The sequence below is a fragment of the Clostridium sp. OM05-9 genome, assembly GCF_003481465.1.
Taxonomy (GTDB): Bacteria; Bacillota; Clostridia; order Lachnospirales; family Lachnospiraceae; genus Coprococcus; species Coprococcus ammoniilyticus.
Window position 1 is genome coordinate 57672 of the sequence record NZ_QULF01000007.1, and the last position, 57671, is coordinate 115342.

General features: G+C 42.5%; 41 protein-coding genes and 1 riboswitch (2 of these 42 cut by a window edge). Of the genes, 34 read left to right on the top strand and 7 right to left on the bottom strand.

Annotated elements, in window-relative coordinates; translation table 11 throughout:
• The 24 genes from DXB77_RS12120 to DXB77_RS12235 form a co-directional block, all read left to right on the top strand.
• Positions 1-2082 carry the 3' portion of an ATP-dependent RecD-like DNA helicase gene (locus tag DXB77_RS12120; protein WP_117784690.1) on the top strand. Its footprint begins 168 nt before the window's first position, so 2082 of the gene's 2250 nt are visible here — the last part of the coding sequence; its start codon lies off the left edge, out of view; the stop codon is at positions 2080-2082.
• Positions 2083-2163: 81 nt separating this feature from the next.
• Positions 2164-2886 carry a ComF family protein gene (locus DXB77_RS12125; RefSeq protein WP_117808563.1) on the top strand — a complete coding sequence of 241 codons (723 nt, stop codon included), beginning with the start codon at positions 2164-2166 and terminating at the stop codon, positions 2884-2886.
• 202 nt (positions 2887-3088) lie between these two features.
• A complete protein-coding gene (gene hisA / locus DXB77_RS12130) occupies positions 3089-3865 on the top strand; it encodes a phosphoribosylformimino-5-aminoimidazole carboxamide ribotide isomerase (RefSeq protein ID WP_117808564.1) in 777 nt (258 codons plus the stop codon).
• 123 nt (positions 3866-3988) lie between these two features.
• Entirely contained in the window at positions 3989-6298 is a 2310-nt protein-coding gene (locus tag DXB77_RS12135) for a glycoside hydrolase family 9 protein (RefSeq protein WP_118663456.1), read from the top strand.
• A 77-nt stretch (positions 6299-6375) separates the two neighbouring features.
• Positions 6376-9567, top strand: a complete 3192-nt coding sequence (locus DXB77_RS12140) for a GtrA family protein (protein ID WP_118663458.1) — start codon at positions 6376-6378, stop codon at positions 9565-9567.
• Positions 9568-9868: 301 nt separating this feature from the next.
• On the top strand, positions 9869-11620 hold the full coding sequence (locus tag DXB77_RS12145; RefSeq protein ID WP_117808567.1) for an ATP-binding protein: 1752 nt from the start codon (positions 9869-9871) through the stop codon (positions 11618-11620).
• Between the two features lie 20 nt (positions 11621-11640).
• A complete protein-coding gene (locus tag DXB77_RS12150) occupies positions 11641-12417 on the top strand; it encodes a hypothetical protein (protein WP_117808568.1) in 777 nt (258 codons plus the stop codon).
• A 259-nt stretch (positions 12418-12676) separates the two neighbouring features.
• Complete coding sequence (locus DXB77_RS12155) at positions 12677-13189, top strand: A24 family peptidase (RefSeq protein WP_117808569.1); 513 nt, start codon at positions 12677-12679, stop codon at positions 13187-13189.
• Between the two features lie 34 nt (positions 13190-13223).
• Positions 13224-14183, top strand: coding sequence for a hypothetical protein (locus DXB77_RS12160; RefSeq protein WP_117808570.1), 960 nt, complete (start codon positions 13224-13226; stop codon positions 14181-14183).
• A gap of 50 nt (positions 14184-14233) precedes the next feature.
• The gene (locus DXB77_RS12165; RefSeq protein WP_117808571.1) at positions 14234-15394 is read left to right on the top strand and encodes a CpaF family protein; all 1161 of its coding nucleotides are present in this window, start codon (positions 14234-14236) and stop codon (positions 15392-15394) included.
• Positions 15395-15412: 18 nt separating this feature from the next.
• Positions 15413-16156: a type II secretion system F family protein gene (locus DXB77_RS12170; protein WP_117808572.1), complete on the top strand. Its 744-nt coding sequence runs from the start codon at positions 15413-15415 to the stop codon at positions 16154-16156.
• A gap of 3 nt (positions 16157-16159) precedes the next feature.
• Positions 16160-17476, top strand: coding sequence for a type II secretion system F family protein (locus DXB77_RS12175; protein ID WP_021943395.1), 1317 nt, complete (start codon positions 16160-16162; stop codon positions 17474-17476).
• 57 nt (positions 17477-17533) lie between these two features.
• Complete coding sequence (locus DXB77_RS12180) at positions 17534-17704, top strand: Flp1 family type IVb pilin (RefSeq protein ID WP_117784748.1); 171 nt, start codon at positions 17534-17536, stop codon at positions 17702-17704.
• A gap of 18 nt (positions 17705-17722) precedes the next feature.
• A complete protein-coding gene (locus tag DXB77_RS12185; protein WP_118663460.1) occupies positions 17723-19111 on the top strand; it encodes a DUF5702 domain-containing protein in 1389 nt (462 codons plus the stop codon).
• Positions 19112-19365: 254 nt separating this feature from the next.
• Complete coding sequence (locus tag DXB77_RS12190; RefSeq protein ID WP_207665163.1) at positions 19366-20118, top strand: TadE family protein; 753 nt, start codon at positions 19366-19368, stop codon at positions 20116-20118.
• Between the two features lie 39 nt (positions 20119-20157).
• Positions 20158-20631 (top strand): hypothetical protein, encoded by a 474-nt coding sequence (locus DXB77_RS12195; RefSeq protein WP_117808574.1) that lies wholly within the window; start codon positions 20158-20160, stop codon positions 20629-20631.
• Positions 20615-21988, top strand: a complete 1374-nt coding sequence (locus DXB77_RS12200; RefSeq protein ID WP_118663464.1) for a DUF6382 domain-containing protein — start codon at positions 20615-20617, stop codon at positions 21986-21988. The genes DXB77_RS12195 and DXB77_RS12200 overlap by 17 nt, the downstream gene beginning before the upstream one ends.
• Positions 21989-22029: 41 nt before the next feature.
• Entirely contained in the window at positions 22030-26628 is a 4599-nt protein-coding gene (locus DXB77_RS13075; protein WP_182439491.1) for a prealbumin-like fold domain-containing protein, read from the top strand.
• A gap of 244 nt (positions 26629-26872) precedes the next feature.
• A complete protein-coding gene (dnaX, locus tag DXB77_RS12210; protein WP_118663466.1) occupies positions 26873-28612 on the top strand; it encodes a DNA polymerase III subunit gamma/tau in 1740 nt (579 codons plus the stop codon).
• Between the two features lie 40 nt (positions 28613-28652).
• The gene (locus DXB77_RS12215; RefSeq protein WP_008400312.1) at positions 28653-29003 is read left to right on the top strand and encodes a YbaB/EbfC family nucleoid-associated protein; all 351 of its coding nucleotides are present in this window, start codon (positions 28653-28655) and stop codon (positions 29001-29003) included.
• Positions 29003-29599 carry a recombination mediator RecR gene (gene recR / locus DXB77_RS12220; protein ID WP_118663468.1) on the top strand — a complete coding sequence of 199 codons (597 nt, stop codon included), beginning with the start codon at positions 29003-29005 and terminating at the stop codon, positions 29597-29599. Before DXB77_RS12215 ends, recR begins: the two co-directional genes overlap by 1 nt.
• 50 nt (positions 29600-29649) lie before the next feature.
• Positions 29650-30723 carry a 6-phosphofructokinase gene (locus DXB77_RS12225; RefSeq protein WP_021944221.1) on the top strand — a complete coding sequence of 358 codons (1074 nt, stop codon included), beginning with the start codon at positions 29650-29652 and terminating at the stop codon, positions 30721-30723.
• 89 nt (positions 30724-30812) lie between these two features.
• Complete coding sequence (locus tag DXB77_RS12230; RefSeq protein WP_021944220.1) at positions 30813-31313, top strand: hypothetical protein; 501 nt, start codon at positions 30813-30815, stop codon at positions 31311-31313.
• Positions 31310-33982 (top strand): hypothetical protein, encoded by a 2673-nt coding sequence (locus DXB77_RS12235; protein WP_118663470.1) that lies wholly within the window; start codon positions 31310-31312, stop codon positions 33980-33982. Before DXB77_RS12230 ends, DXB77_RS12235 begins: the two co-directional genes overlap by 4 nt.
• A 125-nt stretch (positions 33983-34107) precedes the next feature.
• Here the strand turns inward: DXB77_RS12235 and DXB77_RS12240 are convergent, their stop codons facing one another.
• Positions 34108-34278 carry a 4Fe-4S binding protein gene (locus DXB77_RS12240; RefSeq protein WP_004852414.1) on the bottom strand — a complete coding sequence of 57 codons (171 nt, stop codon included), beginning with the start codon at positions 34276-34278 and terminating at the stop codon, positions 34108-34110.
• Positions 34279-34528: 250 nt separating this feature from the next.
• Here DXB77_RS12240 and DXB77_RS12245 point away from each other — a divergent pair, with 250 nt between their 5' ends.
• Positions 34529-34750 (top strand): DUF1858 domain-containing protein, encoded by a 222-nt coding sequence (locus DXB77_RS12245; protein ID WP_021944218.1) that lies wholly within the window; start codon positions 34529-34531, stop codon positions 34748-34750.
• A gap of 100 nt (positions 34751-34850) precedes the next feature.
• On the opposite strand, the gene DXB77_RS12250 is transcribed toward DXB77_RS12245, so the two are convergent.
• Together DXB77_RS12250 and DXB77_RS12260 are read right to left on the bottom strand one after the other, a co-directional pair.
• Positions 34851-35708: an adaptor protein MecA gene (locus DXB77_RS12250; RefSeq protein WP_117784703.1), complete on the bottom strand. Its 858-nt coding sequence runs from the start codon at positions 35706-35708 to the stop codon at positions 34851-34853.
• Between the two features lie 582 nt (positions 35709-36290).
• Entirely contained in the window at positions 36291-37097 is an 807-nt protein-coding gene (locus tag DXB77_RS12260) for an N-acetylmuramoyl-L-alanine amidase (protein ID WP_021944216.1), read from the bottom strand.
• A 110-nt stretch (positions 37098-37207) separates the two neighbouring features.
• A riboswitch (cobalamin riboswitch) is annotated at positions 37208-37355 on the top strand.
• 76 nt (positions 37356-37431) lie between these two features.
• Here DXB77_RS12260 and DXB77_RS12265 point away from each other — a divergent pair.
• Positions 37432-44238 (top strand): DUF4430 domain-containing protein, encoded by a 6807-nt coding sequence (locus DXB77_RS12265; protein ID WP_182439492.1) that lies wholly within the window; start codon positions 37432-37434, stop codon positions 44236-44238.
• Positions 44239-44401: 163 nt separating this feature from the next.
• Positions 44402-44755 carry a hypothetical protein gene (locus DXB77_RS12270; protein WP_117808581.1) on the top strand — a complete coding sequence of 118 codons (354 nt, stop codon included), beginning with the start codon at positions 44402-44404 and terminating at the stop codon, positions 44753-44755.
• Between the two features lie 337 nt (positions 44756-45092).
• On the opposite strand, the gene DXB77_RS12275 is transcribed toward DXB77_RS12270, so the two are convergent.
• Genes DXB77_RS12275 through DXB77_RS12285 form a run of 3 tightly spaced genes read right to left on the bottom strand, consistent with a single transcriptional unit; the run spans position 45093 to position 48234 of the window.
• Entirely contained in the window at positions 45093-46154 is a 1062-nt protein-coding gene (locus DXB77_RS12275) for a hypothetical protein (protein WP_118663472.1), read from the bottom strand.
• Positions 46147-47568, bottom strand: coding sequence for a HAMP domain-containing sensor histidine kinase (locus tag DXB77_RS12280; RefSeq protein ID WP_117808582.1), 1422 nt, complete (start codon positions 47566-47568; stop codon positions 46147-46149). Before DXB77_RS12280 ends, DXB77_RS12275 begins: the two co-directional genes overlap by 8 nt.
• 12 nt (positions 47569-47580) lie before the next feature.
• Positions 47581-48234 carry a response regulator transcription factor gene (locus DXB77_RS12285; RefSeq protein ID WP_117784708.1) on the bottom strand — a complete coding sequence of 218 codons (654 nt, stop codon included), beginning with the start codon at positions 48232-48234 and terminating at the stop codon, positions 47581-47583.
• 539 nt (positions 48235-48773) lie between these two features.
• Between DXB77_RS12285 and bioB the strand changes: the two genes are divergently transcribed.
• The 4 genes from bioB (at position 48774) to DXB77_RS12305 (ending at position 51778) form a co-directional block, all read left to right on the top strand.
• Positions 48774-49769 (top strand): biotin synthase BioB, encoded by a 996-nt coding sequence (bioB, locus tag DXB77_RS12290; RefSeq protein ID WP_118484719.1) that lies wholly within the window; start codon positions 48774-48776, stop codon positions 49767-49769.
• A gap of 157 nt (positions 49770-49926) precedes the next feature.
• Entirely contained in the window at positions 49927-50502 is a 576-nt protein-coding gene (locus DXB77_RS12295) for a hypothetical protein (RefSeq protein WP_021943113.1), read from the top strand.
• A gap of 19 nt (positions 50503-50521) precedes the next feature.
• A complete protein-coding gene (locus tag DXB77_RS12300; RefSeq protein ID WP_021943114.1) occupies positions 50522-51040 on the top strand; it encodes a hypothetical protein in 519 nt (172 codons plus the stop codon).
• A gap of 21 nt (positions 51041-51061) precedes the next feature.
• A complete protein-coding gene (locus tag DXB77_RS12305; protein ID WP_021943115.1) occupies positions 51062-51778 on the top strand; it encodes a response regulator transcription factor in 717 nt (238 codons plus the stop codon).
• Between the two features lie 69 nt (positions 51779-51847).
• Here the strand turns inward: DXB77_RS12305 and DXB77_RS12310 are convergent, their stop codons facing one another.
• Entirely contained in the window at positions 51848-54445 is a 2598-nt protein-coding gene (locus DXB77_RS12310) for a GH25 family lysozyme (RefSeq protein WP_118663474.1), read from the bottom strand.
• A gap of 224 nt (positions 54446-54669) precedes the next feature.
• Between DXB77_RS12310 and DXB77_RS12315 the strand changes: the two genes are divergently transcribed.
• The 3 genes from DXB77_RS12315 to DXB77_RS12325 all read left to right on the top strand — a co-directional run.
• Positions 54670-55578 carry a hypothetical protein gene (locus DXB77_RS12315; protein WP_021943117.1) on the top strand — a complete coding sequence of 303 codons (909 nt, stop codon included), beginning with the start codon at positions 54670-54672 and terminating at the stop codon, positions 55576-55578.
• Between the two features lie 41 nt (positions 55579-55619).
• Positions 55620-57356, top strand: coding sequence for a pyruvate kinase (pyk, locus tag DXB77_RS12320; protein ID WP_021943118.1), 1737 nt, complete (start codon positions 55620-55622; stop codon positions 57354-57356).
• 174 nt (positions 57357-57530) lie between these two features.
• On the top strand, positions 57531-57671 hold the beginning of the coding sequence (locus tag DXB77_RS12325; protein ID WP_173783995.1) for an NlpC/P60 family protein. 1230 nt of this gene lie beyond the right edge of the window; 141 of the gene's 1371 nt are visible here — the first part of the coding sequence; its start codon is at positions 57531-57533; its stop codon lies beyond the right edge, outside the window.

Consider the following 57671-nt stretch of genomic DNA (forward strand, 5'->3'; position numbering starts at 1 on the left):
CAGTATGATCTCCAATTCAAATTTACATCCTATGAAATCAAGATGCCGGACGATATGGTAAGTGTAGAACGATATCTGGGTTCTGGTATCATTAAAGGTGTCGGTGAGGCACTTGCAAAACGTATCGTAAAGAAATTCAAGATGGATTCTCTGCGTATCATTGAAGAAGAGCCGGAACGACTGGCAGAGGTCAAGGGTATCTCGGAGCGGAAAGCAAGAGAGATCGCAGTCTCTTATAATGAAAAGAAAGAGATGCAGGATGCGATCATTTTTCTGACCGGATATGGAATATCGATCAATCTGGCAGTGAAGATCTTCAATGAATACGGTCAGGAGATGTATAAAATCATCCGGTCAAATCCATATAAGATCGCTGAGGATATCAGTGGTGTCGGTTTTAAGACGGCGGATGAGATCGCTGAACGAATGGGAATCAGCAGTGATTCGGATTTTCGTATCAGGGCAGCATTGTTATATACATTGTTAAATGCGAGCCAGCTTGGGCATATGTATCTTCCGAAGCAGATGCTGGTGGCAAAGACGTATTCACTTCTGGTGGATGACAATGTGCCATATAATGAAGAACTGGAAAATGAGATCGGAAGCCAGATTATAGAGCTTCAGATGGCAGGCAAGGCGATCGTAAAGGAGCTTGACGGAGCTGTAATTGCGGTCTATGCTGCGGCAAATTATTATATTGAGCTGAATTCAGCAAGAATATTGTCAGATATCGATCTGGATTTTACATCAGAGGATCGTCCACTGGATAAGATGCTTGCACAGATCGAGGAAGTAGAGAAGATTACACTGGAAGAAAAACAGAAACTTGCGATCAAGAATGCAGTCAATAACGGCGTGGCAGTGATCACAGGTGGACCGGGTACGGGTAAAACAACAACGATCAATGCCATGATCAAGATGTTTGAGAAATTGAATCTGGAACTGTTGCTTGCAGCACCGACCGGACGCGCTGCAAAGAGGATCACCGAGGCAACCGGATATACGGCACAGACGATCCACCGGCTTCTGGAACTGTCCGGTGGCGGGATTGATGAAGAAGGAAACAGTTCCACCTATACATTTGCAAGAAATTCAAACAATCCGTTAGAAGCGGATGTAATTATCATAGATGAGATGTCGATGGTAGACAGCAGCCTGTTTTACAGTTTACTGCAGGCGATCATGCCGGGAACCAGACTGGTGCTGGTAGGGGATTCCAACCAGCTTCCATCTGTTGGACCGGGAAATGTATTAAAGGACATCATTCGTTCGGAAGTATTTTCCGTAACAGTGTTGGATAAGATATTCCGACAGGGCGAGAACAGTGACATTATCACGAACGCCCATCTGATCAATGCGGGAAAACAGCTTGCGATCAATAATAAAAGCCGGGATTTCTTCTACATACCAAGACAGGGATCACAGGATATTATCGCAGAATTGAAACATCTGATCTTAGACAGTCTGCCTGGGTTCTTCCAGGTCGATCCGATGAACATTCAGGTGCTTACTCCGATGCGGAAGTATGAGCTGGGTGTTGAGAATCTGAATAAACGGCTGCAGGAGATCCTGAACCCACCGAACAGAAGCATACCGGAGAAAGAGAAAAATGACGTTGTATTCCGTAAGGGTGACAAGGTCATGCAGATCAAGAACAATTACAAGCTGGAATGGAAGATCATGGATGCAAAAGGACGCTTCGTGAAGGAAGAGGGGGTAGGTGTATTCAATGGGGATGTCGGTTTTGTAAAAGAGATTGATGAGTTTGATCAGAAGATTGTTGTCGAATATGATGATGGAAGACTGGTAGATTACCTTTACTCCCAGCTTGATGAACTGGAACATGCATATGCTATCACAATACACAAATCACAGGGAAGTGAGTATCCGGTCGTGGTGATTCCGCTTCTTACAGGTCCGGCAAAGCTGCTGAACAGGAATCTGCTCTATACGGCAGTTACAAGGGCAAGAAAGGGTGTTGTGATCGTAGGCAATATAGGTCTGGTTAAGACGATGATTGATAATATCGACGAACAGAAGCGGTATACGACATTTGCAGAACGACTGGTAGAACTGGCATAAATCAGGAGAGGGATAATTTCCGAATGCATTGAATGTGCGAAGCACATGATATAACAGGAAAAGCAATAAAGGGGGCTATATATGCAGATACAGAACAAATGGAACCGGGCAATGATAGATCTGGTATTTCCAAGACGATGCCCAATCTGTGATGAGGTTATGCCGTATGGTGCAAAAGGAATCTGCGGAAAACATGAGTTGCTGCCATATGTGACAGAACCCACATGTATGAAATGTGGAAAAAGTCTGGATGACGAGGAGTTGGAATACTGTGCAGACTGCAGGACGCATACCCGGAGCTTTGAACGGGCATATCCGGTCTTCCGGTATGTGGAACCGGTCGCATCCAGTGTGCTCGCGATCAAATATCACAATAAACGGGAATATGTGGAATATTATGGAAGTCTTGTTGCAGAACGGATCCGGAAAGCGGGACTTGCAGAACGGCTGCAGATCATTTTGCCCGTACCGGTTCACAGAAGTAAATTACGGAAACGGGGATATAATCAGGCGGAGCTGTTGGCAGATGTGGTAGGACGGAGACTGGATATTCCGGTAGATAACGGACATCTGCTCCGTGTGTCGGATACGACACCACAGAAGGAATTATCACCGCTTGAACGTGCAAATAATATAAAACAGGCATTAGAGGTCCGGGCACTTCCGGCGGAATGGAAGACGGTCTTATTAATAGATGATATTTATACGACAGGTGCGACAGTGCAGGCATGTACGGAAGCATTACAGGAGGCTGGCGTGGAACAGGTCTATGTCGGAGTGATATGTATAGGAGAAGGTCGATGAGCTTGCATCGGCCTTTTCTATTTGTGTAAGTTATGAGTCATGATCTGAGCTCGCATGAAATGGACAACTGCCGCAGGTTTTTATATGACACTTGGATTATAGAAGGTTCTGTGTTAGAATAAACAATGTCTGTGGACACTTTGTATTTGCAGACATTGTAACGATATAAAAATGAAAAAAGGCATATTGCCTGGGAGAAAATATGAAATTTCGTCCATGCATCGATATACATAATGGAAAAGTGAAACAGATCGTTGGCAGCAGCCTTCAGGATGAAGGAAATGCTGCAAAAGAGAATTTTGTATCTGAGTACGATGGCGCAGCATTTGCCCGGATGTATAAGGATGCGGGTATACAGGGTGGACATATTATCCTGTTGAATCCGGCGGGAAGCGAGTATTATGAGGAGGATTGCTATCAGGCAGAGCTGGCACTTACGGAATATCCGGGAGGCTTGCAGATCGGTGGCGGTATCAATGCGGAAAATGCCGGACGGTTTCTTGACATGGGGGCATCCCATGTGATTGTTACATCGTATGTATTTAAAAATGGAGAGATCAACTATGACAATCTGGAAGCCATCCGACGGGCAGTTGGCAAGAATCATCTGGTACTGGATCTGAGCTGCAGACGATGCGAGGATGGTTATTATATCGTGACAGATCGCTGGCAGAAGTTCACAAAGGTAAAAATGACGGAAGGAACACTGGATATGCTTGCCGGTTACTGCGATGAATATTTGATCCATGCGGTGGATGTGGAAGGTAAGGCGTCCGGAATCGAGACACATATTGCCGAGCTGCTTGGAAACTGGGGCAGGATCCCTGTGACCTATGCAGGCGGGATCGCGTCCTTTGAGGATCTGGATAAACTGAAGCTGCTTGGCAGAAACCGGGTTGATTTTACAATCGGAAGCGCACTTGATATCTTTGGCGGACATATGCGGTATCAGGATGTCGTGCGGTATCCGGAGCAGTAAGAGCTGGCTAATTGTTATGGTATAAAAGTGAAAGACATATGGAGCCGGGAGGCGACGTGTTATAAATATATGTACAGTTGAGAAGGTATCGTACATAAAGAAAATATGGAGGGATAATAAAACATGAGAAAAATGAAAAAAGTTGCTGTTCTTTGTCTGACTGCGGCGATGACCATGTCACTGCTTGCAGGCTGCAGTGGTACAAAGAAAGATGCAGATGGAACGACCGCTGAGACGACAGAGGTTACGACGGAAGCCGAGTCCACTGAGGAAGAAGAAACGACAACGGAGAAGGCAACCGAAGAGGAAACAGAGGAGCCAACAACAGAGGCACTGGGTGTTTCAGATGGTGATAAAGTCATCAATATCAATTTTGATGATAAGGATACGGATGGTTTCCACACCTATACGAATGGTGGAAATGAAGAAATGACCAATGAGGATGGAGAGCTTCACATCAACATTAAAAAGACAGGAAGTGCGGATTATGCAAACCAGATCTATTACGATGGCTTTCGTCTGTATCAGGGATGCGTTTATGAATATTCCTTTGATGTAAGATGCGATATTGAGCGTACGATCGAATGGAGATTACAGATCAATGGCGGAGATTATCATGCATATACCAGTGATGTGATCACAATCGGGCCGGAAACACAGCATATTACAGCACAGTTTACAATGGAAGAGGAATCCGATCCTGCACCTCGTCTTTGCTTTAATATGGGAAAGCAGGAAGGTATGACCGGAGACGAAGCAGAGCATAATATTTATTTTGATAATATCTTATTAGAGGCAGTTGATGCTTCCGGTGCACAGCAGGTAGAAGCAACACCGGATCCTATGGCTATCAATGTGAACCAGGTTGGTTATCTGACCGGCGATTCCAAGGTTGCTACTGTGATCGGAAAAAATGCAAAGTCATTTGAAGTAATAGATGTAACATCAAACAAGTCCGTATATTCAGCAGATCTGCCGGAAGAAGCTACCTACGATCCACCATCAGAGATGTTCTGCAAGCAGGCAGATTTCTCATCCGTAAAGGATGCAGGAACCTATAAGATCAAGACAGATGATGGAGAAGAATCCGCAGAGTTCAAGATCGGTGATGATATCTATGGTGACCTGTATAAGGATGTTGTACTGATGCTGTATAACCAGCGTTGTGGAGCAGAACTTGACAGCAGCATTGCAGGCGAATTTGCACATCCTGCCTGCCATACAGGAGAAGCGGTTGTATACGGGACTGATAAGAAGATCGATGTGACAGGCGGCTGGCATGATGCCGGAGATTATGGCCGTTATGTTGTATCCGGTGCCAAGACGGTACAGGATCTGTTTATGACATACGAGGATAATGGATACAAGGCAGATGATATTGGTATTCCGGAAAGCGGAAACGGTGTTCCGGATATCTTAGATGAAGCAAGATATGAACTGGACTGGATGCTTAAAATGCAGGATGACAATGGTGGTGTATATCACAAGGTAACCTGTGATGTATTTCCTGAGACGGTTATGCCGGAGAAAGAAACAGCACAGTTGATCGCATGTCCGATCTCAAATACAGCCACCGGAGATTTTACAGCTGTTATGGCAAAGGCGTCTGTTCTATATAAAGAATACGATGCAGATTTTGCAGCAAAATGTCTGGAAGCATCAAAGAAAGCATACGAATATCTGAGTGGCAACATGGATGCGCACGGATTCTCCAATCCAGATGATATTGTAACCGGTGAATATCCGGATACCATTTTCCGTGATGAAGCAATCTGGGCAGCAGTAGAATTGTATGCAGCAACCGGAGATGATTCCTATAAGAAAGCAGCCGATGCGATCATTGAGGGCGACGATATTGTAAACTACGGACTTGGATGGGCAGATGTCGGATATTATGCCCTGTACGATTATATTAAGTATGACGGCGGTTCAGCTAAGGCAAACGAACTGTTCTTCAATGAAGTAGATAAGACGGTAGAACAGATCAAAGACAATGGTTTTGGCGTATGGGTATCACCAACTAAGACATTTGCATGGGGAAGTAATATGAACATTGCAAATAAGGGAATGTTACTTCTGATGGCAAACAAGCTGAAGCCAGATGCAGACTATGTAAAATATGCTTCCTATCAGAGAGATTACCTGCTTGGAAGAAATGCAGTCGGCTATTGTTATGTAACAGGCTTTGGTACAAGAACTCCGCTTCATCCACACCACAGACCATCTCAGGTATTAGATGTAGCAATGCCGGGTATGTTAGTTGGCGGAGCAGACAGTAATCTGGAAGATCCATATGCGAAGGCTGTTCTTCTGGGCAAAGCACCGGAGAGCCGCTATGCAGACAATGCACAGTCATTTTCCTGTAATGAGATAACAATCTACTGGAATTCTCCATTGATCTATCTGCTGTCAGGTCTGGGTAATACAAAATAAAAAAAGAATACACACACATGAACATGCAGCCGGCAGGGGTATCTGTTCGGCTGCACTGATATAAGAGAGTTATAGTTATGGACACAATAAAGAAGTTATTAAAAAAAGAGATTGTAAGATATGTAATAGCGGGTGGAGCCACGACAGTTGTAAATATTGTTTCATTTTATCTTCTGCGGATGTTCACCGGCTTATCCAGAAGCGGAGCGAATGTCATAGCGATATCGCTGGCGATCCTGTTTGCATTTTTTGCAAATAAGTTTTTTGTATTTACGGAGAGTAGTAAGAAGGATGCCGTGACTTTAAGCCGGGAATTTATATCCTTTGTCGGAACCAGGCTTCTTGCCATGCTGGTCGAAGTAGTTGGAACGAATCTGTTATGTGATTCCTTCCGCTGTAATGAATTCTTATCCAAGATCATTATTCAGTTCTTTGTAGTTGTGATCAATTATGTATTTGGCAAATGTTTCGTCTTTAAGAAAAAAAAGCCGTCTATACGGTTGTTTATGAAGAAAAACTATATTATTCTTCTTGCCGGACTGCTTCCGGCTTGTTTCCTGCTGGGAGTATGGATAGCAGAAAAGATCGGACCATTTGGCGGGAATAGTCTGACCATGGTGGACAGCCTGCATCAGTACCTTCCGTTTTTTTCTGATTATTATGATAAGCTTCAAAATGAAGGAAGTCTGTTTTATACCTGGGATATCGGTCTTGGAAGCAATATGCTGTCGATCATTGCCTATTATATTGCCTGCCCGATCAATTTCCTTGTGGTATTGTTCAAGCAGGAGCATATCTATATTGCGATGAGCTTGTTTATCGGAATCAAGATCATTTTATCCGGTATGTCATTTGCTTATTATATGCGGGAAAAATGTGAGGAACAGGGGAAATATCAGGCAGTGATTCTGATCTTTTCAACGGCATATGCATTAAGCAATTATATTATCGGTTATTCCTGGAACTTAATGTGGATGGATTGCATCCTGATCCTTCCGCTTATTATGGCGGGCTTTGAACGGATGACAGAAACCGGGAATTATAAGTTATATGTGCTGTCCCTGTTCTATGGATTGATGTGTAATTATTATATTTGTTTCATGATCTGTATTTTCCTCGTTATGGAATTCCTGCTGACCAATCATAAGAGCATAAAGAAATTCTTTACGGATGGTTTCCGTTTAGCGGGCTGTTCCTTATTGGCGGCCGGAATGGCAGCATTTCTTCTGATTCCGGCGTACCTTGGACTGAATACAACCGCTTCGGCAAACCGTGTATTTCCGAAAGCAGAATGGTATGGAAGCATCTGGGATCAGATCAAACAGCTTTTTTATCTGACAAAGCCGATCAAGAACCAGCAATTTGACGGCGGGCTGAATATATACTGTGGAACGATCTGTTTTGTTCTGCTGTTTGTATATCTGCTGAACCGTAGGATCAAGCTGTGGGATAAGGTTAAAAATGTGATCATACTTGTAGTTATATTTGCAAGTTTTAACAACCAGCTTTTGAATTATATCTGGCATGGCTTCCATGATCAGTATGGAATCCCGAATCGTTTTTCATTTCTGTTCATTTTCCTGCTACTTGCCATGTGTTGTGAAGTGCTGATGAAGCTTCAGAAGAAGGATATCCTGTCAGTTATGCTTGGAATTGCCTGTGGATATGCATTCCTGATCCTGGCGACAAAGAAGTGTACACTGGAAAAGGAAACTTTGTTATGGACAGAGATCTTTATAACAGCATACGCAGTATGCATGGTCGGCTTCACATTGACGAAGGGTATGTGGAAACGGATCATATCCTATGTGCTTCTGATTGTCTGTCTGGTTGAGACAACGATCAATGGAATTAAGGGATATGACAGCAATGGTTATGTAGATATCAGTCAGTATTTTGGTCTGGAATCGGAGATCCGGAATGCAATTGATTATCTGGACTGCAAGGATAAGCCATACCGGGTAGAGATGATGAATACAAAGATCGTAGACGAACCGACCTTTTATAATCTGAAAAGCGTCTGTCTGTTTGGATCGACAGTATCTGCAGATCTGGTTGATATGATGCATGATCTGGGATATTACACAGGAGCAAATGAGTTTCTGTTTGATGGTGGAAATACAGTATCCAATTCCCTGCTTGGTATAAAATATCTGCTTCAGAGGGATGGCGAGTATAATTATTTTGATGTGAATTATGTAAATGAGGTGGATGGTATACGGTTATACGAGAATCCGTATGCATTGAGCCTTGGTTATATGGTCAATAATGATCTGTTGGATTATGATGGCGATATCGGAAATATGTTTGAGACGCTGAACCAGTTTGTGAAGCTGTCTACCGGTGTGCCGGGAGTATTCTCTGAATTATATCCGGAGGTATCCACATACAGTGATAACTGTGAGGTAACGCGTCAGGGAGATCTGAGTGAGTATTATTCATACAAGCGTACCGATAGCAGCACCTGTAACTTCCAGTTGAGCTTTGATATTACGGATGAGACGAATGATATTTATATCATGGCGAATTGCTCCGGTATCAACAAGGTTCGTATCTATATTGACAATGAAGAGAAGAATTATGAAAGACTTCAGAATCAGACCTATCATGTCGGACATCTGGTAAAGGGACAGAAGGTAACGGTTGAGTATTGTTTCCGCGATACCCAGGCAAATACAGGAACTGCCCGGCTGATCGTTGCAGATATGAACTGGGAATCCTTCCTTCAGGCATATGATATCCTGCAGAGCCAGCAGCTTCTTATCGGAAAGATGGAAGATGGATATGTGAAGGGTTATATTACGATCTCATATCCGGGACTGCTGTTCACATCGATCCCATATGATGCCGGATGGACAGCATATGTCGATGGCGAAAAATATGAGATTGACAAGGTTGGAAATGCATTTATTGCATTGAAGCTTGCTGCGGGTGATCATGTGATCGAATTCAAATATTTTCCACCTGGTCTGAAACTTGGACTGATCCTTACCTTTGCATGCTGGCTGCTGTTTGGCTTCCTGTGTGGAAGAAGACAGCTTCAGAACCGGAACGCGGAGAAAACATCAGGCAGGAGAAAACGCAGAACACAGAGTGCCGGCATAAATGAAACGGAGTCGGATGCAACAAGTGATCTGCCAGAACCGGACGACCGGAGCCTGTCAGTAGATGAAGCGGTGGAGCAGACAGAACCGGAGACTTTAGATGATGATTATTATAAGCATGTAGATGAGATCCTGAAGGATGTATTTGATAACGATCCAAAATAAAAAACAGGCATTATAACCATAATGCGTACGCTTTTGTGAGCCGGGAATTGACAGATGTATAACATATATAAAAAACAGGGCATATGGAACCTTGAAATTTGTTTATATCTGCCAGATTCCTGGAGATAGTGTAATCAGTGCATTAGTGATATCTAGTAAAAAATATCAAAAAAGGCCTATAGATTTTATGAAAAATCTATAGGTTTTTTTATCATCTCGTTGACCTTAACATTCATTTATAATATAATAACATGTGGAGTCAAAGTATTAGATTCAAAAAAGTAGAAATAGAGGTGCATCAATGGAGAAAATTAAGGAGTTGGGTTGGAAACCGGTCGCAGCAGCCGGTGCGGTACTTGGTCTTCTGGCAGGTATCTTAGGTGTTGCAGGTGTAGGAGTGGGTGCTCTGATCGTTGGAATACTTGCTGCAGTTGTAACATTTGGAGGAGTATTCATCATCTGTGGTGACGGTACGAGTGGAAGTGGCGGAAAGGGAGATAAATATAAAAAGTTATTTATGAACCTGCCAATCGGTTTTGCACAGGCAAAGATCATAGATGATCCTGTAAATGGTGTCAGTTATCAGATCGTAGATGCAAACGAGATCTTTGGTGAGTATTTCAAGCTGGATGTCAGTGATTACACCGGCAAGAACCTGAAAGAAAGCAAGATCGAGGTCCTTCAGGATATCAATGCCTGGTTTACGGCATATAATAACTCCGGAACAAAAGAAGGAGATCTGATGGATGTTGAGATCACAATGGAATCTCTTCAGAAGGTATTTAACACCGTAATGTATAAGTCAGAAGCAGATTACATTAACATGGTGGTTATTGATATCACAGATCAGAAAGATACAGAGAACAAATTGTCCAAGGCAATTGTTGATGCGAATGCAGCCTATAAGACACAGGCTGAGTTCCTTGCAAATATGAGCCATGAGATCCGTACACCTATCAATGGTATTCTGGGTATGCTCCAGCTTACACTGATGGCTGATGATCTTCAGGCAGATTACAGAGATAACCTTGTAACAGCAAAGAACTGTGCGGATACACTGCTCCGACTGATCAATGATATCCTTGATATCAGTAAGCTGGAAGCAGGAAAGTACAAGATCAAAGAAGAAACATTTGATATCAAACAGGCGATCGAGGAGACGGTTGCTGCTCAGGTACCACTTGCAAATAATAAGGGGTTACAGCTCGACTGTTCATTTGGAAACAATATTCCAAAGCTGGTAAAGGGCGATGGACAGAGAATTCAGCAGGTATTAAACTGCCTGTTATCAAACGCGATCAAGTTTACGTCAGAGGGAAGTGTACGTGTTAAGATCGCATCCATGGATATGGAAGGGGAAAATAAGGTTAAGATCCGTATGGCAGTTGCAGATACCGGTATTGGTATTTCAGAGGCTAACATGAGCAAGCTGTTTATCCGTTTCAGCCAGGTTGATTCTTCTGATACAAGAAGATATGGTGGATCCGGCCTTGGCCTTGTAATCACAAAGCAGATCGTTGAACTGATGGGTGGCAATATTCAGGTTCAGAGTAAGGAAGACATTGGTTCTACGTTCATCGTAGAAGTACCTATGAAGGTTGTAAAGGCATCGGATGATGCATCAGTAGAGATTGAGCAGGAAGAAGAACCGGCTGTATTTTCAATCAATGCACACAGCAAGGCAAGAATCCTTGTAGCTGAGGATGAACCGGTTAATCAGCAGGTAATCGGTAAGTTACTTGGTATGGCAGGCTTCTCTTACGATATTGCAGAGAATGGTCAGAAAGCAGTTGAACTCTTCAAGCAGAAGATTTACGATGCAGCGTTATTTGATGTACAGATGCCTGTTATGGATGGTATCGCAGCTACACAGGAGATCCGTGAGATCGAGCAGAAAGAGAAGAGAAAGAGACTTCCAATTATCGCAGTAACAGCAAGAGCCATGTTTGGTGATAAGGAACGTATTCTTGAGAATAAACTGGATGATTACATAGCAAAACCATATAATCTGAACGATGTTGTTGAGACATTGAACAAATATATTGATGATTAACATAAGGAGGTCATTTGACAATGGCAGGTAATTTTTTTCAGAATGCATTTGAAAAGACAAAGTCATTAGCTAATCAGGCAGTTGACAGCACAAAGTGTGCTGCACAGAAGACAAAGATAAAAGGCAAGATCTCATCTGAGAATTCCAATCTTGACAGAATCTATACAGAGATCGGAAGATATTATTACAACCTGAACAAGGAAGAAGCACCGGAGGAGATCAAGCATCTGTTTGACAGTGCTGCAAAGGGATTAGAGAATATTGCAGCTCTGGAGAAGGAATACAGAGAAGTAGAAGAACAGGAACACCGTATCATGAACAGTGGCAATCAGTATCAGCAGACACCACCACAGGGTATGTATAATCCGCAGATGAACGGAATGCCACCACAGGGTATGTACAATCCACAGATGAATGGAATGCCACCACAAGGCTACAATCCACAGATGAACGGAATGCCGCCACAGGGCATGGCACCGCAGATGAACGGAATGCCACCACAGGGTATGGCACCACAGATGAATGGAATGCCACAGCAGGGCATGTATAATCCACAGATGAACGGAATGCCGCCACAGGGTATGGCACCACAGATGAACGGAATGCCACCACAGGGTATGGCACCACAGATGAACGGAATGCCACCACAGGGTATGGCACCACAGATGAATGAGATGCCACCACAGCAGAATCCTGCACCTGCTCCACAGGCAGGACCTGTACAGGAATCCGTACCTGCAGTTGCACCGACATCCCAGCCGGAAGCGGTTCCGCAGAATGAAGAAGTATCCCGGTAGTGAGTGCATAAGGTCAGAGAAATGCAAAAATCCAGATAAATATCTGCAAAATGCGTATATGACAAAAAGAAGCACAAACTTCAGAAATTACATAAGAATCAGAAAAAGATCTGTTACGCCAGGTCTTTTTTTGTTGCCTGAAAAGGGATAGATAAATGTGTGCAAAACTGACAGATATTAAATGATTGTGTCAAGTTAAGAATGGTAAAAATTAGTTTATTTTCTGCGTATTTACAATGTTTTTTCGGGATGGTAACGTATGGATACGCTGATGGCAGGACATCAGAAAAATGAAAAAAAGGAGAGTGATACAGCGTTTGTTTTTGAGAAGACATTAATGATCCTGTTGGTAAGTGCAGCAGTAGTTCTGGATTTCAAGACATGGAGGATTCCGAACTGGCTGGTATTGATCGGGATGGAAACCGGGATATTTGTGACGATCCAGAGAGAGGGCTGGAGAATGGGAGGCATACAGGTGGTACTTGGTATTGTCCTTCCGGTTGCATTGCTGTTCCTTCTGTATCAATTTGGATTCCTGGGAGCCGGAGATATCAAGCTGTTTGCAGCCCTTGGTGCATTTATCGGAATGGAGGTCTGGCGGATCGTTCTGTATTCGTTTCTGTTTGGTGGGGTTTTGTCTTTGCTGTATATGGTAAAGAATGTATGGATCCCATGGCTGAAGCATCGAAGACGAAGACGGCACCGAAGGAATAAGATCCATTTTTCCATGGCAATATTACTGGGATGTCTGTTGTATTGCCAATGGGGTTGATATTTGAAGAAAGAAGCTGGGAAAGGAGGAAAAAGTGCGGCAGTTAAAACTTGGCATAGTTGGAATGGAATCAAACTATGTGATCGGGTTGATGAATTACATTAATGCAGATAAAAGAAATCCATTCTTCGCAATGGCATTTTCGACAGAAGAACGATTGGAAAATTATCTGAAGGAGCACACATTAGATGCGCTGTTGTATGAAGAAAGCATGATGCCTGTGATCGTAGGACTTCCGGAAGGAAAAAATATTTGTACGATCAAGCTGGCGGAGCAGGCACCGGATAAGACGGAGAAAGAAGCAATTTACCGGTATCTGAGTGTGGAAGAAATACTGAAGCGGGTGTTGCGGATCATAAAAGCGGAGGAGGCAGAAGGAAAATGGGAGTTATTTGCGACTTATGCAGTTATCTCCCCAATCGGCAGGTCGGGTAAGACCAGACTGGCAAAAAGCATCTGCCTGATGGACGAGGTACGTGGTGGGCTGTATATCGGGATGGAAGCATATGGAGAAAGGAAGCAGGAAACTTCGGAGACAGTAACGGATAAGACTTGTGGTATGTCTGAGCTTGCATATTTGATCCGAATACAATCAGGGCAGATTTTTGAATATCTGGATAAAAGTGTGGTTGTGGAAGGAGGGATTAGCATGATCGCGTCACCGGAAGTATATCTGGATATCAGAGAACTGAACCGGTCGGATGTGAGCTGGTTCATAAAGAAGCTGATTGCATATGGACGATACACAACGATCGTATTTGATATTGATGGCAGCGTGCTTGGAGATATTACGATACTTGGTGAGTTCGATCATGTATTTGTTCCGGTTCTGGATGGCGGGTATGCAGAAGAAAAGGTTGCGGCATTTCAAAGATTGTTGGAGAAACAGGAATTACAGAAGGTAGTCATGCGGATGCAGCAGGTCGTTGTACCGGATCATGCATATGACAGTGCGGAGATGATGCAATTGGCGGGAAGGCTGGTGGGGATATAAGCCCAGAGGACAGAAAGAAATTAAAAGAGCACGTTCTGGAAGAACTGGATATGTCTCAGGAGATCATAGATGAGAAGGTTCTGGAACTGATCGACCGATCGCTTCTGGAACATCCGGATATCGGATATGTCAGTCTGGAAGGACGGATTCGGTTGAGAAAGGAATTGTTCAATGCGGTCAGACGGATGGATGTGTTATCAGATTTGTTAGAGGATGACAGCATAACGGAGATCATGATCAATGGGTACGATCAGATCTTTGTAGAGAAAGATGGACGTATTCAGTCCTTTTCCCAGAGCTTTGAGAGCGAAGATCGTCTGGCATCGATTATTCAGCAGATCGTAGCCGGATGTAACCGCTTAGTGAACGAAGCAGTCCCGATCGTAGATGCCAGACTGCCGGATGGTTCCAGAGTGAATGTGGTGCTGCCACCGGTCGCCCTTGATGGACCGACCATGACGATCCGTAAGTTTCCAAAAGAGAAAATGACGATGGAAAGGCTGATTGAACTTGGGGCTTTAGATGAGGAAACTGCCGGATTCCTGAAGCTGCTGGTAAAGGCAAGATACAACATATTTGTATCAGGAGGAACGGGAGCAGGAAAGACGACATTCCTGAATGCGCTGTCGGATTATATACCAAAGACCGAACGGATCATCACGATCGAGGATTCGGCAGAACTGCAGTTGCGTGATGTGGAGAATCTGGTACGGATGGAAACCAGAAATTCCAATGTGGAAGGCGAAAATGCGATCACGATACGGGATTTGATCAAGGCAAGTCTTCGTATGCGGCCGGACCGGGTGATCGTAGGTGAAGTCCGGGATTCGGCAGCGATCGATATGCTGACAGCAATGAATACCGGGCATGATGGAAGCCTTTCGACCGGCCATGCAAACTCAGCATATGACATGATCACAAGGCTGGAATCTATGGTGCTGATGGGAATAGAACTTCCGATGGAAGCTGTTAGGCGGCAGATCGCTTCGGCTGTGGATATTATCATTCATCTGGGAAGACTCCGGGATGGATCCAGAAAGGTAACAGAGATCTGTGAAGTAACAGGAATAGAGAATGGACAGGTTCAGTTGACGTCACTTTATGAATTTGAAGAACAGGCAGAGAAGGGCAGGAAAACCGTTCAGGGATATTTGAAAAAGAAGGCAGCTTTGCAGAACAAGGAGAAATTGAAACGGGCAGGGCTGGAATAGGAAAGGAGGGGCCAGGATGTGAAAACAGATTATACACGATACCGGTTATCTTTGATGGAAAACATTGTTTTTGGAATGGGATATCTGGTTGCGGCAGCAGTGGTATGCATTATATTTTATGATTCATTTCTTCCGCTGATTCTGATGCTGCCCACGGGTGTATATGTGCGAAGGCTGTTTGAAGAATACAAAAGGAAGAGGAGGCAGCAGGAATTATATCTTCAGTTTAAGGATATGGTGCAGGCACTTGCCGCCAGTCTCAGCGTCGGATATTCATTTGAGAATGCTTTTATAGCAGCACATGAGGAGCTGACACGGACATACGGAAAAGATGCGCTGATCGTCCGGGAGCTTGTATTGATCATGCATGAGATCCGCTTACATAAGAACATAGAAGATGTTCTTGCGGATTTTGGAGAACGCTCCGGTATCCGCGAGATCCATAATTTTTCCCAACTGGTTGCTGTGGCAAAAAGGACAGGCGGCAATATGGTACAGATCATGAAAACGACTGCGGCTGGAATTGCCCGAAAGGTAGAAGTGGAAATGGAGATTGCGACTATGATCGCAGCAAAACGGTATGAACAGAGGATCATGCTGGTCATTCCTTTTCTGATCATTGGATATCTTCGTATGGTGAACCAGAGTTATATCTGTATTTTATATGAAGGAGTGGCAGGTCGGATCGTGATGACATTATGTCTGCTGGCAGGAATCATTTCATATTTCTGGAGCAGAAAACTGATCAATATTGGAGTGTGATGGATGATGAGAGAATTAAAAAGACCGGTTGGCAGCTTTCTGTACCGGAAGATACATAGGTTTTTGAATATGAGAACGATCCGGGAACGGATGCGAAAGATCCATGTTGTACCGGAGGATGAACTGACTCGGTTATGTGAGGAATATTGTATCCGAATCCTGTCGAACAGTCTGCTGGTATTTTTTGGAACATTGGTCTTATCCGTTGGTCTGGCAGTATATATGAACCGGACAAAGACTTCGATTGTATTGAACAGGGAATCCTACGGTGGAGATGAAACAGTCACGCAGTTGGAAACAGAGATCAATGGTGAAAAGCAGATGATATCTGTGGATGTGCTTCCGTTGACCTATGATGCAGAGAGCATTGAAGAGGCTTTTGATAAAGGATTTGCTTACATTGATTCCGTATATTTGGGAACAAACGAGAATGCAGATCATATTACGGAGGATCTGGAGCTGATCGATTCTGTTGATGAACTGGGACTCCGGGTTTCATGGGAGATTGAAGATGAAAGCGATATTGTTGATTACCGAGGCGAGATCATTGATCATCGGCTGGATGAACCGGTTCTTGTAAATCTGGTGGCAACTCTGTCTTATGAAGATTTTTCGGCATCCAGAAACTATCCTGTAAAGGTTGCAGGCAGGGAAAAGAATGAGACGGAAAAGGCAATAGAGACGATTCAGGAGGCGTTAGATATGCTACAGCGTAAGTCAGATACTTCATCATTGGTTCTTCCGGAGACAGTTGCGGGATATCATCTGCAGCATACCGGTACGATGCGGCTTCCGGTACTGGTATTTGTTCTTGGAGGGATATTCAGTATTTTGCTCGTCTATAAAGAATATTCGGATATACGGACGAAGGAGAAAAAGAGAAATGAGGAGTTGCTTATGGCGTACCCATCTTTTGTGGATCTGATGAGCCTTTATATGGGAGCCGGATTAACGGTGAAGGGGTCTCTGAGTAGAGCTGTGGTGCAAAGTGACAGCCCGGTTCTGGCAGAGGAGCTGAATTATACATTGAATGAGATACAGTCGGGAATTCCGGAAACAGAAGGCTATTACCGGCTGAGCAACCGGCTGGGCCTTCCGGTTTATCAGAAGATATTTACTCTTTTGTCACAGAATATCAAAAAAGGGACAAGGGATATCCTGAATCTGCTGGCAGAAGAGGAGGCTGCTGCATTGCAGTTAAAAAAGGAGCTGGCAAAACGAAAAGGAGAAGAGGCGGGAACAAAGCTTTTATTTCCGATGATTCTTCAGTTAGGAATTGTAATGATCATAGTGATAGCCCCGGCATTGCTGGGATTTTAAAAGAACAAAAAGAAGGAGGAAACGGCAGTGGAATAGTCATTGCTGACAATAAAGAGTATGAGAAATGTGAAGAATTTTTTATTAGATGAAAGTGGAATGGGAGTTGTAGAGATCCTTTTGATCACAGTTGTATTGATCGCCATGGTACTTATCTTTCAGGAGAAGATTACAAGTCTTGTGAACAAGATCTGGACCTCGATCGGTAAGAGTGCGAAGAAGATTTATTAGTAAGGAGACTCTGCAGATTTGAAAAATAACGGACAGATTACAGTATTTTTAAGTCTGGTGCTGGTCAGCCTGCTGGGATTATTTCTGGCAGCAGTTGAGATTACAGGGATCTACATGAACAGGGCACGGGTGGCAGAAGCTGCCCGTGGTGCATCCCTCCATATACAGGCAGAGTACCAGTCCCGGATATTTGATCGGTATCACCTGTTATTACTGGATAAAAGCTATATGGGTTATGGTGAAGGAATGCTGGAGGAACGGGTATCTGATTATATGGACTATACACTCTCCGGCTATGGATTTGCTGTAGAGGATGCCTGCCTGACAGATGTGAGAACGGTGGTTGCTGATGATTGCTATGACTTAAAAAAACAGATAGAGGAATATATGACGCTGTATTTGGAAACAAAGGCACTGGAAACGATAAGCGAAGATCTGGCATATGACAATGCGGATGCCGAAGAGATAGCAGAGGAGATACGGAATGGAAAGAGCGAGGAAACAGAACAGGAAGGTAACTGGCAGGGAGAGGATCCCAGAAAACTGTTGGAACAGGAGCTTGGGATCGGATTGCTACAGCTCGTTCTTCCATCCGGAAAATCTGTATCACAAACGAAAGTATCCATGCAGGATGTACCATCGACTGCATGTGGAAAGGAAAATGTTCAGGAGAGCATGGACACTTCTTTTTCGGATATTGACCGGTTGGAAGCAGAGCTTGGAAAGGTTCGTGGGACAGGAAAATCGGAATTAGGCACGGATATCAATGGGATTCTTTACGCGATGGAGTGCTTTAAAAATGTTACGGACGCGGAGTTGGATAACTGCGTATTCCAGTGTGAAGTGGAATATCTGATCGCAGGGAAGGACAATGACTATGATAATCTGACCTGTGTTGTAAACCAGATCATACTTCACAGACTTCCGGTTAATATGGCGGTACTGTTATCGGATGCAGAGAAAATGGCGGAAATAAGCAGTATGGCAGCGACACTTGCACTTGTACCGGGCATTACATATGGAGCAGCAAAATATCTGCTTGCAGCCTGTTTTTCCTATGGAGAAACGATACTTGAGATACGAACATTGTTGGCGGGAGGAAAGATTCCCCTGATCAAGAAGGCAGCAGACTGGAAGCTGGATCTTGCGCATATAGGGAATCTCACCAGTGTAGAGCCGGCATCCGGTCAGACAGAAAAAGGACTGGATTATGAAGCGTTTCTGATGCTGTTATTAGCAGAGAAGAATAACAGAATGTACTATCGGATGTGTGATCTGATTCAATTAAATACTGCACTTGTCCAGGATGGATTTCTTATTACAAACTGTGTGGATGCATTTACGATCGATATTGATATTACAAAAGGAAAACGGTCGTATGCAACTTCGGTCAGTGCAGTTTATTAAATATAAAACATAGAAATATCAGATGGAAAGGATGGTGTTATATGCTCTCTTATTATATATTTTGGCTGCAGTCTATTATCCATGCGGTGGCATATTCCATTTCCAAAAATAATAAAATCAAAAGTATTTCTCCGTCTCTCCAAGACCTGAACAGAAAACATTTGAGCAGACAGTATGGTAAGAGAGTGTATAAGACCATTCCTTTCTTTCAGAGGATATTTTGTATATGGAACAGGCAGGAGGGTAGTGCCACGGTGGAGGCAGCCCTGATCCTGCCGCTTTTTATCATGGCAGCAGTTGTGTTTTTCTGGATGGGAAATCTGTTGCAGACACGGTTGATCGTCTATGATGCCATGCAGGACACTGCACAGTGCCTGGCAGAATATCAATATGCGTATTCATATGTACAGGATAAAAAAACAGTGGATTTACCGGGGAACGGTGTCAATGTTCTGACAGCAAAAGAAAGACTGCAGCATTATCTGGATATATCCCCGGTGGATGCTTCCTGTATTGTGGGTGGAACCGGAGGAATTCTGGTTACAAGATCAGCTTACAGTGAAGCAGATGGCTGCATTGATCTTAAGCTGCGATATAAACTGCAGATCAATGTCCCATTTTTTGGAGAACTGACCTGGAAGGTTCAGGAACAGATCCGGCAGCGTGCATTTATCGGTATGCAATTGGAAAATAATGAGACAGAAGAAAATAAATACGTTTATATCACGGAGACCGGAGAGGCCTATCATACCAGCAGAACCTGTTATCATATAAAACTTACGATCCGGCAGATTCCGGATGGAGAGCTTTCTGATAGGTATCAGAATCTGTCTCCTTGTGAGCGGTGTGCGGAGGGCAGGACGACGGATGGAACGGTATATATAACGGAGACGGGAGACCGATACCATCTCTCTGTTTCCTGTTCTGGATTAAAACGAACGGTTATGCGTGTCAAACAAAAGAATGTTGGAAGCATACCACCATGCAGCAACTGTGGTAACGGATGAAATTCTTGTAAGGGTGCAGGAACAGGAAAGGTGAAAGATATGAATTCTGGGAAAAAGGATGATCGTGGAACGATCGTGATCGAAATGTGCATTATTATGCCAATCGTGATCACTGTTATATTTGTTGTTATCAATATGATGATTGTGCAGTTGAATAACGGAATTGCAACCGGCGAGGCATATCATGTGGTCTGTAATCGGGAACGATATATGTCTGGAAGTGGAAACAGCGCAGAGGATACATTGAATCAGGCGTTAGATCAGATGGTCAGGCCATCCATGCAGCATCTGGATGAACTGGAAACAAGCGTGCGCTTTCGTCCTTCTGGAAATGCGTTACTTTCCGGTATAACAGGAACCATAGATGCAGTTATCAAATATGAAGAGCTGCACCCGGGAATTGGACTGCTGACAGATAAAAAGGCAACACAGAGAAAAGTAAAGATTGAGAAAGAAATCCGGGATATCAGCAATAATCTCAGGAGGTGGCAGTTGTATGGAAAAACATTATGACACTGATGGGATAAATGTATATCTGATGCTTACCGACACCGATTATCAGGTCTCCTATGAAACCAAAATGCTTCAGAACAACTTCATCCCATATGTTCTTCCATTTAACGTGATGTTCATAGATGGAGATGCGATTCCTTGTTATGAGGTTAACGGACTGACAGAATTTGCAGTAATAGAGCAGACGATCACGATAACTCCGGTGCTTATATTACAACTGTTTCAGGAACTGGTTATGGTATTTCACCAGCTTGGCAGATATTTGCTGTCCGTTAATAATCTGATCCTGGTGGAAGATTGTATCTTTTATGATATAGCGCAGAAATGCTTTGGTTTTATCTATCTTCCGGGATATCAGAGTGGGGTCCGGGAGCAGATGCGGAGGCTGTTAGATCAGATGATATGCAGGATGGATCATGCAGACCGGGCGGGCAGTGACCGGGTATATGATCTGTATCAGAAGATCATGGATGCAAATTATGATCTTGAAAAGCTGGTAGATTTTTTTACAGAATTCCGCACGGAAGAAAGCGGCGATACAGATGGTACGGGAAATACAGATATATATAGAACGGAAGAAACGGGCAAAACTGAGGAAGAGGAAGAGGCAGCAGGACTGGCTGCATTTTTGAGAAAAGAACCAAACCGGAATAAATGGAAGAAATCGAACCGGAACAGGACGATAGTACAGAGTGACATTGACGATGATAAGACATCGGTTCGGACGATCGTGTATAAGACGGTCGTTATTGCCTGTATGCTTGCAACGGCGTTGTTTGGGATCAGCTATGGATGGATGCAGTACCGGGCAAATGGACGGATCCAACATATGAAACCTTTATTCGGTGTATGCATCTTACTGGCAGTGGAATTATTTGTCTGGATGGAGCTGTTCTTAACAGATCAGACTGGAAAAGAAGAGGAGGTTGTTGAACCTTGTATACCGGAACAGGATATAACTATATTTCCGGCAGCAGCGGATGGAAATGGACAACCCGCAGCCGTTGATACACAACAGGAGACAACCATACTTCCGGCAACCGATCCGGTATGCATGTTAGTTCCGGTTGGAGGGCAAGCGGAAGCCACATCGAATCCGGTGATCTGTCTGGATACACTTCCAAGATTGATCGGACGTGGGGATATGGCAGATTTTTGTATTTCCGATAAGTCTGTGAGTCGGGTTCATAGCAGGATCCGATATGTCAATCATAAATATGTACTGGAGGATATGGGTTCGACAAATGGGACATATGTAAATGGTTATCCACTGCGAGTGGACTATCCGGCAGTGGTATTGCCCGGAGATATTATTTCATTTGGGAATATAGAATATGAGCTGCGGGCTCAAATATAGGAAGGAGGAAACAGCTTTTTCTGGGAAGCTGACAGAAATATATGAAACAATACGGAAATAAAATTTTACTGATCGTACTGGTGGGAATTCTTCTGCTGATAAATCTGCCATTCCATGCGATCCTTCAGACAGCATCCATGGGAGGAGATGCGGAGCAGGCGGTAACGCAGTTGTTTGAAAAGAATGCGACAGCAACGGATACGGATGCAGACAGGGCAACTCCGGAGGATGCAGACAGAGCAACTGTGGAAGATGCAGATGGGGTGGCTGCGAAAGCTGTAGATGGGGTGGCTGCAGAAGATACCGACAGAGCAACCTCGGAAGATGCAGATGCGATGACCACGCAGGATATAGCATTATCATATGAAGATCAGGCAAAACAGATCGCTACGATCTCAGATGCTATATCGAGAGATGTATATACTCCGGATATGAAAGTAGAAATAAAGAAAGAGAAAAAGTCGTATATATTTAATATAGATGCATTGGCGACGGTAATGTCCTTTCCGATGTTATATTCAGAATTTGTCGTTGGATACAGACTGGGAAGAACAAAAGCGGGAGATACCTGCAGAGATTTCCGGATCTTCAGGTATCATAGTATTACGGATTGTGAGAAGCTGTTTTCCGTATATTGTGGAGACAAGGAGCTGGATGTTCCGTGGTATGGAGAATATGTTTCGGATGGAAAGCATTTGCAGGGAACAGCAGCAACTGTATACAGTGATGATACGACAGATGGTTATATACATGCAGGCAGCGGACTGTTAACAGCCGATATCCGGAAAGCATTGTATCAGGGATATAAGAACAGGCAGTCTCAAAGCGCATTACAGGATAATCTGAATGCTATCCGGCATCATGGAAAAAGCATGAGCGGAGAAGTTCCATATACGAGAGCACAGGCAGAGATCCGGATCGGAACAGAAACTCCAAAGACAGAGCAGATTGATATATCACCGGGGCAGCCGGAGACGCGATGGAAATACCGGTATACCATACACATGGAAGAAGAGAGTTTGTTAAGCACTGTGTCTCCGGATGGAGTATATGCAAAAAGAACGAAGATGCGTACGGTCACAGGAGGTCAGAATGCGTTTCGTATCATAGTGCCGGATACAGATATTAAACTGTGGGTATGTACGGACTGGAAAGGTTCGATTGCAGATACGGACTGGAAAGCATACCGGTCAGGAGAAGAAGCTGTATTAAAGGCAGGAAGCAGATATTTCTTTACTGCCGGTACGGATAAGAAGGGTGTGAGCAGACTGTCAAAGACCTTTGCCGAACGGGATGGGTTTACAGCTTATGCTGTCTGCCCGGACAACAAAGAGATTCAGACCTGCTTTGCAGGTGTGCTTTATGAATATGCAATGGAGATGGTGATTAACTGGGGAAGTGAATTAAAAACCGGAAAACTGCATCTGACAAAGCTTGGTGATGGTTCCTTGAGTAATCTGAAAGGAATAAAATTTTACCTTTATAAACTGGACGAGCCATTTGCAGATCTGTCAGAGGGGAAAGCGGTAAAGATCGGAACATATACGGTTAATTCCAAAGGAAAAGGTGTGCCAACTTATATTACGGAAAAAGGCAGATTTTATGGAGCAAAAAGTAATTATGCCGGAGAGGATATAGATGGATCCACATGCCGGAATATCTACAATCTGCCACCGGGCTATTATATGCTGCATGAGGATGCTGAACTGGCACTGGCAAGAGGATATCTGCCCGCGATAGACCATTATTATGAAATTACAGATAACCAGCTGGAATATGAGTTTGTCATTCAGAATGTCCGGGGCGGGCTCAGTCTTCAAAAAACCAGTGACTCTCCGGAACTTACAGGAGCAGATGGCAAAACGGATGCATATAGTCTGCAGGGAGCCAGATATAATGTGTATAAGGTTGGGAAAAAGAATGATACATCAACCGATGCTTATGTCTGCACCTTTACAACCGATGCATCCGGAAAAGGAATTGTTACAAAATATAATTCGGATGCAGGATATTATCCGGTATATGGTTCTGATAACCGGATATATGAAGTGCGCGGAGTTCCGGTTGGTTGCTGGTATTACATTGCGGAAACAGGGAAAAAGAAAGGGTGGAATGGAAATGAATATTCCTATGCCGGAGGTTATATTGTAAATAAAGAGGATAAAAAAGCGGCTTCCTACTATCAGAAGTGGATCTATCTGGATAAGGAGGATGGTGGAATCGGAGTTTCAGAAAATTTGGAGAAATATCCCAAGCAGCAGATCGATGTACTGGAATCGCCGATTACGATCGGAATTCAGCTTCATAAAAGCAGTGCGATGAAAGAAATTTCCGATATGGGTGGATATACATTTGCCGATATTCAGTATCAGGTATACATGGCGGACAAGAATGGAAGGCCGGGAACCGGAAATCTCTATGTAGGTACATTTACAGTGCAAAAGGATGGAACGGGAATTGTTACAGATATAAACACGAAATTTATTCCGACCGGAGGAAATAAAACGATCGTTTCGCTTAAGAAAAAAGGGACAGATACGATCTCCGGACTACCATGTGGAAGCTATTATGCAAAGGAAACAAAAACAAACCGCTATTACAGGCTGAATACAGATCCGGTAAAAAAAGAATGTCTGTCCAGTGGCGGAAGAGAAACAGGAAAAAAAGAGATCGAGCATGTGATCGAAGTTACAGATCAGCCAAATACCGGAGAACTGTATCTGGAAAAGAAGAGCGCCGGTGAAGAATGGACGGATGAAAATACAGCATATTCGTTATTACATGCAGAATATAGTGTTTATATGGTGTCAGGAAAGAATGCTCCATATAAAGAAGAAAATCAGGTTGGCATATTTACGACAGAAAAAATGAATGCGGCAAATACCGTGATCGGAATACCGGAGATTAGGAATTCCTGCGGAACCGGAAATGCATTCCGAATGATATCAGGAGAGGTCGTTTCCATTCAGGCAGATAAGAGTAAGCATTGTTTTACCGGATTGCCATTTGGCTGGTATGCAGTAAAGGAAAAGCGTGCTCCAAAAAATTACAAACTGGATGCGGATGTGCATTATATTTGTATATCCCCGGATACGGTGGAAAACAAGATTAATGCAACCATGCAGCTTGCAGAGAAAGAAATGGTATATCAGGGAAAACTGTCACTAACAAAATATGACAGAGAGAATGGAACCGGAACTGTAAAATATGGAGCATCTCTTGCGGATGCAGTCTTTCAGGTGCGGTATTATAAGGGACTCCTGCAAAAAACAGAATTGGCAGCATCTGCTGCATACCGAACCTGGTATATTAAGACAGTATATAACGAGCAGACCGGAAGTTATGAGGCAAAGCTGGATGCAGCTTATCTTACCGGACAGAGTGATCCTCTATTTACGGATAAAAAGACAGGTGCAGTAATTCTTCCGGCTGGAACCGTGGTCATAACAGAATACCAGCCACCAAAGGGGTATATGTTGCCGGGACATGGACAGGGTTATATCGAAGTAACCGGACTGACAGGAGAGAAACAGCAAATTACCGGAAATGAAATTTTACTTCATCTGGATGCAGGAAATCCGAATAAAGAGCTGCAGACTTTTTCTGTGGAGAGTGGGAATGTCATAGAACCGGAACTGATAAAGGTGTACGAGCAGGCAGAACGGGTGGATATTGCATTTGACAAGATCAATGCAGGAACCAGAGAATCAATGCAGGGAATTGTATTTCGGATTTCGTTGCTGGATGAAGCAGGAAATCCTGTTGAGAGCCATATTGCGGTAACCGGAGTAAATGGACGTTTTGATTCGGCCGGACGTAAGGAAAGTGGTAAATTCAATATCAATGATGCTATCTATGAATACAACCAGACGCAGGAAGAAAGTGCATGGAAGGAATATGATATGACAGCCGGGATCTGGTTTTGTGGAGATGAGAGCACACAGCGGGAAGTTTTCGATGAAGATATTATGGCAGACGGAGCTACAAAAAGCGAAGAAAACACATCCATAAGAGAAGCTTCAGAAACAGAAAAAGCGGATCTGGGAGCGTTGCTGCCGGGAACTTACATGATCGAGGAGCTGCCTTGTAAAGGTAACCGGGGATTTGTAATAATGCAGCGTCAGATCGTGGACATTGATAGTGCAGAGACAATCCGGGAGCTTGGTACATATGAGAATCAGTCTTCGGAAGATACAACAGAACAGACGACAACCGAAACCACGACTGGTGACACAACGGAGACAACAACCGAAGCTACGACCGGGGACACAACGGAAACCACAACCGAGTCTACAACCGAACTGACGACTGAGATCACGACCGAATTGACAACAGAAACCACAACTGAGGCGACAACCGAGATTACGACCGAGGACACAACGGAAACCACAACCGAGTCTACAACCGAACTGACGACTGAACAGACGACGGAGATCACAACAGAAACTACAACAGAGCTGACAACCGAACCGGACACCGGGGACAGGAAGGCCCCCCCGGTCAGAACCGGTGACTCGTCAGGAGTGATCCTGTTTTCTTATATCGGGCTTGGAGCAATGTTTGGCGCAGCAATTCTTGTGATCGTAAAAAGACGGCAGGGAAAACATGGAAAAGATAGACCGGGCAACAGGAAACATTGACAGAATGAAAACGGTACTTTTAAAACTATATAATATGGTTCGTTCATGAACTTCATGTTCATCTCCAATGCCGGGTGCCTGAAACAGAGGCGTCCGGCATTTTTACTATATAGAAAAGGCTGTCCTGTAAAGTAAATAAGTGCGCTATTATGGATATATTATTAAAAGGGGACAAAAACTAATAATTGCTATCAATCACCATTTCGGATATAATATCTTTAGTTGTATTTTGGAGGAAACCGTCATGTCTTATATGGCATTATATCGTAAATGGAGACCGGATACTTTTGAAGAAGTAAAAGGCCAGGATCATGTTGTAACAACACTAAAGAATCAGATTATAAATAACAGGATCGGACATGCATTTCTCTTCTGCGGAACAAGAGGAACCGGAAAGACATCGATAGCAAAGTTGTTTGCAAAAGCAGTAAACTGTGAGCATCCGGTAAACGGAAGCCCATGCAATGAATGTGCGGCATGTCGTGCGATCGCAGATGGATCATCTATGAATGTGATCGAGATTGATGCAGCATCAAACAATGGTGTGGATAATATCCGTCAGATCCGGGAGGAAGTACAGTATTCACCATCAGAAGGAAAATATAAGGTATACATTATAGATGAGGTTCATATGCTGACACAGGGAGCGTTTAATGCTCTGTTAAAGACATTGGAGGAACCACCGTCTTATGTCATTTTTATACTTGCAACAACAGAATCCCATAAGATTCCGATCACAATATCTTCCAGGTGTCAGAAATACGAGTTCCGGCGGATCTCGGTGGAAACAATCAGTGACCGTCTGATGGAGCTGCTTGGAAGAGAACAGATTGCGGCAGAGAAAAAAGCAATTGATTACGTTGCCAAGGCTGCAGATGGATCAATGCGTGATGCACTCAGTATTCTGGATCAGTGTATCGCATTCAACATTGGCAAGGAGCTTACTTATGAAAATGTACTGGATACGATCGGAGCAGTTGATATCGATGTATTTGCCAGATTGTTAGATTGTGTGATTCAGCTGGATGTTGTCGGTGCGATCGATCTGGTGGATGAGGTAGTATGGCAGGGACGGGAATTGTCCAGATTTGTATCAGAATTTACATGGTTCCTTCGAAATGTATTGCTGGTGAAGGTTTCACCGGAGGCTGATCAGAAGCTTGATATGTCGGTGGAGAATCTGGAACGGTTAAGACAGCTTGCTGCACAGCTCGAAACAGATGCACTTATCCGGTATATCAATATATTTTCGGACACCTCTGCAAATATCAAATATGCAGTACAGAAGCGTATTGTTTTAGAACTTGCAGTGATCAAATTATGCAAGCCTGAGATGGAAACCGATTACAGCGCGCTTCTTGACCGGGTCAGAGTTCTGGAACAGAAGTTAGAGAATGGAGCCGCCGGATCGGTGGTTAGCGGGAATAATAACGGTGAAGGAAGTTCAGCATCGGCAGGCGTTACAGCATCGGCAGGCGAGGCAGTGCAGGGAGCCGGAGCAGTATCACAGGAACTGCTGGATCAGATCTGTGCAAGACTGAAGCAGGAAGGAATGCAGATAGGAAATGCACCTGCGATGGGAGATGCAGAGATAGAAGCGGCATCGAAGAAGCTGTCCGAGCAACTGAAAAAAGAACTTCCGGAAGCAAATTACAATGAATTAAAAGAATTCGTAGAACAATGGGATATCATTATGGAAGGATATCAGAATATTACGAAGAAGTTTCTGGAAAAAGCAAGGATCAATATGAACGAAGCCAGAGATGGTCTGTATCTGGCATATGTCCAGAATGAAGAGAACAAGCAGGCAATCGCTTATTTTGAAGGAAAAGAGCGGATGGCGGCATTGCGAGAGCACATCGAACAGGTGACCGGCAGACAGGTGAAGATCGAACTGAAGGTCGTGTCGAAGAACAGCGAAGCGGCACAGGAGATCGAGGCGAATGACCTGTCGAAGATTAATTTTGCTATTCAGTATGAATAAAAATATAAAAAAGAGCTAAGAATCAAGGAGGATATATAAGATGGCTAAAAGAGGCGGCTATAACATGGGTATGATGCCTGGCAATATGAACAACTTAATGAAGCAGGCACAGAGAATGCAGAAGCAGATGGAGACAACAACCAAGGAGCTGGAGGATAAGATCTATGAATCTTCCGTTGGTGGCGGCGTTGTAACAGCAAAGGTTTCCGGTAAGAAAGAACTGATGGAGATCAAGCTGGATCCAGAGGTTGTTGATCCGGATGATATCGAGACATTAGAGGATCTGATCATTTCTGCAGTAAATGAAGCATTCCGTATGCAGGATGAAGATTATCAGGAGAATATGAATAAGATTTCCGGCGGTATGGGTCTTGGAGGCTTACCGTTCTAATGGATATATATGGTGGAGAAGTAAACCGTCTGATCGAAGAGCTTGGCAGACTTCCCGGTATCGGAGCAAAGACAGCACAAAGGCTGGCATTTTATATCATCAGTATGCCGGAAGAACGAGCACAGGCACTTGCCGATTCAATCGTAAATGCAAAGAAGAAGATTCGATACTGCAATAACTGTTATACGATCACAGACAGTGATCTTTGTCCAATCTGCAGATCTGCAAATCGGAATCATAAGGTGATCATGGTGGTAGAAACACCGAGAGATCTTGCAGCATATGAGCGGACGAATCAGTACGATGGTGTATATCATGTTCTTCATGGAGTGATCAATCCGGCACTCGGAATCGGACCTGCGGATATCAGAATCGCAGAACTGATGAAGCGGTTGCAGGGGGATGTGGATGAGCTGATCATTGCAACAGGCTCCGGTCCGGAGGGAGAAGCAACGGCGATGTATATATCAAAGCTGGTCAAACCGGCAGGGATCAAGGTCAGTAGGATCGCAAGCGGTGTACCGGTTGGCGGAGATCTGGAATGTATTGATGAAGTGACACTGCTCCGGGCATTGGAAGGACGCGTATATTTATAGGAACAATTAAATAGTATTTTACATAAAAAAGAAGAAAGAGGTGTTTAGGGATGTTGCGAGTTGGATTACTTACCAGTGGTGGCGATTGTCAGGCACTGAATGCAACCATGCGTGGTGTAGCAAAAGGATTGTACGAGTTATTTGATGAAGTAGAGATCTATGGTTTCCTGAATGGATATAAGGGCTTGATGAGAGCACAGTATATCAAGATGATGCCGGATGACTTCTCAGGCATTATGACAAAGGGTGGAACGATTCTTGGAAGTTCCAGACAGCCATTTAAGCTTATGGGGGAGCCTACAGAGGATGGTCTTGATAAGGTGAAATCCATGAAGGACACATATAAAAAACTCAAACTGGACTGTTTATGTGTATTAGGAGGAAATGGTTCCCAGAAGACAGCAAATCTGTTAAGTGAAGAGGGCTTAAATGTAATTGGTCTTCCAAAGACGATCGATAATGACCTCTGGGGAACCGATATGACATTTGGTTTCCAGAGTGCGGTAGATGTGGCAACACAGACGATTGACTGTATCCATACAACAGCAGCATCCCATAACCGTATCTTTATCGTAGAGATTATGGGTCATAAGGTTGGCTGGATCACATTACATGCCGGTATTGCAGGTGGAGCAGATGTTATCCTGATCCCTGAGATTCCGTATGATATCAAGAAGGTATACGAGGCAATCGACAAGAGAACAAAGAATAATAAAGGATTTACGATTGTTGCAGTAGCAGAAGGAGCAATCTCCAAAGAGGTTGCAGAGCTTCCAAAGAAGAAGAGAAAAGAAGCAATTGCAAATTCTCCGTATCCATCTGTTGCATATGAGATGGCGGACAAGCTCAAGGAGTTCACAACACAGGATATCCGCATTGCGATTCCTGGTCATACACAGCGAGGCGGAAGCCCATGTCCATATGACAGAGTGATTTCATCCAGATTCGGGGCAAAGGCAGCCGAGCTGATCAAAGCAAAGGATTTTGGAAAACTCGTTGTATTCAAGGACAATAAAGTAACTGCGATTCCGTTATCAGAGTCAGCAGGAAAACTCAAATATGTATCTCCGGACGATGATACCGTTCTTGCAGCAAAGACATTAGGTATCTCATTTGGTGATTAATTTCAGTTCAAATAAGAAATGGCAGTAACATAATCTCTCTGTCTGCATATATACTATATAGGAATAAGAATGCAGGCAGGGAGATTTATATGCAGAATGAATTTAAATACATTCCATATGACAGAAAGGATACGAATATCCGTGGATTGATAAAAAATGGAAATGTATATAATCTGACACGGAGCATGTCGGGGCTTTTGCTGCCGGATGATCCAAATGAGGAACAGTCAAGAGCAGAAAAGGACTGGGCATATCTGAAGGAAATGTATCCGGAACGGGTACGGCGTATCAGTGCAATGGTGGAAGAAGAATGTGATAAATTAGAATATGCAGGAAGCCCGATGTTTGCGGAATATCCAGATCCGGAGGTGATCCGTAAGATCGCACGGGATGTCTATGCAGAGCTTCCGGATCCATATGTAGATATTCATCTGGATATGGAGGCTGCGCCATCTGAACCACCGTATGTTCCAAAAGGAAAAGGCTGTGGTAACTGCATGATGCGGAATCTGATAGAAACATTGATCTGTAATGAATTTTACTGTAGACGGGAACGCTACAGAAGATGTAGGAGACGATTTTACCTGTGAAGAAAATAGGAACACTTGTTATAAGAATAATAGTAATGGCAGTTTTCTTTGTGATTACTATTTTTTTAGTTGATAAATTTCAGAATAGACAGTATAAGAATCTGGCAATGGAGATGGAAAATGCCACCTTGCCTTTAGTATATGTAGACTATGAGGGCAGATATATCAACTGCCTTCATGGCTATACAACCGTAGTCGATACAACTATGCTTCGTGACTGTATTACTCCGGTGACAGATGACAAAAAAGTAACGTTTGCAGTAGATGACAAAAATGGTTATGCAAAGACCTACAGCTATGAGCTGCGGTCGATCTCAAGCGATTCTCTGATTGAGAACGGGGATCTGACATCCGATACAGAGGAGAATGGATACCGGATATTTGATATTGATATCCGTATGGATATCAAGCCGGATACGGAATACATGCTGGTATTCAAATTAGATGGAGCGGATGGACAGACCGTACGTTACTATACCCGTATCGTTGTAAATGACAATTATCATGCGTCCGAGCTTCTGGACTTTGTGGAACAGTTCAATGCTTCGACATTTGACTACGAGGCAAATGAAGAAGGCTCCTTCATCTATCCATACATGCAGGTATATAAAGGACAGGATGATGACAGCCTTTCTATGGGACATCTGAATCTGACAAGCAGCTACAAAGAGCTTGTCTGGAGTGGAGTGAATCCGGTTCGGATAACTTCGATCATTCCACAGATCAAGGAAATTGATGTCAATTATGCAGTAATTGAACTGGATTATGTGACCATGGCAGAAAACACCGATGGCGAGTCAGATTATTATTCGGTCAGGGAATATTATCGTGTCAGCTATAAAGAGCCAGAGACAGAAGACGATACAGAAACAGCCACCGGAGCAGAGGATGCTGAAGCATCAGAGGATACCGGGGAAGCAGATAACGCAGGCACAATATCCGTTATGAACTTTGATCGTTATATCGACGAGTATTTCAACCGGACAGGTGTCGATAATAAAAATAATGTGTATGAGATCGGGGTTGTTCTTGACGAAAAGCTGGATTATCGTTACAGCTCAGATAATAAGAAAATCGGTTTTGTCAGAAACGGACAGCTCTGGCTGTATAATTATTCAGAAAATCAGATCTCCATGGTATTTGGATTCTGGATGGATGATGTGGAAAATGTCAGAAACACATACAACAATTATGGTATCAATATGATCTCCATGGACGATGATGGCAATATGATATTTGCAGTATATGGCTATATGAACCGTGGTGCTCATGAAGGAAAGCTGGGAATCAGTCTGTGTTCTTACGATGCAGCAGAGCAGGAGGTTACGGAGCTGGTATTTGCAGAATGTAATGAACCATATGCAGCCATGAAAGATGAAGTGTCCAGACTGACCTATTATGATGGAACAAACTTTTATTTTATGCTTGGCAACAAGGTGAACTGTATTAACGTGGAAGCAAAACAGTTATCCTATTATGTAGATCATGTATCGCTCGATCATGTATATGTATCCGATGATATGCAGGTAATGGCATATGATTCATCGGATCAGGCAGCCGATAATGCGACATTGACGCTGGTTAATTTTGCAACCGGACAGACCTATACGCTGGATGCTGGAGCAGGAAAGAGTCTGGTCTGCTATGGATTTAAGAACCGGGATCTGATATATGGGATCTGTAATACGGCTGACAGTGATATTTCTATAGATAAAGATTCCTTTGCAAAAAAGAATCTGAGTGAAAAGGTATACAGCCGGATCCCATCATACAAATTATTTATCGTGGATGAAAATGGAAACCAGATCAAAGAATATCAGAAGGACGACAATTATATCATAGATATCAGCGTAGAGGATGATCTGATCTATATGACCAAAGGATCCAAGAAAACAGACAGATTCCGGTTGGCAGAGGATGACTTTATCACCTATAAAGAAAGCGACGATGTAAAACGAGTTGATATCACGACAAAAACAACATCAGGAATTGCGAAGCTGTATTTTACAGTACCGTCAAACATATATCTGACCTATATTCCGTATCTGAATATCACAAAGAACACGGTGGGAGATCGTTCATCAGATATGCTGATCACGGTAGAAGATGAATATGCAGGCTATATGGTATATGATAATCTGGGACTGACCGGAATCTATGAAAAGGCAGGAGATGCAATCAACCGGGCAACGCAGATCGCAGGTATTGTTGTTTCCAAGGATGGAGAAATCGTATACAGGCAGTCGGAGATGCAGGCATATAATACGATCGCATCGTCAATCTATCACCAAAGCTCCGGCAGTGTGGATGCATCCTTGTGGGATTGTGTATATATGACACTGATCTATGAGGGTGTGACTGATCTCACATATGAAGATATGAAAGCATCCGGTACAGATCCGGTACAGGTGCTGACAGAGCTTGGAAAATATCCGGGAGCAGATATTTCAGGAATCTCGCTGGATCTGGTATTTGGATATATCAGTAATGGTATTCCGGTTATCAGTCGTATCAATGATGGAAGATATGTAATGGTCGTAAGCTATAACAGTGAAGCGGTTCGTTATTATGATCCGGTACTGGATACGGAAGTCCGGGTATCAAGAAAAGAATATGAAGCTGCCATGAGTCAGGGAAATAATGAACTGTATTCCTATGTTCAGGAGTAGAAATAAAAAGATATACAGAAAAACAGATCCGTCGGAGGACATCATTGTTTTTCTGTATAAGACAAAAAGAAAAGCTGCCGATTCCGGCAGCTTTTCTATATTATGATAACAACGTTCTGTGTGGATTACTCCTCTGAAATTGTTCCAACAGGACATGAACCTGCACATGCACCACATGAAATACACTGTGAACCATCAATAACGAAAACACCACCGTTATCGCTAATAGCTCCAACAGGGCATGAACCTGCACATGAACCACAACCGATACATGAATCACCAATTACGAATGCCATATGATTGTCCTCCTTTTAGTAATAATAATCACATCTCGTTACCTATTTTAAATCAAAAAGTTTCTTATATCAAGTGAATTGAGATGATTTGTAAAAAATTAGTTCCTGCTAACTTGAGTCTGCCTATCTTTTTCCTATAAAGGGATAGACATTTAAAAATGTGTATACTATAATGGTGAAGATATTTTTAAAATCGAAAAATGTCATATCAGATTAAGAAAGATTATAGGAAACAGGAGGAAATATACACATGGCAAAGATCAGTAAAGATATGCTTATAAATGATATTTTAGCAGTAGATGCAGGAAATGCAGCAATTCTTATGGCAGCAGGTATGCATTGTATCGGATGTCTTGCAGCAGCAGGTGAAACTCTTGAGGAAGCAGCAGCCGTTCATGGTCTGGATCCGGTAGAGCTTGAACTTGAGATCAATGACTACCTTGCAAAGAAAGAAGAACAGGCACAGGCATAATTCATATAGAATATGTATCTGGCCAGACGAAAAATACGGCGGAATCCAATGAAAAAAAGGATCCGCCGTATTTGTTTTGTCAAATCAGTTTTCTTAAAAATTACAGAGCAGACAGAGTCTGAACTGCTTCCTCTTCAATGATCGTTTTAAAATGCTCTTTGAAATGATATGGCATGGCATCTGTTATTTTCTGTGCTGTGCCGTATTCTCCAAGAATGTAACATACCCGGTTGAATTCGGGAATAGTATTCTTATCATTTGTAAATAACAGATAAAAACGTTTATTAACCGGATTCTTATAGAGTGTGTTGCTGCTGAAGTAAAAACTTGCAACCTGTTTGGATGCGTTGATAACGGTATTTAACGAGTCGAATACAAGCAGTCTCGTTAAAGTCTGTGGAGCATCCTCTTCCTGTTGTGTCTGTTTTACAGGTGCTTTTGCGCTGGATGGAATATCGGTTGAAATCTCGATATTCTTACCTGCAAGACCTGTCAGATTATTTACAAAACCTTCCAGAGCATTAAAAATTGCCTCCGGAATCTGGGATTCATCGCCATTTATACCGATATCGATATGACCGGATATTACATTATCATCAGATGGGGGATAGTCCTCATCTTCGTATTCATCATCCATATCATCGTCATAATCGGTGTCGTCATCGTCATTATTTCTGGTAAATCTGGAAAAACGTGTATCCAATTCTTCCGGATCTTCTACCTTTGTGACAATTAAAATAAGACAATCTGATGAAATCGGTATAGCTTCGATCATCAGTGGTATATCATCAACCTCAAATCCGAGTTCGTTTGATGCCTGCTGCATCATCTCACGAAACAGTTCTTTTGCTTTTGGAGATCCATAAGCCAGCTCGGAAATCTTTAATTGTTTGTCTGCTAAATCTGCTTTATTCAAAGTACATCTGATCTGATTTTCACTTAAGCGTTCAATCTTCAATAGAATCACCCCATTTCTGATAGAATACCCATGAAGGGTAGAAAATAAGTCATACAATTGTGTATTAAAACGCACCTATAGTTTACCATATTTAACTGACAAGTAAATAGGATATAATGTGAAAAATTCAAAAATAATTTATAAAATCCTGTCGAATATGAATAAAAAATAATTCCACAGTATAAATTATGTATATATGGATCAGAATGTGAAAATGAGCAGAATAGGACAGAAAATATCAGAAAAGATTAATTTTTCATAAAGTGATTGGCAGGCGTACAAATATAATGTAATATAAGAGCAGACATCTTATGAACCCTTCATCGGTTCGCTGCAGACAGATTCCGGTCTGCATAATTCCGTTTCTGGCAGACAGATATTGCTTATTACATATAGATATGAAAAGAAACACGAAAACAATGGTGTATTTGTGCCATTGGTTTGTATATAAGATTAATATTGACACATCACAGCACGAATATGTAAAAAAGCAAATGGGAATAAAATGAAAAAATGTATCGATAAAAAAGAACCGTTACATTCATGCACAAAATAACAGTGGCAGGGGTTACAGCCCCCTGCCTATTCTGTGCCCGCCTGGATATGATTAACAAGCCCATCTGCGATCGCAGCGGCAACCTGTTTTTGATAGTCTGGAGTATTTAAACTGCTGCATTCATCCGGATTACTTAAAAAGCCACATTCAACGATAACAGCAGGACAGGGGCTTTTTTTCAGAATAAGATAGTCCAGATTACCTTTGACCGGACGCTCATTATCAGAATCGAGGATCGCATGGATCGAGGCCTGGATTGATTTTGCAAGCTGTTCACCGTCTGAAGAATTCGCATAGTAAAAAACCTGAGCTCCATGTACGGAAGAATCAGAAAAGCTGTTCTGATGGATACTGATAAAAAAGTCGGAGTTATGGGATGCCACAATCTCAATCCGATGATTCAGATCGGATGTCTTTAAGCTTTCGGCAGTTTCTGTATTCAGTGAGGAGTCATCCGTTCTGGTCATATAGACTTCAAAACCGAGAGAATCCAGAATCTCTTGCAGATAAGAAGCAATCTGAAGATTAATGTCCTTCTCCTTTGAATCGTTAATTCCTATTTTCCCAGGATCGTATCCGCCATGTCCGGCATCGAGTGTGATAATATAGCCGGAAAATGCAGTTTCTGTGGTGTCACTTTGTGTTTCGTCATTTGGATCAGACTCTGAATCTCTGACACCCGGCAGCGTGGCTTTATTATCCAGATCGGACTGAGGTGATTTTGACGATATTGGATACAATAGCAAAAATACAGAAAGAGAGCAGATAAATACAAGGAGTAGAAGAAGATAACGATTTAGTTTTGGAATAAGAGACCGGAGTTCAGGTTTCATAAAAGGATCACCTGTCAGAATTCTTCTTTCTATAAATATGCAGAAACATTCCGGTCAATGCCTGTGGATTTTGTTGACATTCCGCATACAAGGCTATAAGATAAACTATGTATGTTCTATATTGGATCTGCTCGGACGTGTCTTTAAATGTCCGATCAGGGGGAAATTCGGTGAGAATCCGGTGCAACCGCCATTACTGTGTTAAGATCATAAGATGGTCTTTCAGTCAGAATACCCGCAGATTTATTCTACATACAGCTTTTGGGCGAGGGAAAAGCAAGATTTAATTCCCAGCTTATAAAAAATATACAATAGAAGAAAGGAATCGAAACGAATGAAACGAATCAGGACACTGGTGCTTTCGTTTTTATTTGCGTGCGCAGTTTTATTCGTGCCATTTGCAGTAAATGCAGGTTATGGTATTCAGAATGTTGCGGCAGCGGAAGAAGATGAAAGTACGACCGATTATAGCACAAAATATGTTGTGCTGTCTCTTGAGGGCTTTACGATCGGACAGGGATTTTATATCACACCGACCCGTATGTCTTATGAAGAGATTGGAAATGTCTGGAAACAGGAAGGGATAGACATTGATCTGTCTAAATTGACCGTTTCACAGGCAACTTATGCATTTTTCAAGAAAGCAGGACTTCAGACAAAGCCTGCAGGATCAAGTGCCTATAATGACAGCAACTTTTATCTGGCAAATATCAAAGGCATTGATAAAGGAACTGTAAAAGTTCCAACAGCACTCTTGGATGCATATAAGACACGTAACAATGGAAATGATCTGGAACTGGAGGAGAAGACAGGTACAGACCTTGCAGAACATGATTACACATCATGGTCCGGCTGGATGATCACAGTTGATAATGTGCCTTGCAATACAAGCGCAGGCGCATATCTTGTAGATCAGGGAACCGGAGCAAATACCAATGTTCTCCGTTGGCAGTTTACACTTGCCGGTTATGGAGCAGATATTGGATGTGGATTTGAAGGCTATGAAGCATATTATGTAACCCAAGACAAGACAGAGTTATATACACTTTATGCAGAGAATGAAGAAGAGATCGCAAAGGATGCCTCATTAAATGCGGAACTTCAGGCAGTTATGGCAGATCTGGATGCATCAGCAGATGATGTGGCAGCTGCTGTAAAGAAGATCAAAGCATTAGAAGAGAAACAGGTATCGATCAAGATGAACAGCAGTGTTCCATATATGACACTTACAGATGCGGATGGAAATACAGTGGCGGCTGGAGATCCGGATAGTAATTATGTATACACAGTGAAGCTTGCAGAAGGTACTTATCGCTTATCAACATATAAAATGAGTGGTACTAATAAAGTTGATATGGGTTCAATTGACCTGATCGTAACCGATGAAGCAGAGCAGTCATATGCAGTATATAGTCTGTCAGGTATTGCATGTACAAATAAGGATGCCAGCAGTGGAAAATTTTGGCAAGAAGGAGAAGATTTTACTTTTAATGTAAAGGTAGTATCTCCTGATAATGTTGATCGTCATGCTACACTTGGTTTGATGCAGGCGGAAACAAGTCAGAAAGCAGCTCAGTATGCAGTGCCTTTTTATTATGCGGATATGGTATCTGTAACTGTAACACCTAAGGGAGACCATGCACAGAATTATATAGAAAAGACAGTTTCAAAAACACTTACAGCAAACAGTTCATATGGGTATTCGATCAGTGCACCGGAAGCCAGAAAAGTAAGTGTGACATTCCCGGAAGGAGCAGAACTTAGACTTGGAACATTGTCTACATATTATATTTATAAAGATGAACCGGGAACAAAGATAGAAGCCAAAGAGCCGGGATATGAGACATATGAATTTACTGTCGGAGCTGGTATTACATATTACTATCGTGTGACAGGTGCCGGTGGTGTTACCTACTGGGATTGGTTCTCTACCAATAAAGATGCAGATTATATGGTTAGTAAGGCGGATATGTATATCGGGGATGATTCTTTTAATCCGGATACTATATATCATGATATGTCTCAGAATAAGTATGATGTAGCAGATATTTATCTTACATCAGATGAACATGGATACCTTTCTATGAAGAAGGGTGAGACATACAGTCTGGAATGTTTCCGTAATTGGCAGGCGATCGAAGGTACTTCGAATGCTAAGAGTGCAGAACCGGATTATCATTACACGGTTATTGATGAGAATGGAAATCCATCAAATGATGTGATCACAGTTACACCGGGAGCACATTCAGAAATAGCGGAGATTCAGGCGAAATCCGAAGGAACAGCAATTCTGCTTGTGACCTACGATGCACAGATTAATATGCAGGGATATACGAAGTATACCAAGTTTAGTGCAATATGGCCTGAAAATACCGGTGTTGTAGTGGTTACTGTTGATAAGGATGGCACAGCTATTCAGACCAACATGACCATAAATGAAGGTAAAAATAAAAAAGAGGAAAAAGTAACTGGCGACAGACTGGATGCACAGCTGGATGTTCTTTATTATGAGGCTGGAACAGACGGAGCTGAGTATACATTTACACCGGAGAGTGGAGTATCCGTATCTGTCCTTCGTCCGGAGATCATAGACAATAAGCTGACATACGGCGGATTTTCTGCAAAGAACATCACAAGAAATTCAGATGGCAGTTATACAGTCGCAGGGCTTACAGAAGGACCAAATATTGTTAAAGTTACAAAGAATGGTGTCAGTACTTATCAGGTGATACGTGCAAAAGAAGTTGCAGTATCATACAAATATAAAGATGCAGATGGAAATGAAATAACCGCAGATGAATTGACAGCGGGTGATTCCATTGAGATCAGCTATGGAGAAAGAAGTGAAGACGGTAAGCGTTCTTATAATGGCTTATACAATCCTGCCAGTAAATTAGCAGGTGTGTATAATATGGATGCAGCAATCTGCTTTTTTGACACAACAGGAACAGAATATGTTGGAAAACTAAACCAGTATATGTTTGCATCAACACCAGCTTCACAGACGATTACGGTTACGATCCCGACTTATTTTGCAGGTGATACATTCCATCTGACAGGATGTCTGAAAAACGGAATAGGTGGATGGAGTGCTTATGGTTCACCGTACGGTTCTCATCGGGCAGTTCGGCATGACACAGGTGTACCGGTACAGATGGCAGCCAGCCGTCATACCGCTTATATGTGTAATCTTCCGGATGTAGAATTCAAGCTTGTAGCTTCTGATTTCGTACCGGTAACATTGAATATAACAGACAGTCAGACGAAAAAACCAGTAACAGATTATACAATTCAAATCTTAGATGAAGATAAGAAAGAAACAAAAGTAACGGATGGAGTTTTCAAGGGATTTGTAGGAAAAACATATTCATATGTCATTTGTGCATCAGGTTATATATATAAGACAGGAACGATTGAGATTCCGGAGGATACAGACAGTATTACAAAGACGATCCGTCTGACACCTGCCGATGCTCAGGCGTGGGATGGACAGACTATGACTGAACCGAAACAGTCAGATGGTGTATACCAGATTGGAACCGGAGCAGAACTTTACTGGTTCGCAAATGAAGTAAAGACAAAATACACGATCAATGCGGTTCTGACTGCAGATATCGATCTTGCAGGATATAAGTGGACCCCTGTCAAACCGAACAGCTCAAGTTATGGTTATGCAGGAACATTTGATGGACAGGGGCATACAGTCAAGAATCTGTATGTGGACAATGTTCAGGATGCCGGCTTATTCGGATCAGTAACAGGTCAGATCAAGAATCTGACAGTAGAAGGAAATATTTCTGCAAGCACAGCAACACATGCCGGCGGAATTGCAGGTATGCTTAAGGAAAATGCAGGAAAAAATGTATTGATCTCAAATTGTGTTTCAAAGGTTAATATCACATTTACAGGAACTTCAAATTATGTTTATGCAGGTGGTATCGTTGGATATTGCGGAGCAAATTCAGATACCAGTACAAATGTGATTGACAACTGTAGCTATTACGGCACGATCACTGCTAAAAATGGCAGTTGTGCAGGTGGTATTCTTGGTGCAATGACAAATAGAAATGTTACAATCAAGAATTCCTCAAATTATGGAACGGTTATAGCAAAGAATAACGTAGGTGGTATTCTTGGTATTCATAATGAAGCCAGTTCAAAAGCACCTGCCGGTAAGATCATTGACTGCTATAATGCCGGTTCGGTATCTGGTCAGACAAATGTAGGTGGAATTGCCGGATGCTTTAAAGGCAAGGCAGTAAACAACGCAGGCGTAGAGATGTCAGGTTGTTATAGTGGCGGAGAAATTCTGAGTACCAGCCAGACAAAGGAACAGACAATATTTGCAGGACAGTCAGCATATATGACATTATCTGATTCTGTTTATTCATGTGCAGATGAAGCAAGCAGCACATTTACAGAGGATCAGGCAGTATATGTATCTCCTGCTGATATAGCAGCAGTAAAGAAGCTGACAGCAGAAACAGTTTCAAAGAAAGCTGATAAGGATACGCTGGATCGTATAGCTCCAGTTATCAATGTGCTTGCAAATGTTCCGTTATCAGCAGAAGATCAGACATTTGTAGATCTTTATAAAGAGTTACAGGCAGCGGTTGCTGATCAGAAGCATGTTAAAGTCGGTGTATATGACTATACAGCAACAGCAGCGGGAATTAAGGGTGCATCTGAAAATGGTGTGATCCTTGATGATGTAGAAGTTGATGCAGCGACTGCAGTGGATGCAGTTGAGAAGGCGTTAAAGGAGAACAACATTCCATATGTTCTGGCAGATACAGGATATGGACCATATATGGAATCCATCAATGGACTGACAGTTCAGGCTGAATATACGATGTCAGGATGGATGTTCTCATACAACAAAGATGATTTCTCCAATATGGGCTTATCAGCTACAACGATCCAGGATGGAGATGTATTAGAATTCCACTATCAGCTTACAGGTGGCGATGTTGCATCTGCATATTCAGGTCTTCCAACATTGAAAGAGCTTATAATTGGAAGTAGTCAGATGAACTTTGAGGTATCATCTACATACGATGCTCAGTGGAATCAGATCATTACTTATAGGATGAATGGAGAAGAACTTGCCGGAACCGGTACAGAGAATGATCCATTTATTGTAAACGTAGATTTATTCAAGGACACAGACCTTACAGCTCTGCCAGTCAGCTATAAGACAGAGGCAGATTCACATTATGTAACAGTTGATGGACTTTCCGATGTTATGGATCTGACAGATGGAGTGCTGTGTCATGTAACATCCGGAGCAGGAAGAACTGCATGGTACAAGATCACTGCAACAGCAGAGACAGAAAAGGCATTGACAGATGCAAATACAAAGGTAGTAGTTGCAGATGCAGTTTATACCGGAGAAGAATTAAAACCGGAAGTAAAGGTATATGTAAACGGTAATCTGATAACAGAAGAAAACTATGATGTCGTATTTGAAAATGCGCAGAATGCCGGAACAGCTACTTGTACGGTAACAGGTAAGGGCGAATTCTCCGGACAGGTTCAGACAACCTTCGAGATTAAGAAAGCAGAACAGCAGATCACAAATGTACCGGAAGACCGGAAGGTCGTATACGGACAGCAGACAGATATTGAAGTTGCAGCAGAAGCAAAGACAACTCCTGTATTATCATCTGATAAAGAAGATGTTATATCAGTAACAGAAGATGGCAAGCTTCAGATCAATGGTGTCGGAACAGCAGTTATTACAATTACAGCACCGGAGAGTGACAATTATCTGGCAGCTACAGCTTCCTTTAAGGTTACAGTTATGGGAGATCTGAGCAAGGCAACAATTGCTCCGGTTGCTTCTGTAGAATATACCGGAAAGGTGATCGTACCGGAACTTACAATCACAGATGGCACATATCAGCTTGTAAAGGATGTTGATTATACGGTTTCAGGACAGCGTGTATCTGTCGGAAAGGCTACAGCAACGATTCGTGGAATCGATGGAAGATATGCAGGTTCACAGACAGTTACATTTGAAATTGTGAAGGCAAAACAGGAAATCCAGGTTGCATCTAAGAGCATAGAGGTAACAGAAGGTACAGGTCCGTTTGTTCTTGCAGCCGATGGTCATGGTACATTGACATTCGTTTCATCGGCACCTGCAGTTGCAGAGATCGATGATACAGGTCTTGTAACAGTAAAGGCAGCAGGATTTACAGATATTACGATCAAGACTGCCGGAACAGCAAATTACGAAGCTGCAGAAACAGTAGTTCGTCTGACTGTTAAGAAAAAGGCGGATACAGAAGATCCTGATAAGACAACAGAAGATTCTTCTGATTCAACTACAGAAGAACCGACAACAGAGAAACCAAGTACAGAAGAGCCAACTACAGAGACTCCGGATCAGAAGGTTACACTGACTGCCAAAAACACTGTTGTAACAGTTCCAAGTGTTACATATACAGGTAAGGCACAGAAACCGGCTGTAAAGGTTACAGTATCCGGCAAGGCATTATCAACCGATGATTATTCTGTAGCATATTCAAATAACAAGAATGCAGGAATCGCAAAGGTAGTTATTACCGGTAAGGGCAACTATGCCGGTAAAGTAGAAAGCACATTTGTGATCAAGAAAGCATCACAGACGATCCAGAAGCAGACAGTATATGCATACAGTAAGTATGTGAAGATGAAGGCTTCTGCAAAGGGCAAGGTTACTTATACATCTTCTAATAAGAAGATCGCAACTGTAAATAAGAAGACCGGCTTTGTTACCGCAAAGAAGCCAGGTAAGGTGCAGATCAAAGTAACAGCCGCAGCAACAGCAAATTACAAGAAGAGTACAGGAACGATCACCTTGATTGTTGTACCTGCAACACCGACTGTAAAGAAGGCTGCTGCATATAAGACCAAGGCAATCAAGGTTTCTTACAAGAAGGTATCAGGTGCAAGTGGTTACCAGATCACATATGCAACAAATAAAGCATTCAAGAATGCAAAGAGTACATATGTAAGCAGCAAGAAGTCAAGTGCTGTGATCAAGAACCTGAAAAAGGGTAAGAAATATTATGTCAAGGTAAGAGCATATAAGAAGATCAATGGAAAGAAGTTCTACAGTGTTTACAGTGGTAAGACATCTGTAAAGACAAAATAATAAAAAAGATACATGAAGCCGTAAGGTGATATGTATTACGGACAAACATTGATCTGTCAGTAAAAGGAATACCGGCTGCTATCCGGAAGCGTTGTAAAACGAACGGATGGCAGCCGGTATTTGCAATATACCGGGAAACATTGTATGGTATAGAAGATAATCTATGAAGACAGATACAGCATATAGCTGTAGGAAAATACAGGAAAGAGGAAAGCTGATTATGGCAGAAAACGATCTGACAAAAGAAAACTGTATGGAAATGCTGCGTGCTACATATAAACAACTGGAACGCTATCCGAAAAAATCAGACTTCACGGTGGAGGAGGTAGCCGCGGTAAAATCCTATTTTGGACCCTGGCCAAGAGCACTGGAAGCGTGTGGAATACTGCCGGATCGTTCGGCGGAACGGGAGGCAGCAAAGCTGCAGAAACGGATTGCTGCGAAAAGGCGGCAGACACAGTATAAGCTGGAACGTCAGGGCAGATTAAAAGAGCAGACAGATGATAAGAAACAATGAAAAACTCCAGATGCCGGGAAACGCATCTGGAGCTAGTCTGAAATATGAGGGGGCTCAAGAAATCACAGGATGGTACCTTTGAGCAAAATGGCAACAAACAAAATAAAACAACATGTGGCAAAGATACCAAACTTAACTTTGAGATAATTGCAGCGTGTAAAAGACCTCTCTGTCTTAAAAAATGTGCTGCGCTCAATCCTGTTCTGTTCTCTGCTTGAATACTTCATAAGCACCATCCCTTGTCTTGATGATGTTACTATAAAGGATGGATGCATCATAATTTGCAAAAAAATGCATCTATTCTGCATATTTCTTCTAAAGAAGTATTAAGCATCTGTTAATTATAAAAATATCGATTCATCTGGTAGAAGAACAATCCGTTTTTCATATAAAAGTTGTATTCTTCTGTTGTATCGGCTTCTAATTCCATACTAATCTCAGTAGTGTAAGTATAATAGGTATGAGCGGTCAGAGGTGTTCCTGTCAGCTTTTCAAATAACTGCAGATCAGAATCCGGTATCTCTGTTGGAGTCATACCTGCACCGTTTCCGGATCCTTTCTCAAAGCTGAGCTCATAATAAGAGACTAATATATCGTATAGAGTGTCAAAACAAGTGTCACTGAACGTAGTTGAATTACCGACATGGCTTCCTAAAAAGTTATACAGTGGAAGTATATAATCATTGTAATATTCCAGTTCTACCAGACTTTCTTTATTGTAGAAAGTGTTAGAATTAGGGTCCAGATTCATTGTAAATGTAATCAGTTTGTTCGTGTCATAATCCAGAAAACAATTCATTTCAAATCCAAAATAGTAGATATTAACCACCCATATCGTAAAACTGCGGTAAGAATTTTTGTCTGACGTTGCAAGATATTTGGATATATACATCTCATAGATACCATTTACAGTGAAATCACAGGAGAAATAATCAGAGAAATACGATGTCAGTTCATTTACGGTTACATCATGGATCTCACTGTAGGAATGTTTGTCCGTATAATCAAAGTTCAGATCGGTGTAATAACATTCTCCGTTTATGATGTTGATCTTCTCAAGCAGTGTCAGTTTATTTGTTACATCGAGATTGTTCGGACTGATCTCATGGCTGGATACGGAATTCAATGTTTTCCTGTCCTGAATACGAAAATACAGATTCGAGGCAATGATACAGATCACAAAAATTGCAATGCATATTATAAACCAGAGAAGATTCTTGTATAGGAAATGAAGAATACCGCGTGCTTTTCCGGTATGTTCGACAGAGGGAACAGTACCTTCTTCACTCTCATTTATCATATCATTTACTTCTGATTCAGAGATATCATCGTCTTCCTTATGGGCAGCGGTCAGTTCATAGGAAGCAATGACAGATTCTTTATTTTCTTCGTTACTCATGATGTGCCGCCTCCTTTATATTTGGTAATGTAATAGTGACAACCGTACCGCGTCCGACGGCACTCTTGTATTTGATCTTAGCCTGATGGATCTCTGCAATCTTGCTGCAAATAGCAAGTCCGAGTCCGGCTCCGCCCTGCGCACGGGATCTGGATTTGTCGATTCGGTAGAAAGCTTCACTGATTCGTGTGATTTCTTCCGGTGGCATTCCCCGTCCGTTATCTTTGATAATGATTACATAATTATCATCCCTTACAGTTCCGGCTACATGGATAAGACCATTGTCGTCGATCGCTTTTCTGGCGTTATCAATGATATTGATGATCAGAGACTGAAAGAGGTCGATGTCCATCATACAGCAGCCCTTTCGGCAGCTTGACTTTAATGTGATATGTTCCTTTGCCAGCTCCGGCTTCATAACATTGATCACATTCTGGATCGCGAGGGAAGGATCGGTCGGTGTTAATATGGTTTCCTGATTTTTTACAACCAGAAGATCCAGTAATTTTAAAGATAAGCTCTCCAGACGTTTTCCTTCTGAGAAGATATAGTTGGCTGCTTCATTTGTTTCGTCTTCACTCATATTCTGGCTTCGCAGAAGATCGGCATAACCGATGATCGAAGTCATTGGGGTCTTTAATTCATGTGCGAAGCTTCCCATAAACTGTTCCTGTTTTTCCATAGAGAAATGAAGTTCTGAGATGTTATCTTCGATAGTATCTGCCATGTTGTTGAAATCATTTGCGAGTGCCTCAATCTCATCGCCGGAGTGGATGTGCAGACGGGCAGAGTAATCACCGTGGGAGATATGCTGCGCAAGTGATGATAATTTTTCCAACGGCTTTGTAAGCAGGCTGGCTGCGATCATGGATGTGATACTTCCGACAACGAAGATCGCGATCAACAGCAGACGGAATGTATTCTGTTCCTGCGCACGAGCAGCATACACGGAAGTGATGTCATAGACAATGTCCATCTGTGAGATGTCCAGATTTTCTGTATTGATATCCATGGAACTGCATAATTGCAGATAGTAGTTATTATTTTCTCTCCAAATGATCGAATTACAGGTATTTTCATCCGATGGTTTCATTTCTTTATATGTAAAGGATGAATTCATGATGCTTACGACTTCCATATCCGAATTTCGAAGAATGATATTCTTACGGTTGGAGTTTCCCTGAGCTGAAAGCTGGTTAATGATATTAGACATGTCGATATAAGATGATACAGAATTTGTATCAACAGCAATCAGCAGAGTACTCTGAATACTCTCATAATTTTGCAGGTCACTGTCGATGGTGGAAGATAACGAGGTTTTGAATGATCGGTGGATCAGCATGGTTCCTCCGAGACCGAAGGACAGTCCCAGAAGTGCAACCATACATAATACAAGTTTATGCTTAAATTTCATAGAAACTCCTTTTTAAATCTCCAGACGGTATCCGATCTTGTTGATGGTCTTTAAGCAGTCTTCCAGTCCGAGTTTTTTTCGCATACGCTGGACATGAAGAGCAACCGTCCGGCTGTCACAAGGATAGTCACCACCCCAGATACGCTCATATATCGTTTCACGATAGAGCGCAACTCCCGGATTTTGTGCAAATAACAATAACAGCTCATATTCTTTGTTCGTCAGTGGAATCTCTTTTCCATTTTTTGTGACGCTCATCGCAACTGTATCAATAACAAGATCGCGGACGGTGATCGTTGTATTCAGCTTATTATATCTCCGGAGAACAACTTCAATCCTTGCAAGAAGCTCAACGATCTCAAATGGTTTTACAATATAATCCTCGGCTCCCATCTTCAGACCCATGACACGGTCGTTCAGGGAGTTTTTTGCTGTAATAAAGATAACCGGTATTTTTAATGGTTTGATATATTCAAGAACATCATAGCCGGATGCACCCGGAAGCATGATGTCGAGCAGAACCAGATCAAAAGGGGTTTCTTCCAGTATGTCTGCGGCAGCAAGTCCGTCATAAATACAGGTACAGGAATAGCCTGCCTTTGTCAGACTCATTTTGATCAGGTTTGCAATAGGTTTTTCGTCTTCAACTACTAGTATATTAATCATAGATATAACCTCCAAAGGGGTTCGCCTTCCAATGACCCCATACCCTGTAATTCTACTATATTTTACAAAAACTTGAAAGAGAATAATGCCGAAAAAAAGAGATTTAAGGTTTCGCCCGGCTCCTCCCGGTTGTGTATTGCCCCGCTTCATGTCTGCCCCTTCCGGCTGGATTCTTTGCATATAAACTCGCATATTTTCTATGAATTGTACCTGCCTTATTTGCTCATGCTCCTGCGCAAACTCGCCTTCGGCTCAAACATGCACCCGCATTCGCTGGCAAGGTACAAGTTCATAACGAAAATATTGCTTTATGTTTATATGCAAAGAATCCAGCTGGTAGTAGGCAGGCGCGAAGTTGGGTAATACATAGCCGGTAGTGGGTAGGTGCGAGGACAAGCCGGGCGTGGCAATGCGGAACATTGGGTAGTTCACAAGATGTTGTTTAGATGGTATATTAATAAGGAATTGGATGAAAAACGAATACGCTATGTGTTTTATAGAAAAGGGCAATATTTCTTAATAAAGGACAATGATGAATTATGACAAAGGATGAACTTCAGAGATTGGAACATAAGATAATGGATGGATATCGTATCAGCAGGGAGGAAGCAGAGCGGCTTATCGATGTAGATCTGTCAGAACTTTCTGAAGCGGCAGACCGGATCCGACTGCATTTCTGTGGAAATGTCTGCGATGTCTGTTCTGTGGCGGCTGTTAAGGTTGGACAGTGCGGTGAGGACTGTCTGTACTGCGCACAGTCAACCAGAGCAAAGGAGAAGGTCCCGGCGGAATGTGTACTGGGTGAGCAGATCCTGACCGATATAGCGGTTCAGGATAAGAGCCGTGGTTCTTACCGGTACGGGCTTGTATCTGTTGGACGGCGGCTGTCGAAACGGGAGGTAGCACTGGCAGTTCAGAATGTGGAGGATATCAGGAAGACAGCAGATATCCATGTCTGTGCATCTCTTGGTATGCTGGATGAGGAGGATTTCATAAAGCTTCATGAAGCTGGTATGACAATGGTTCATAATAACATGGAAGCATCGGATGCGTTCTTTAAGACCTTGTGCACGACGCATACATCAGATGATAAGAGAAAGAGTATCCGTGCAGCTAAAGCTGCTGGGATGAAAGTATGCAGTGGTGGACTGATCGGACTGGGAGAGACGCTTTCGGATCGGATCGACCTGGCATTTTCGTTAAGAGAGCTGGATGTGGACTCGGTTCCGATCAATATGCTGAATCCGATTCCGGGAACGTATTTTGAACATCAGGAGCCGATGAAGCAGGAGGAGTTCCTCCGGACGGTGGCTGTTTTTCGTTTTATCCTTCCGGATACCTTTATCCGTCTGGCGGCAGGCAGAGCCTATTTGCCGGATAATGGCAAGGCAGCTCTTCGTGCCGGGGCAAATGCCGTGATCAGCGGTGACTTTCTGACAACGACCGGAATCACATTTGAAACTGACCTGCAGATGATCCGTGAACAGGGCTACGAGATTGGAGCACCAGAGCCCGGCACCCGCATGGACTTTTAAAATGAAATTACCGGTTGTTGAATTTTCTGAGAGAAACATATATTATGAATATGATTGGAACATAGAATCAGGTTTAAATGTGATCAGGAAAATTATTTAGATATATTTAATTGAAAATCAGGCGATTTTAATAATTATAGAAAGAAAGAGGTACAATATGAATATTTATGACAGAATGATGGCGATAGGAACAAAGATGACGGAGATGGATGCATCGACATATCAGGGAGCATTTATCGGCAAGATCTCATATATGGCAGAGAAGGAACAGGCTGGACAGGCAGACAGTATCCGCTATGAATTCGGGGCTGTAAAGGAGAATGCATTTATGTACATCCTTCCGATCCTCGGTTATGTGGATGGCGTAGAGACACCGGTAGAGAAATTTACCGTGACACTTGTAAAGCCATCCGATAAAGAGAAGGAATTGAAGCGCGTAGAGGCTGCATCATATGATAATGCAGAGGAGTTCCACACATTTTCAAAAGAAGAGGTTTACAGCTTCAGCAAGGAGACAGGTGATCAGAATAAGATTCATCTGACCGATCATCCGGTTGTTCAGGGTATGTTGCTTCTTCGTACAGCGGCTGTAAAATCAGAGGACGTATCCAGAATTGATGTTAAATTTGTAGAGCCATCTTATGCAGAAGAAGAGTTAAAGTGGGCATTTGACGGAAGAGATCATGTGCTGTTCGCAGATGGTTATGTAAAAGCGACGTTCCGTATCAAATAATTGCTGGCATGGAGGGTGTATGAAGGTAAATAAATTCAGCCTGACGTATCTGGCTGGGATGGTTATGATCCTGATATCCGGATGTTTCCCATTCCTGGGATACCAGTTTACCATGAAGGATTATCAGGATGTAAAGGAATGGTTTCCGCTTTTAAATCTGAAAAAGCTTGCAGACCGTTATCAGGCGATGGGAGATATCAATCTGTTTGTCCGGATATTGCCTTATCTGGCAATCCTTACCGGGATAGCGGGAATTGTACTGGTTGTGATCTATCTGCGTGGAGACCGGGATACCTGGGACATCTTCAATCTGATGTTTTTTATACCGGCTGTTCTTTCCGGTATTGAATTATTCCTGCTGACACACAGTAAGACGATTCGGGCGATTCATGGGATTATGGAAGAAACAACACGCAGTATGCAGGAAAATGGCTATAAAGGCTTTGCAGGATACCGGCTGGGCTTCTATCTGTTTCTGGCAGGTATCATTATCAGTCTGGTCAGTGCGGTGTGTTTCTTTGCACTGGATCGTGAATAAAATAGAACAGGGGTGTGAGAAATGGCAAATGAGAAGATCCTGTTAGTTGAGGATGATTTTGCTTTGGCAATGGGGACGGAATATACATTAAAGACAGAGCATTATGAAGTGGTGCATGCTTCGGATCTTAAGACTGCGAGAAAGTGTCTGCAGCCGGATATCGATCTGGTGCTGCTTGATGTTATGCTGCCGGATGGAAATGGTTATGATTTCTGCAGAGAGATCCGTGAGGCAGATAATTATGTTCCGGTCATATTTCTTACAGCAGTATCAGATGAAGTGAATCTGGTACAGGGACTGGAGCTTGGTGCAGATGATTATATAGCAAAACCATATCGGGTAAAGGAACTGCTGACACGGATCTCTGTGATCCTGAGAAGACAGCGGTATAACAATATCAAAAAAACAGATTTGGAAAATGAAGCAGGAGAAGATTTCATTTTCGGACACACCAGACTAGATAATAAACAGTATAAGATCTACCGGAATGAACGGAATATCGACAGTACACCAAGTGAATTTCGTTTGCTTCGGGAACTGACGCTTCATGAGAATCAGGTTATGACACGGAGACAGTTGATCGAACGGTTGTGGGATGTCGATGAGTCATTTGTGGATGATAATACCTTGTCGGTATATATCAAACGGTTGAGAGATAAGCTGGAAGAGGATTCGGTATATATCCGTACTGTCCGGGGGATTGGTTATATGTTTGTTCCGGACTCAGCAAATAAGTAAAAACAGTAATAGAAATAAACGGCAGGAGTGCTTGGAATGCATTCCTGCCGTTTTATATATGGTTATTGCTTATTTCAATTTTACATAAGCGGCTGAAACATAGCCGTTGTAGGTTCTGCCGTCCTTTGTGAAGGAAATCTGATACCAGTCCTGATATAAGCCTTTGAGTGTAAGCTCTGTTCCATAAGAAACTGTCTGAATAATATCATATCCGGTTCCGGGACCTTTTCTTACATTTAAGACACTGCATATAACCTGCATCTTCTGGCTGCCTTTCTTGCTAGCGGTAAGTGCAGATCTGGTTCCCTTGTAAGCCTTTCCATTTGACTTGTTGTAGGCAACGATGCAATAGCTGTATTTGGATGATCCGGCTTCATTGATAATATAGGAAGAAGCGGCGGAGTTGGTGATCGTTTTTAGCTTTGTATACTTCTTTGTTTTATTTGTATAACGATAGATATAATACCCATCTGCATCTGTCTGAGCCTTCCATGTCATTAACTGCTTGGAACCGTAGCTGTTTACAGCTACTCCTGTTACCTTTTTCGGTGGGATCTTAACGGTTATCGTAGCTGCATCACTGATCGAAGTAGCACCGTTTCCGCGGTAATAGGTTTTAACCTTGAATTTATAGGTTCCGTTTGCGGACAGTCCCTTCTGTGTCCAGGAAGTCTTATCGGAAGATAATTTTGCAATCCGTTTCCAGGAAGAACCTGTGGTTCCGTTTTTCATATAAACAAGATAACCTGAAATATTCTTAGAAGATTTCCAGGAAATACTTACAGAGTTATTCTTGGATGGGATAACGGACACGCTTCTGGCATTTGCCGGTTTTGTCATAATAGATACAGTTTTGGAACGATCTGTACGGACATTGTTGCCGGATTTCTTGTAGTAAGCAACAACACAGTATTTGTAAATGGTATTGCCACTTAATTTTTTATCTGTATATGAGGTTGTGTTTTTATTTGTGATCGTTTTAACGCGTACCCATTTACCATTGTCATTTAAACGGTAAACGATATAGCCGGCAACATTTATCTGACCATTCCATTTAACGGTTACGGTATTCTTTGTAGAGGAAGCAGTTACACCTGTGGCCTGTCCGGGACGGGTGTTTCCGTTTATGGAAGAGGAGTATTTGAAAAATGCGCGGCGGCTGCCTTCTTCAAAGTAAGCACGCACTTTATAAGTGTAAGTTGTTCCGCTTGCCAGCTTGGTATCTGTGTAAGTATTGTTTTTGGCTCCTTTTACATAAGCAACGGTTTTGTATTTACCGGTTGCCGGATTGAAACATACGATGTGGTATCCGGAAACTTCGGTCTGCGGAGTCCATTCTAAAGTAAGAGAATCCTTTGCCCGTTTGGCGATTGAAACTTTATCAATATTCTTTTCCTGTGTAGCGGCATGAACGATATTGGACTCTCCACCGTTGTAAGCACCGGAATTTGTTCCGTAGAACGCAAGTACCTTGTAACTGTATAAGGTTTCTACCTCCAGACCCTTGTTTGTAAATGAAGTATTGCTTGCACCGACTGTCGTTCCGACATGCTTATATGTATTTGTGCTCTTGTCAAGACGATAGATCTTATAACCATATACATACGGTACTTTATCCCATTTCAAGGATACCTTCTGCATGGAAGTTGAAGTGATATGCAGATTCTTAACGGCTTCCGGTTTTTTGATGTACCGGAAATTCATATCAACATTACCGCTGATGCCGGCTACAGAGCCGGAAGATGTGTACTGCCAGTAGGAATATTTACCTTCGTAAGATGCATGCACACTGTTGGTTACAGAATCCCATCCCGGATATTGGGCGAGCCAGATCGGGAACCGTTTTGCCAGTACATCTGCATATACATCATCTGTGAGTAAAGATTTATTTGCATAGACCATAGCGGTGTAATTATTCTTCTCTACCTCTTCACAGAAAGCAGTACAGATCGTAGTTGCGGCAGCAGGGCTTAAGTTTGCCCGTGCAAGTCTGCCGGAATGATTGATGTAGTATTCGTAGTCCATAACAACCGGAAGCTTTATGTTATAGCCCTTGATCAGCTTCATGGTGTAGTTGGCCTCTGCTCTTGCTTCGGCCGTTGTGATCGCCTGGGAATAGACATATACGCCGACATCCAGTCCTGCGGCGAGAGCACCTTCGATGTTTTCCTTATATAATGCGTCTGCTTCCAGCACACCGGATTCTGTGGTACGGAGTGCGACACGGATCAGAGCAAAATTAATTCCGTCTGCCTTGACCTTCTTCCAGTCGATATTGCCCTGCCAGCGGGAGATATCAATACCATTTATAATGTCATAGCCCTTGAACTGTGCATCATGGGCATAGATGCTGGTATCAATGGAAGCCAGAGAAGGATTCTTGATGCTGTCAGATTTTTTCTGAAGCTCCTGAATTGCCTGTGGATCTTCTCCGTATTTTTTATTGATAAGGGCAATCTGTTCCTTTGTTAATGAAGAACTGTCAAATGTTCCTGTTTCCACCATTTCATCAATTTCGTCAGCATATGAAATGCTGGATGACTGGGTAGAAACTGTTGTGTACGCATATTGTGACTGCGCATAGGCCTGACCGGCGATCTTAGGTGCGCTGAAGATCGTGAGACCGGCGACAGCACTGCACAATACCGTGGTAATAAGTTTTTTCACGATAAGCAACCTCCAATTTTTATTTATCCTTAACTAATTTATAATATTTTTTTTACATATAAATGTCAATAATCTGGGGAAATTTAAGAACTATGAAAAAAACAGGTAAAAGATCAGATAAAATCTTTACCAGAAATTTGCACAAAAAAAGCATTTTTGTAGTGCCAAGTCAGTCGATGACGTGTTATAATCAACACGGTAATAAAAAATGAAAGGAACATCATATGGAGAAAAAAACAAGATTTTTTGGGGCATTAGGCGGTATGTTAAAAGGACTGGTCCGCCCGGCAGAATATATTAAGACAGGAAAAAGTGCAACATGGTTTTCCATCCATTTGTTGGTGATCCTTGTATGCGTGATTCTTCCGACGTTAGTATTTTATATGCCGGTCAGCAAGAGAATCGGATATAACCGCCTGGCAGATGCGATCGATGACAGAATTGCATATTTCAGTGTAAGTGAAGACGGATTTTATTGTAAGAAGCAGTATGAATTAAAACGTCCGGGAGAAGCATATATCAGAATCGATTCTACGGATTACGATACGGAATCAGATGAGATCGATGAACTTCTTGAGGTTGGACATTATAAGACAATGGTAGTGGTCAGCAATCAGGAGATTCTGCTGTACAGCGATGATTCACCGACCAGGATCAGTTGGAACAGTGTTTATTCGCACCTGCGTTCGATCGAGAAGCGGGATGTATATGATAAGGATACATTATTAAATCTGACAAGAAAATATGATACTCCGTTATTGATTGGGATTACACTTGTGCTGGCGGTATTGCTGATATTTGTCTACTATGTCGGAACCCTGATATGGGGATTTATCATAAATGCACTCAAGCATGTATTTGGTATCAGTGATGAGATCGGTTTTTCGGATATCGTAAAGGCGTCCACACTTATCAGAACTCCGTGGTTTATAGCGGCGATCCTGATCGCAGGATTTGTATTAAAGGGACAGTTTGTATTTATGTATATTCTGTGTGTGATCATAACATTTGTCTATCTGATCGCAGCAGTCAAATTATATGCAGATGAGATCCTACGGATACCGGAGAAACCGGAAACAAAAGCGGGAGAACAGGAAGATCATGTGCCGGATGAAGAGTATTATGGAGACTGATAATAGTTTCTTAGTATAAAAACAACAAATTAGGAGGCATTATGCGTAAAACTAAAATTATATGTACATTAGGGCCATCAACAGATGATGATGATATTTTGAGAAAGCTTATGATCGAGGGAATGAATGTTGCCCGATTCAACTTTTCACATGGAGATCATGCACAGCATAAACGCAACATGGAACGTATCATGAAGTTCAGAACAGAGCTGAACCTTCCGGTTGCAACACTGCTGGATACAAAGGGACCGGAGATCCGTGTAAAAGATTTCAAAAATGGAAAGATTGAACTGAAGCCGGGGCAGACATTTACATTTACAACCGATGAGGTTGAAGGTGATGAGAAGATGGTTTCAATCACATATAAGAATCTTGTAAATGATGTAAAACCGGGGAATACGATACTGATCGATGACGGTCTGATCGAGATGACGGTAGAGCAGGTATCCGAGAATAAGATCGTCTGTCGTGTAGTAAATGGCGGTCCGGTATCCAATCGCAAGGGCGTAAATGTACCACGCGTAAATCTGTCCATGCCATACATCAGTGAGCAGGATCGTGCAGATATCATATTTGGTATTGAGAATGACTTTGATTTTATTGCAGCGTCCTTTGTAAGAACGGCAGATGATGTATTGGAGATCCGTAAGATTTTAGATGAGCATGGCTGTGATAATATAAATATTATTTCCAAGATCGAGAATATGCAGGGTGTGGAAAATATCGACGAGATCATCCGTGTATCAGATGGTATCATGGTAGCACGTGGCGATATGGGTGTAGAGATTCCGTTAGAGGATGTTCCTGTAATCCAGAAAATGATCATCAAGAAGGTTTACAATGCAGACAAGCAGGTTGTAACAGCAACCCAGATGCTTGATTCCATGATCAAGAACCCAAGACCGACAAGAGCAGAGGCAACAGACGTTGCAAATGCAATCTATGATGGAACCAGCGCGATCATGCTTTCCGGTGAGACAGCCGCAGGCAAGTATCCGGTAGAAGCACTCCATACTATGATTAAGATCGCAGAACGTGCAGAAGAAGATATTGATTATACAAAACGTTTTTATGAGAGAGGAAATATCCAGAATCCGGATATCACCAGCGCAATCTCCCATGCAACCTGTACAACAGCAATCGATCTTGGCGCAGCAGCGATCGTAACCGTAACAAAATCAGGAAAAACAGCCCGCATGATTTCTAAATACAGACCGAAATGTCCGATCATCGGATGTTCACCGGTTGAAAAGGTATGTCGTCAGTTAAATCTGTCATGGGGCGTTCAGCCGCTTCTGATTGCAGAGGAGAATAATACGGATGATCTGTTTGAGCATTCTGTAGAAGCTGCGAAGAGAAATCATTACATCAAGGATGGAGAGATCGTTGTTATCACTGCCGGCGTTCCACTTGGTGTTGCCGGAACAACCAACCTGATCAAGGTACATGTTGTTGGACATATCCTTGTAAAAGGTACTTCTGTAAACGAGAAGTCGGTATGTGCTCCTTTATGTGTAGCAGAAACAGAAGAAGATCTTCAGAAAAATTACAATCCGGGAGATATTATTGTAATGAAAGAGACCAGCAATAATATCATGGAACAGTTAAAGACTGCATCTGCGATCGTGTGTGAAAAGGATGGGAAAAATTCACATGCTGCGATCGTAGGCCTCAGCCGTGATGTTCCGGTTATCATCGGAGCAAAGAATGCGACCCAGATATTAAAAACAGGTGCCATCGTTACAGTAAAAGCCAAAGATGGAGTAGTTGTTTCTTAAGTTTGTAACAAATGTAATAAATCTTAATTTTTAAAAAAACGCTGAAAAACAAGCAAAAACACGGGAATGCCATGTTGACAAGCATTTGAATTGTTGTTATAATGAACCAGAAATGTAACAATTTCGTAACAAATGTTTGATGACATGGCATTTCCATGTCAGGGAGGTAATAAGATGTCCAAAGGAACCAGAAAGATATCCGTTGCGGTAGTAACAGTCAGTCTGGCAGCTACAACGGCATTTGGCGTGATCAAAGCAAATAACATATATGATGATTCAACGATCGGACTCTCATCAGCGCTTGACAGATATGTA

Coding starts and splice junctions, on each gene's coding strand:
- DXB77_RS12125 (WP_117808563.1), top strand. CDS start 2,164: ATGCAGATACAGAACAAATGGAACCGGGCAATGATAGATCTGGTATTT.
- hisA (WP_117808564.1), top strand. CDS start 3,089: ATGAAATTTCGTCCATGCATCGATATACATAATGGAAAAGTGAAACAG.
- DXB77_RS12135 (WP_118663456.1), top strand. CDS start 3,989: ATGAGAAAAATGAAAAAAGTTGCTGTTCTTTGTCTGACTGCGGCGATG.
- DXB77_RS12140 (WP_118663458.1), top strand. CDS start 6,376: ATGGACACAATAAAGAAGTTATTAAAAAAAGAGATTGTAAGATATGTA.
- DXB77_RS12145 (WP_117808567.1), top strand. CDS start 9,869: ATGGAGAAAATTAAGGAGTTGGGTTGGAAACCGGTCGCAGCAGCCGGT.
- DXB77_RS12150 (WP_117808568.1), top strand. CDS start 11,641: ATGGCAGGTAATTTTTTTCAGAATGCATTTGAAAAGACAAAGTCATTA.
- DXB77_RS12155 (WP_117808569.1), top strand. CDS start 12,677: ATGGATACGCTGATGGCAGGACATCAGAAAAATGAAAAAAAGGAGAGT.
- DXB77_RS12165 (WP_117808571.1), top strand. CDS start 14,234: ATGTCTCAGGAGATCATAGATGAGAAGGTTCTGGAACTGATCGACCGA.
- DXB77_RS12175 (WP_021943395.1), top strand. CDS start 16,160: ATGATGAGAGAATTAAAAAGACCGGTTGGCAGCTTTCTGTACCGGAAG.
- DXB77_RS12180 (WP_117784748.1), top strand. CDS start 17,534: ATGAGAAATGTGAAGAATTTTTTATTAGATGAAAGTGGAATGGGAGTT.
- DXB77_RS12195 (WP_117808574.1), top strand. CDS start 20,158: ATGAATTCTGGGAAAAAGGATGATCGTGGAACGATCGTGATCGAAATG.
- DXB77_RS12200 (WP_118663464.1), top strand. CDS start 20,615: ATGGAAAAACATTATGACACTGATGGGATAAATGTATATCTGATGCTT.
- DXB77_RS13075 (WP_182439491.1), top strand. CDS start 22,030: ATGAAACAATACGGAAATAAAATTTTACTGATCGTACTGGTGGGAATT.
- dnaX (WP_118663466.1), top strand. CDS start 26,873: ATGTCTTATATGGCATTATATCGTAAATGGAGACCGGATACTTTTGAA.
- DXB77_RS12215 (WP_008400312.1), top strand. CDS start 28,653: ATGGCTAAAAGAGGCGGCTATAACATGGGTATGATGCCTGGCAATATG.
- recR (WP_118663468.1), top strand. CDS start 29,003: ATGGATATATATGGTGGAGAAGTAAACCGTCTGATCGAAGAGCTTGGC.
- DXB77_RS12225 (WP_021944221.1), top strand. CDS start 29,650: ATGTTGCGAGTTGGATTACTTACCAGTGGTGGCGATTGTCAGGCACTG.
- DXB77_RS12230 (WP_021944220.1), top strand. CDS start 30,813: ATGCAGAATGAATTTAAATACATTCCATATGACAGAAAGGATACGAAT.
- DXB77_RS12240 (WP_004852414.1), bottom strand. CDS start 34,278: ATGGCATTCGTAATTGGTGATTCATGTATCGGTTGTGGTTCATGTGCA.
- DXB77_RS12245 (WP_021944218.1), top strand. CDS start 34,529: ATGGCAAAGATCAGTAAAGATATGCTTATAAATGATATTTTAGCAGTA.
- DXB77_RS12260 (WP_021944216.1), bottom strand. CDS start 37,097: ATGAAACCTGAACTCCGGTCTCTTATTCCAAAACTAAATCGTTATCTT.
- DXB77_RS12265 (WP_182439492.1), top strand. CDS start 37,432: ATGAAACGAATCAGGACACTGGTGCTTTCGTTTTTATTTGCGTGCGCA.
- DXB77_RS12270 (WP_117808581.1), top strand. CDS start 44,402: ATGAAGACAGATACAGCATATAGCTGTAGGAAAATACAGGAAAGAGGA.
- DXB77_RS12275 (WP_118663472.1), bottom strand. CDS start 46,154: ATGAGTAACGAAGAAAATAAAGAATCTGTCATTGCTTCCTATGAACTG.
- DXB77_RS12280 (WP_117808582.1), bottom strand. CDS start 47,568: ATGAAATTTAAGCATAAACTTGTATTATGTATGGTTGCACTTCTGGGA.
- DXB77_RS12285 (WP_117784708.1), bottom strand. CDS start 48,234: ATGATTAATATACTAGTAGTTGAAGACGAAAAACCTATTGCAAACCTG.
- bioB (WP_118484719.1), top strand. CDS start 48,774: ATGACAAAGGATGAACTTCAGAGATTGGAACATAAGATAATGGATGGA.
- DXB77_RS12295 (WP_021943113.1), top strand. CDS start 49,927: ATGAATATTTATGACAGAATGATGGCGATAGGAACAAAGATGACGGAG.
- DXB77_RS12300 (WP_021943114.1), top strand. CDS start 50,522: ATGAAGGTAAATAAATTCAGCCTGACGTATCTGGCTGGGATGGTTATG.
- DXB77_RS12305 (WP_021943115.1), top strand. CDS start 51,062: ATGGCAAATGAGAAGATCCTGTTAGTTGAGGATGATTTTGCTTTGGCA.
- DXB77_RS12315 (WP_021943117.1), top strand. CDS start 54,670: ATGGAGAAAAAAACAAGATTTTTTGGGGCATTAGGCGGTATGTTAAAA.
- pyk (WP_021943118.1), top strand. CDS start 55,620: ATGCGTAAAACTAAAATTATATGTACATTAGGGCCATCAACAGATGAT.